Origin of the sequence: Pseudodesulfovibrio sp. lm2024, from assembly GCF_051175575.1 — a bacterium.
Taxonomy (GTDB): domain Bacteria; phylum Desulfobacterota; class Desulfovibrionia; order Desulfovibrionales; family Desulfovibrionaceae; genus Pseudodesulfovibrio; species Pseudodesulfovibrio caledoniensis.
In genome coordinates, this window is sequence record NZ_CP195092.1 from 3,848,701 (window position 1) to 3,906,371 (window position 57,671).

Consider the following 57,671-nt stretch of genomic DNA (forward strand, 5'->3'; position numbering starts at 1 on the left):
CGGGAATGCCGCCGGCCTCGTTGACGACCTCCACGGCGATCTCGGCGCCCTGGCGGATGTCGTTGCCGTCGGCGGCGTAGGGGCCGGTCAGCGGGGACATGGTGCCGATCTTGAGGACCTTTTCGGCTTTTTTCTCTTCCCCGCCGCAGCCTGCCAGCAGCAGGCCCAGAGCGAGCAGGGCAACTGCGAGTACCAGTAAACGTTTCATAAACACTCTCTCCATTCGTTGCGGTTCAGCCAGCCTCTCTCTACTGGCCCAAATATGCCTCGATCACGTCGGGGTTCTTCTGAATTTCCTCAGGCAGCCCCTCGGCGATCATTACGCCGTGGTCAAGAACGACGATGCGGTTGCAGATGCCCATGACGACCTTCATGTCGTGTTCGACCATGAGCACGTTGATGCCCAGGTCGGTGATCCGGCCGATGGACTCCATCAGCTCCTTGGACTCGGCCGGGTTCAGCCCGGCGGCGGGCTCGTCCAGCAGGATGGTGTGCGGCTCGCTGGCCAGGGCGCGGGCGATCTCGAGCCTGCGCTGGTGGCCGTAGGGCATGTTCGAGGCCACCTCGTCGGCCCGGCTGCCCAATCCCATGAAGTCGAGCGCCTTCTGGGACTTCTCGATGATCCGCTCCTCCTCGCGCCGCTGCCCCGGACTGCGCAGGACCGCGCCGATCACGCCGGTCCTGGAGCGGCTGTGCTGGGCGACCATACAGTTCTCCAGGGCGGTCATGTTCTGGAAGAGACGGATGTTCTGGAAGGTCCGGGCGATGCCCATGGACAGGACCTGGTAGGGACGCAGTCCGGTGATCTTCGTGCCGTCGTAGGAGACCGAGCCGCTGGACGCCTTGTAGACCCCGGTGATAACGTTGAACACCGTGGTCTTGCCCGCCCCGTTGGGACCGATCAACCCCACGACCTCGCCCTCGGACACGGAAAAGGCCACATCGGTCAGGGCCTGCAAACCGCCGAAGCGGACACAGATATCGTCAAGAGTGAGATTTGCCATATTTACCTAATAAAATAGTAGAAATCACCCGCCACGACAAGAGGGGAAGCCCCCTTTTCGGCATTTCAATCGCCTGAAATGACGGCAGTTTTGGAATTAGACGTTCCTACTTACCTTATTTGGCAAAAAAAGTCTAATACTCGCGTTATTTATGGATCATCAGGTGAAAATTTGGCGTTTTTGAAAAAACAATGAATTTTATTCTTTGAGCACCCGGTAATGCGCGGGCAAAAATGCGTTTTATTGTGAATTCGTGACTTCCGGTCGCGATCATGCCAGAATCGGTGCCGATTCCACGGTACGCAGTTCCGCGCACATGTGTTCAGACAGACAAAGGAGCTCTGCAATGGCAAAAACCATACTCATCACCGGCGCCACGGCCGGTTTCGGCCAGGCCATGGCCCGCCGTTTCGCGACCGAGGGCTGGAACCTCGTCATCACCGGCCGCCGCGCCCAGCGCCTCGATGAACTCAAGGCCGCCCTGGCCCCGGCCGAGGTGCACACCCTGGCCTTCGACGTGCGCGACCGCGCAGCGTGCGAGCAGGCCATCAAGACCCTGCCCGGCGCGTTCGCGAAGATCGACGTGCTGGTCAACAACGCGGGCCTGGCGCTCGGTCTGGAGCCCGCCCAGGCGTGCAACCTGGACGACTGGGAGACCATGATCGACACCAACATCAAGGGGCTGACCTACATGACCCGCGCCGTGCTCCCCGGCATGGTCGAGCGCAACACGGGCCACGTTGTCAACCTCGGTTCCGTGGCCGGGACCTACCCTTATCCGGGCGGCAACTGCTACGGCGGCACCAAGGCGTTCGTGAACCACTTCTCCAAAAATCTGCGCGCCGACCTGCTCGGCACCAAGGTCCGGGTGACCAACATCGAGCCCGGCCTGTGCGAGACCGAGTTCTCGGTGGTCCGGTTCAAGGGCGACAAGGCGGCGGCGGACAAGGTCTACGAGGGCACCCAACCGATCACCCCCGAGGACATCGCCGAGTGCGTCTTCTGGACCACCAACCTGCCCGCGCACGTGAACATCAACTCCCTGGAGGTCATGCCCGTACAGCAGGCCTTCTCCCCGTTCGCCATCTCGCGCGACAAATAAAATAGAATCCGCACACACCACCGATGGCCCGGGACTGCAAGCAGCAGGCCCGGGCCATTTTCCTTTTCTGCATCAACGGCACTCGACGCATCTACGCCCGGAACGGGCACTGCATCGGTTACACCAACGTGACATCGCCCCGATACAGATATTATAAAGAGACGATCCGCATTTTAACACTTGAGCGGCAGGTCATATATTGTTATCAATATCGGGCACGTTAAAAAAGAGGTTGTTCCCATTCCCACCCAGGCCACGCCTTCGTCCTCGAATTCCTCCCCGTCCGGGCCGGACCGGCCGCCGACCGTCAAGGGATTCGCCGAACTCTGCGGCGACCTTTTCAGTTGGCCCTGCTTCATGAAAAAGCTGGGAAAACGCCTTCGTCGCTGGCGTATAGTGGCCGCCATGGCACACGGTCTTGAGCACCGTCCTCGCTTCAACATAGCCCTCGGCACCCTGGTCTTGTGGATCTTCACCGCGTTCACCTGGTCGTATCTCGATCCGCTCGGCCTGGACGCGGCGCTGGTGGCCTACTCCCAACAGATCATCGACCGGGTCACCGCGCCCTTTTACGATTCCCCGGGGCAGGACCGCATCGCCGTGGTGCTCATCGACGACTCCACCCTGGAGGAGTGGCAAGTGGGCTGGCCCCCGCCCTACGACCGGTACACCACCCTGCTCTACCGGGTCCTGCGGCAAAAGCCCAAGGCCGTGTTCATGGACATCCTGCTCGAACGGCTCAGGCCTCGCGACGAGGAATCCTTCAAGCTGGCCCACGCCACATTGATGAGGATGAAACTCGACATCCCGGTCATCCTGGCCCGTTCCGGACCGGACGCCCCGAACCTGTTCGCCGACGTCCCGGGCGTGGACACGGCGGTGGTATCCTGGCGCACCCCCGAATACCCCATGCGGGACACGGGCGCGGGCGCCCCCACCCCGGCCCCACGGCTTTACCGCTATCTCTGCGGCGACACCCGGGACAGGGCCCTGGGCTGTTACCAGGGAGTCGATCCGGCCAGCGGGCGTCCCATGGCCGTGCAGTGGGGCTGCGCGGTCTCGGCGACCATGCGCGACCGGGGCCTTTTGCCCGAAGGCACGTTTTTCGTGGCCCCGAACTGGGGGGAGCGGCTCCTCCGGGCCTGGAGGCTGCTCAGGCAGAATTTCCTGGTCGGCCTGGATCAGGATTCGGTGGACAGGGCGCGGGAGCGGATACCCTACACGGTCACGGTCAGGGCCCAGGACCTGGACAAGGTCCGGGGCCTGTCCACGGACCGGGTGGTCCTCATCGGCACGGCCCTGACCGGGTCCAACGACCTGGTCCAGACACCGGCCAACGGGCAGTTGCCCGGCGTCTATTACCACGCCATGGCCCTGGACAACTTGACCCGGTACGGCCCGCGCTACTTCACCAACCCGCCCCAGAACATCTGGGTGTTCCTGTCCATAGCCCTCGTCATGTCCGTCCTGTCCACCGTCATGTACGCCCGCCACGGGAGGTTGGGATTTCGCTATATCTGCGTGTCCTGGCTGCTCCTCCTGGCCCTGATGAGCGGTTCCTACTGGCTGTTCAAGCTGGCTCCGAAAAACTGGCTGGGCTATCTGGCGCTGACCTCCCTCGCCTGCAGGTTGCAAACGCCCCGGCGGCAAGCCTCCGGGAAGGATGAATGCGATGGAGGGGCCGATGCCTAGGCCCGCCTTCCGTCTCGTCGACGGCCCATGGCCCATGCGCTTGGATCGGACGACGGGCGTTTTTTTCTCCTGCCTCTCGCCGCATACCGGCAGAGAGACTCCCGGGTATCCCGGCTTCGCGACCACTCGCTTTTTCTGCTTTGAGCAGGGTCCGGGCCGTCCGTGCATATTCACAAACCGGCGGCCTCCGGCCCCGGTAACGAGGAGGGAACAATGATTCGAACGGTTATCGCGCTTGTCGCCGCCCTATTGCTGCCCGTGCCGCTCCTGGCGGCCGGTGCGGGGCAATCCATCACCAAATTCGAGACCGACCCGGTGGCCTATTTCGCCAAGTCCGGAAACGGATTCACCCTGGCGGGCGACATGCCCGTGAGCGAACTGCCGCCCGTGCCGGTACCCGTGGTCAAGGCGGAGCCCAGCGGGTACCTGATGATCGAGCACAACGGGCAGTCGCTGTGGTTCGACCCCATGGACGTGGAGACCGACGCGCAGAAGACGGCGGACAAGAGCCGGAAGACCGTGGGCAACCCTACGGGGCGAAAGACGTTCGGGTCCCCGGGACTCGGCGAAAACTGACAACCCCGAGGTGAATCATGCTGCGCACACTAACGCTCATTACCCTCGTCCTGGTCCTTTCCTTCGGCTGCAAGACGCCGGATGTCTCCAACCCGCAATCCTGGGTGGGCATGGACGAAACCGACGGCCCCTTTATCGACCAGTTCCGAAAACCCGCCCCCGAACCGTGTGAAACGGACCAGGCGGCAGACGCCGCCGAAACCCCGACCAAGGGAGAGGAAACCGCTCCCGCGCCGACCATCGCCATCCCGGAAAAGGCCCTTGTCGGCCAACGACTGACCATCGGCGTGGCCAGGAACGAGGCGATCGAAGCCTATCTCAATTCCGTGTTGGAGAAACTCCAGCGGGCCTGGCCCGGCGAACCGGTGCCGAGCTACGTCTTCCTCCGCCCGAATCCCGAATTCAACTCCTTTGCGGCGGACCATGCCGTCTTCGTGGACTACGGCCTGCTCCGCTCCCTGGAGAGCGAGGACGAAGTCGCCGCCCTGCTGGCGCACGAGTATTCCCACGTCCTGCTCGGGCACCAGTCCCTGCAGAGTTGGAGTTCCCTGCTCGGGGTCGCGGTGGACCTCTACCAGACCACCGCCTCGGTCAAATACCGGACCAGCGGGAACCAGGACAATCTCATCAAGGACGCCGTCCTGAGCATCGCCGCCGACAAGCTGGGCCAGGACGCTTTTATTCCGGTCTTCAGCCGGGAGAACGAGGAGGATGCCGACTCCCTGGGAACCGACCTCCTGATCGCGTCCGGGTACTCGCCCATGGGCATGGTCAACCTGCTGCAAAGGGTGGCCGACTGGGAGGCCAAGGAGGAGCAACGCAAGGAAGAGGCCAGAAAGGCCGAGGAAGAGGCCAGGAAGGCGGCCCAGGACGGCAAGGCCCAATTCTCCATGGACAAGCTGTTCACGGACCTGGGCAAGGCTGCTGACAAGATAGGCAGGAAGCACTACGCGGCCAAGGACCGGGAATCGGCCGTCAAGCTGTACGTGCGCACCTACTACGCGGGCAGGCCGCGCAACGCCCTCCGAACGGAGCCGTACCAGGCCGTGTTCGGCTCCAAAAAGGTCGCCCTGTACTTCAACGGGCTCGACGACATGGACAACGCCAAGCTGGCGTCCCTCTCGGGCAAGCCCAAGGACGCCCTGGCCCTGATCCGCACCAGGCGCTGCCGCTGCCTGATCGAGGACGTCCCCTATGTCCGCGCCCTTGACCGAAAAATCGCGAGCGAGAACAACAAGCTCAAACTGGCAACCCTTGAGGCCGACTGCCGACGCGACGACACCCTGCTCGATGAATACAATAGGCTTATGGCCCACTACGAGAAAAAGAAGCCGAAAGAGGCCCTGACCGTGGCCGATACGGCGTACGCGAGCCTGGACAAGGCGGAACTACTGCTGCCGGCCCTCATCCGTCTGAACAAGAAAATCGGCAACGATCCCCAGGCGCTCGGCTACCTGCTGACATGCAAAGCCACCGGCGACTCGGGCCTGATCGCCATGTGTCAGGAAAGCCTCAACACCAAGTAGGTGCGCCCTCCCATGACCAACGGAAAAGGCCCTCCCGGTTCGGGAGGGCCTTTATTTCGCCGTACCGCGCGAGCGGCATCCCACCATTATCGTCAGGCCGTGCGGCCCGTCTGCGGCGGGCAATACGCGCTTGCCCTGCGGGATCACGCCCTGCTCTTGAAGCTGGACGCGCCCAAACCGGCCCCGGCGGTCTTGACCGAGGTGACAAAGGCGTTCTGCCGGAGCATCCGGTTGCCGGGCTGGTCGGCCATGTCGAGCCGGTCCGGATCGTCGGACATCACGCCGCCCCGGCCGCCTTCAACCTGGTCGTCCTGGTCGACGCTGAACTGCTTCGCGGTCTTCTTCGCCTCGGACTGATCCTTGGCCTTTCCGACCAGGTTCTCGCCCATGGGCATCTTGGCAATCTTGGTGATCTCCTGCTGGATATCACGGATCTCGGCCTCCTGCCCGGCGGTCAGACCGTCCTCGCCCTGGGCCGCGATGGCCTCGGCCCGGCTCTTGAGCATCTCAACCTTGGCCCGGTCCTGCTCGGACATCCCGCCCGGCATGGCTACGAAACCGGGCTGGCCCTCCTGGCGCGACTTCTCCTCTTCCGCGACGATGGAGGCGAAGTGATCCTTGGGCAATCCCTCGTCCCGCCCCTCGCGGGCCTTGGTGACGACATCCAAGAATCCGAGCGGGGATGATGTAAAATCACCTGAAATATTCATATCTACTCCCTGGGTAATTTTTTCTCCGTGCCGGGGATTTGCAAAAACCGCTCCGGACATTTTTACCCATCACCCCGCCGCGACACACAAATTCCACCACATACCCAATTATTATGCCACAACAAGCACGACTCTCCCCATTAAACCGCCAAACGCCACCACCCCACAGATTTATTCCACTCCAGCCCTTTCTTAATATTTTTTAAGAAACCCTCCCCACCCTCGCCTTCATCGTATCTCTGGGGCAACGCCCAAAACGGCACCAACTCCCCAAACGCCAGTGCGACAATCCCCCCCCTCCCCCTGGAGCGCTTTTGGGGGCAAGGCCCCCAAACAGCGGCTCTCCCCCACCGAGGCTGGGGAGAGTGGGTCAGATGTGGATTTTCCGGGGGCCGCTTTGACCGCAGCGTACCCCAGTACGTGAGGATCAAAGCGGTCCCCGGAAAATTCGCAGATGGCCCGCTATCGCCAGCCGGCACCCCCGGACCGACGGCGTAAAAAAAGGCCCCGCGCAAAGCGCGGAACCTTGTTTTTGCGTCGGATGGTCCGGGGCTACCAATCGCCGCCGAACGCATCGGAACCGAGACCGAAATCGGCCTCGGGCTCGCCGCCGACGGCCGGGCCGTCAGCGGGGGCGTCGCCTGCGGGAGCGGCGTCACCGGCAGCGCCGGCCACACCGGCCACGACCACGCCCTGGCTCTTGACCTTTTCCACTTCGGCCATGAGGTCGTTGAGCTTCTTGGTCATTTCGTCGAGCTTGGTGGAGGCCACGGTGACCTTCTGCTCACCGGCGGCGTTGGCCGCGTCCACGGTCTTGATCTTGGCTTCCATGGGACCGATCTTGGCGGCCAGTTCCTTTTTCTCGGCCTCGAGTTTCTCGACCTGGGCCTTGAGGGCGGCGTTGTCGGCCTTGAGCGCGGCCAGGATGTCCAGGACGCCCTTGGCGCGGGCGGCCTCGGAATCGGGCAGGGCCTCGATCTTGACCTGGTTGCCGAGCTTGGAGATGTCGCCCTCGGCGTAGGCGGTCAGGCCGGGTTCCTGTTCGTAGATCCAGGCCTTGGACAGGGCCTGCGCCACAGGGGCGACGTCCGCGTCCAGAGTTTCAGCCTGGGTGATGTAAGCCAGCATATCGAGCTGAGCCTGGTCGGCGGCCTCGCCGCGCAACACAGACACAAAAGCGTTCATGGGGAATACCTTAGCTTCAGCCATTTGATGCCTCCTTAACTAAGTAAGCTTCGTTTGTATGTTCACCCAGGCCGACTATTTGTCGGCGCCCATGGGGATGCGGCCAATCTTCTTGGCGTAGGACAGGGCCACGGTGCGGTAGACCAGGTGGCCCAGCTTGGACCACGGCAGGTACGCGAGCAGCATGAACACGCCGATAAGATGCACGTAGTAGATCGGGTAGGCCAACAGGGCCACGCCCAGCAGACGGAACACGAGGGCCCCGATACCGGTCAGGAAGATGGTCCAGATCAGGGTCAGCAGGTACCAGTCGTACCAGCTGGAGGACTGCTTGGACTGGTCCAAGTTCACCCGGCGCTTGGTCAGGGCCATGAGGCCGTAGACGCCCAGGCCCGCGCCCACGTAAGCGAGCAGCTTGACCGGAGACCACCAGGGCATGGGGGTGTGGCCGATGGCGGACACGATGCCGCCCAGGCCTTCCACGCCGATCTTGCGCAGGAACCAGCCGCCCCAGTGGCCGGTGGCGACCACGCCGGTGACGACCATGAGGGCGATGAAGGCGAACATGAGCCAGCGGTGGCCCGAAGCGCGCTTGATGTCGAGCTCGTCGGAATCCTCGTCGTTGCAGTCCATGAACTGGGTGTGCTGGAGGATCTCGTACTTGATCGTGTCGATCAGGCAGGAGCAGAAGCAGGGTTCGCCCTTGCGGCCCGCGATGAAGGTCTTGGGCTGGTCGTCAAAGGCCCTGAGCATGTTCCGGACGCCCGCATAGAAGCCCCAGAGCATGAACAGGAAGACCAGGCCGAAGATCGGGTCGATGAAGTAGTCGCCGGGGAACAGGCCGCCGAAGACCACCGCGCCGTCCTGGACCGCTTTCCAGGCGTGGGAGGCGTGCTCCCACTCGAAGGTGGGCAGGAAGGAGCCCAGACGCGAGGCCTGGAAGATCCAGATCAGCGCGTAGATGATCGCCGGAATGGCGGCCAGGGGCAGCAGCCCGCTGGAGCTGGACATCCACTTGCCGATGATCGGCAGCGGGGCCAGATTGCGGTAGGCCATGTTGCGCAGGGCGGACAGCAGGTCGCCCGGCTTGGCGCCGCGCGGGCACAGGTCGGAGCAGGTGCCGCAGTTGTGGCAGAGCCAGATATCCATATCATTGACCAGGCGGTCCTTGAGACCCCACTGGGCCCAGACCATCTCCTTGCGGGGATACGGGCTGTCGGCGGGGGACAGGGGACAGACCACCGAACAGGTGGCGCACTGGTAGCACTTCTTCAGGGAGTCGCCGCCCACGGCCTGCAACTCTTTAACGAACTTAAGGTCCGGTTGTACCTTGACGGTATTGGACATGCCGTACCTCCTAGTAACCCTTGAACGGGTTGGGGCCGAAGTTGGTGGTGATGTTCTCGACGAACTCATCGATCATTGCAGGCACCTTGTCGTACATGTCGATGGAGACCTCGTACTGCTCGACGCGTTCAGGCTCGACACCGAGGCGTCCCAGGGACTCGGCGATGTTCTCCTTGCGGCGGTTGCACAGCTCGGAACCCTTGACGAAGTGGCACTGGTAGTCGTCGCCGTACTTGCAGCCGAGCATCATCACGCCGTCCACGCCTTTGCTCATGGCGTCGGCAACCCAGATGGCGTTGACCGAACCGAGGCAGCGCACCGGCAGGAAGCGGACATACGGGGACCAGGACTTGCCGCGCATGGCAGCCATGTCCAGGGCCGGGTAGGCGTCGTTCTCGCAGCACAGGACGATGATGCGGGGTCCGCCTTCGTCCAGGGTGTCGGGAACCTTCACTTCCTTGATGGCCTGGCCGATCTGGCTGATGCCGTAGTTGGCGAAGCTGATGACGCGCTCCGGGCAGGCGCCCATGCAGGTACCGCAGCGGCGGCAGCGGGTCGGGTTGGGCATCGGAGTGCCCTTCTCGTCGTCGTCCAGGGCGCCGAACGGGCATTCCTCGGTGCAGCGCTTGCACTGGGTGCAGCGGGTGAAGTTGAACTCCGGGAAGCTCAGGTCACCGGACCGGGGATGCACGGACACGCCGCGGTTGGCGGACTCGATGCACTGGATGGCCTTGAGGGCGGCACCGGCCGCGTCCTCGGCGGCGAGGCCCAAGCCCATGGGCTGGCGCACGCAACCGGCGGCGTAGACACCCGTGCGGCGGGTCTCGTAGGGGAAGCAGATGTAGTTGGAATCCGCGAATCCGTCGAACAGCTCGAGGTCCGGGAAGGCCGGGCCCTGGCGGTAGACGAAGTTCATGGTCGGATCGGCCGCGGTGGTCGGGACGATGGCGGTGGGAACCACGACCATGTCCGCGATCAGCTCGACGTCGGCGCCGAGCAGCGTGTCCTTGGCCTTGATGACCACGGAGGAACCGGCCTCGGAGACTTCCGTGACCGTGCCCTTGGTCAGCATGACGCCCGGATCGTCCTGGGCGGCCTGATAGTATTTCTCGTTGATGCCCGGGACCATCATGTGGTCGTAGACCACGTAGGCCACGGCGTCGGGAGCGAGCTCACGCACGTAGTTGGCCTGCTTCAGGGCGACCAGGGAGGTCAGCTCCGAGGAGTAGGCCAGGTGCTTGGCGGATTCCTTGTCCGTGTACTGGAAGGTCTCGCACTCGTCCGCGCATTCGGACTCGTCCTCTTCCTTGCAGGGCATGTCCTCGGGGGCCTCGCAGGCTTCGCCGCAGGGACCGTAGGAGATGTTCTTGGTCAGCAGCGAGGTGTCGACGATGAAGGCCACGGAGGAAGGGGTCTTGCCCTCGGCGGTCTTGATGCCGCCGTTGGCCGCCATTTTCTCCAGCTCGGCGGCGGTGACCACGTTCTTGATGGTGCCGTAGCCAAGCGGAGCCAGGAACTTGCCCTTGCCCGGAACCCAGCCGGTGGCCATGACGACCGCGCCGATCTCGTATTCCTTGCCCGCGATGGTGGCCTTGTACTTGGCCGGAGCGCCGGCCAGGGAATCCAGGGTGGCGCCGGTGATGACGGTGATCTTGTCGCTGGCCTCGACCTTGGCGATGATGTCCTTGATGTTGATCTGCTGCTCGCGCTCGGAATAGGGCGCGCCCAGCGGGAAGGACTTGTACATGGTCGCGGCCTTGCCGCCCAGGGTCTCGGCCTTTTCGACCAGGACCACCTGGTAGCCCAGGCTGGCGGCGTTGAGCGCCGCGTTCAGGCCGGTGAAACCGCCGCCCACGACCAGCACGGTCTTGAAGGCTTCGGGCAGTTCCGGCGTGGGAATCCGGCTGTTGACCAGCTTGGTGATTCCCATGTTGCAGTAGTCCTTGGCGATGACTTCCATCTGGCCGGGGAATTTGGGGTCTTCCTGGTAGGACCAGACACACTGTTCGCGCAGCGAGACGCGCTCCACCTGGACCTTTTCGCCGAACTTGAACACGTCCCACTTGGCGCGGGGCGAACAGGCGCAGCAGACCACGCCGTCCAGTCCGTTCTCGGCGATGTCGGCCTCGATCATGGCCTTGCCTTCCGGGCTGCACAGCACAGGGTTGGACTTGGCCACGGCCACGACGGAGGAGTGTTTGCCGTCGGCGCAGAACTGGGCCAGGGCGTCGACATCAAGGTTGGCCCCGATGTCACAGCCTCCACAGATATATACTCCAAGCTTTTCAGCCATTGGTTACCTCCCTACCACGGTTTGAATCGCCTTCATCGCGGCTGCGGTGCCGGACTGGGCGGTCTTCATGACATCAAGAGGCTGCTTGGCGCAACCGGCGGCGATGATGCCCTCGCCGTCTATGACGAAACCGTCGGCATCGATGGCGCCCGCCGGAACCTGGAGGCCGGCACAGCTGGGCTGCATGCCGGTGGCCAGCACGACCAAGTCGAACTTCTCGTCGGTCTTGATGCCGGTCAGGGCGTTTTCCACGGTGACGATCGGATTGCCGTCGCCGTCCTCGACGATGGCGGCCACCTTGCCCTTGACCAGGCTGAGCTTGTCATCAGCCTCGGTGATGGACTTGAACTTGTCGTAGCGGCCCGGGGTGCGCAGGTCGATGTAGTAGATCGTCGCGGCCGCGTCGGAACGCTCACGGACATAGCGGACATGCTTGAGCGAAGCCATGCAGCAGATGTACGAGCAGTAGTTCAGATGGTTCTGGTCGCGGGAACCGGCGCACTGGACAAAAGCGATCTTCTGCGGCTCGGCGCCGTCGGAAGGCCTCTGAATCTTGCCGTTGGTCGGGCCGTTGGGCGCGCACAGGCGCTCGAACTGCATGTTGGTGACCACGTTCTTCAGCTTGCCCCCGCCGAGATTGGTCAGGTTGGCGACGTCGTAAGGCTTCCAGCCGGTGGCAACGACGATGGCCCCGACGGCCAGATCGATGGTCTTGGCCGCGTCATCGGTGTCCACGGCGTCGTACGGGCAGGCGTTCTTGATGGCGGCCAGCTCGGTCTCGGACGCGTTCTCGGCGTCCACGACGTAGCGCATGGGGAACATGAAAGGATGGGTCTTGTACGCCAGGCCGCGGGAGCCGGTGCCGAAGTCGAACTCGGAAGTCACCTTGGTGGAGGTGGCCTTCTCGCACTCGCCGCAGGCGGTACATTTCTCATTCACGAAGCGCGGGCGCTGCGTGATCTTCACGTCGTAGTTGCCGGCCGAGCCGGAAACCGACGTGACGTCGGCCATGGTGATGACCTTGACGTTGGGGTTGTTTTTGATGCGCTGGAACTGGATCTCCAGACCGCAGGAAGGAGGGCACAGCTTGGGGAAATACTGATTCAGCTGCGCAACCCGCCCACCGAGGTAGGGATTGGTTTCAACGATGTACACCTCGTAGCCGACTTCGGCGGCTTCGAGGGCGGCGGTGATTCCTGCGAATCCTCCGCCTACGACGAGAATACTGTTATTCGACATTCTCTTAACTCCTCCCGAATAAAGTTGAGGCTCAAGCCAATAAATGGCCTAAACCCGGACCGGGAGCGGTTATCCCGGCCCGGATTCAGACCATTTTAGCCCCGGTATTTTAAAGAGAGCGCGGGTCCGGGGACCCGCGCTCTCGGGGTGATCATTACCTAAGCTTAGGCGTCGGGGATGATCTTGACGTAGGGCTTCTTGAAGACGGTGGTCACGCCGGTGGCGGGATCGAAGGTGGAGTTGCAGAAGCACTTCCACTTGGAGTCATCCAGGCCCATGAAGTCGCCGCGGTAGTAGAAGCCCGGGTAACGGGATTCCTCGCGGAACTCGATGTGCTGCATGTGCAGGCGGACGGTCCACAGGCGGTGGAACTGCTCCCAGCAGCGCATCAGCTCGTGCAGGTCACGGGCGGCGAGCTTCTTGGAGTCTTCTTCCATCATGCCGAGCAGCCAGAAACCGGTGTTCAGCAGAGCCTTGGAGGTCATGTACAGGGTAGCGACGCCGCCGCCGTATTCATCGGTGGCCTTGACCAGGCGCATCATGAAGTTGTGCGGGGTGATGTAGGCCGGGTTCACAACGGGATCGGTGGAACCGTCCTTGTTCTCCAGGTAGGTGTACATCGGCTGGTAGATTTCCTTGGCCAGGTCAGCAGGATTTTCCTTCAGGGTCGGGGTGAAGTCCTTGTGGTCGACACACCAACGGACCATCTGCTTGCCGACGATGCGGCCTTCAGCATGGGAACCGGAGGAGAACTTGTGGCCGGAGGCGCCGACGCCGTCAGCGCAGGTGAACAGGCCGTTGACGGTGGTCATACGGTTGTAGACCTTGCCGTTGTCGGCTTTGACCTTGTAGGACTCGGGGACCCAAGGTTCGTCCGGACCGGAAACCCAGATGCCGCAGCAACCGGAGTGGGAACCCAGGAGGTAAGGCTCGGTGGGCATGATCTCGGAACCGCGATCCTCGGGAGCGCAGTTGGTGGCGGCCCACAGGTTGGCCTGGCCGACGCACATGTCGAGGAAGTCTTCCCAAGCCTCGGACTCGAGGTGCTTCCACTCGGGACCGGTCAGGTCGCCGCCGACGGTGTTCAGCAGGGCGGTCTTGGTGTCCATGAAGATCGGGCCGCGGCCTTCACGCATTTCACGGAGCATCATGTGGTTACGCAGGCAGGTGGGGATGATGTGACCCTTGGCGTAGCCGCGATCCTCGTAAGGCTTCAGCATGGCGCGGTTGGTCTCGCAGTAGTCCTCACCCTTGTAGTTGGTGGCTTTGGCCTTGAAGAGCAGGAACCAGGCGCCGACCGGGCCGTAACCGTCCTTGAAGCGGGCGGGGACGAAGCGGTTTTCCATCATGGTCATTTCGGCGCCGACCTGAGCACACATGGTGTAGGTGGAACCGGCGTTCCAGACGGGGTACCAGGCGCGGCCCATGCCCTCACCGGTGGAGCGGGGACGGTACACGTTAACGGCACCACCACAAGCGACAACGGCGGCGTTGCACTTGTAGACGTAGACCTTGTTCTCACGGGTGGAGAAGCCGACGGCACCGGCGATGCGGTTGGGCTCGTTGGCGTCCAGGAGCATCTTAACGATGAACACGCGCTCGACGTAGCGGTCTTCGCCCAGGGCGTTCTTGGCGGCCTCGGCGACGATGCACTTGTAGGACTCACCGTTGATCATGATCTGCCAGCGGCCGGAGCGGACCGGAGCGTCACCCTTGCGGATGGCGAGGCCTTCGGCCTTGGCCTTGGCGCCGTCGAGGTTCTTGCCGTCTTTCTTGACCCAAACGGGGAGGCCCCATTCTTCGAAGAGGTGGACGGAATCATCAACGTGGCGGCCCAGATCGTAGATCAGGTCTTCACGGACGATGCCCATGAGGTCGGTGCGGACCATGCGGACGTAATCGTCCGGGTCGTTCTCACCGCAGTAGGTGTTGATGGCGGACAGGCCCTGGGCAACGGCGCCGGAGCGCTCCAGAGCGGCTTTGTCGCAGAGCATGATCTTCAGGGAAGGATCGACTTTATCGGCCCAGCGGACGGCTTCGAAGGCAGCACCGCAGTTACCCATGCCGCCGCCGACCATGAGGATATCAACGGTCTGTTCGATGATTTCCGGCTCGGCGAGAGCAACACCCTTGGAAGCTTCTTTGATGGGAAGCAGAGGCATAATATTTCTCCTAGTATTTAACGTGATTCAAGTAGTCTAATCAGACAAGGATTCGCAAGCCGGTACTAGACCAGGCTGGCGTAATCGTCCATCTTCCACTCTTTCTTCAGGTCGGCTTCGGTGACGGAAGCCTCTTCCATCGCGGTGGCGATAGGAGTCTTCAGCTCGGTCTCGGTGAACAGGAGCTCGGAGTCCAGGTCGCCGGGTTCGGGCTTGCCGTCGAAGGGCTTGATGGAACCTTCAGCAGTGGTGCGGATGGGGAACTTGAAGCGTTTCACGCTGCCATTACGGAATTTGATGGTCCACATGATGTCTTCAGCGGAGCGCATCGGGATGGAGGTACCACCCATAGGGGCGAAGTCGGCGTACGGACGGGCTTCAATAGCGCCCTGGGGGCAAATTTTCACGCAGGAATAACATTCCCAGCAAGCGGACGGTTCCTGGTTGTAAGCCTTCATTTCGGCGGGATCCAGGATCATCAGATCGTTGGGGCAAATGTACATGCAAGCGGTCTTTTCGCCACCCTTGCAGCCGTCACATTTTTCCGGGTTAACAAAGGTCGGCATAACTTCTCCTCCTAAATAGGGTTTTATTATTCACAATAACCGACATCCTCTACCTAAACAAAAATCGGTGCCCGATTTAAAGCGGGCGGAATTTGGGATTAGCAAGACGAAACACCCTTGTCAACGTGAAAGTGAATTTTTGAACAAGCGTATATCGTCAACCTTGTCTCGGGTTTTGGGACGGGAACCGGGAAATGCCCGGATTACAGGCGTTCGAGCCGGACCGGGAGCGGCCCCGGCCATCAAAAAAACACCTGATGAAACCCTTACAGTTTTTAGTGTAAACGAACAAACAAATGCAAGCCTTTTTTCATTTTATACGGTGTTATTCAGGTGACAATGCAATTGCCTGAAAATACTATAAAAAAACACGCCCGCCGGGCCCCTTTTTTCTAGACTTTCTCCCGAGAAGGTCTACTCGGCCACCCGACACCCGACCGGGCGCAAATTGTTGCAGGACGGGCAGAAAAAACCGCTTGACACGACTTTCACAAACAGCCAATAAAGGCGGACCCTACAATTGGGAAATACTCATGGTCATCCAAGCGGCCGAGGCGGCTCACCATGAATTAAGGCAATGGAATCACTGACAAACTATTTAGGAGGCTTACATGTCTAACCTCGTAGCACCTCACGGTGGTAAAGGTCTCGTCTGCTGTCTGCTCGAAGGCGCTGAACTCGACGCTGAAATCAAAAAGGCCGCTGGCCTGAAGACCCTCGACATTTCCGATCGCGCCAAGGGCGACCTGATCATGATGGGTATCGGCGGCTTCTCTCCGCTGAACGGCTTCATGAAGAAGGCCGACTGGGCCGGCGTCTGTGAAAAGTTCCTGATGGCCGACGGCACCTTCTGGCCCATCCCCATCACCCTCGACACCAACGACGAAGACGTCAAGGTCGGTGACGAAATCGCTCTGAAGGCCAAGGACGGCGTTGTCTACGCCACCATGAAGGTCGAAGAGAAGTACGAGATGACCGAAGCCGACAAGAAGTGGGAATGCGAACTCGTCTACAAGGGCGAGGGCGAAGATTCCGCCGACGACAAGTTCTGGGAAGTCGCCATGGAAGACCATCCCGGCGTCCAGATGGTCATGGCCCAGGGCAAGTACAACCTGGCCGGCCCGGTCAAAGTCCTGTCCGAAGGCGACTACGCCAAGCGTTTCCCGGGCGTCTACCTGACCCCCAAGCAGATCCGCGCCGAAATGGAAAAGCGCGGCTGGTCCAACGTCGCCGCTCTGCAGCTGCGCAACCCCATGCACCGCTCCCACGAATTCCTGGCCAAGATCGCCGTGGAAGTCTGCGACGGCGTCGTGATCCACTCCCTGATCGGCAACCTGAAGCCGGGCGACATCCCGGGCGACGTCCGCATCGAGTGCATCCAGATCCTGATCGACAACTACTTCGTGCCCGAGAACGTCATCAACGCGGGTTACCCCCTCGACATGCGTTACGCCGGTCCCCGCGAAGGTCTGATCCACGCCACCTTCCGCCAGAACTACGGCATCAACAACATGCTCATCGGTCGTGACCACGCCGGTGTCGGCGACTTCTACGGCCTGTTCGAGGCCCAGGAGATCTTCAAGAAGATCCCCTACGCCACCGAAGCCTGCCCCGAGCCCGGCAAGGCCCTGCTCTGCAAGAACATGAACATCGACTGGACCTTCTACTGCTACAAGTGCGACGGCATGGCCTCCATGCGCACCTGCCCGCACACCAAGGAAGACCGCGTCATCCTGTCCGGCACCAAGCTGCGCAAGGCCCTGTCCGAGGGCGCTGAGGTCGTCGACCACTTCGGTCGCGAGGAAGTCCTCACCCGCCTGCGCGCCTACTACGCCAGCCTGACCGAAAAGGTCGAGGTCAAGATGCAGAAGGCCGCTTCCGGTCAGGACATGAAATAAGTCCTGCCGGTCGGTTTTACTGACCACTCAAGGGGAGGCTGCTGCGCAGCCTCCCCTTTTCGTTTGTCAGTAAAACGCGACCGGGTGGCGGCGCGGGATAGCGGGCCGTCTGCGAATTTTTCGAGGGAGGCTCCGATCCTCACGTACAGGAAGTACGCTGCGGTCGGATCCCCCCTCGAAAAATCCACATCCGCCCCACTCTTCCGCGCCTTGATGCGTCGAGAGCCGCTGTTTGGGCGCTGTGCGCCCAAAGGTGCTCCAGGGGGGGGCGGGCGCCTTGGGGAGGGGGGGGCCGTGTTTGCTCTTGGAATGACGGCTCAGTAGATGAACGGGATGAACTTCTTGGTGGACCGGGCGTAGGCCGGGAACTCGTCGGGGTAGCGGGTGGCGAGGTAGGCGTCCAGGGCCGGGATGTGGAAGCCAACGAACATGGCGGCCATCAGGGCCGGGAGGACGAGGGCCCAGGGGGTGGCGGTCAGCAGGGCCCAGCCGGTGAACATGACGGTGTCGCCGAAGTAGTTGATGTGCATGGAATATCTGAACAGTCCGCCGGTGTAGCAATGGCCCTTGTGGGCCGGGTCGCGCTTCCAGAGTTTGCGCTGGGTCTCGGAGGCGGTGTTCAGGTACGAACCGATCAGGACCAGAGCCAGGGCCAGGCCGTCCAGAGGGCGAAACAGGGGCGGTGCGTCGGCGAACAGTCCGCCGGTCAGCAGCAGGCCGATCTCGATCAGGGCGAAGAAGCCGAGCAGGCCGAAGACCTCGGGCCAGTCCACCCGCCGCGCCAGCAGGTAGAAGAGCGTCACCGCGTGGCGCAACCAGTACAGGGCCGCGCAGCCGACCAGCAGGACCGCCCTGCCCGTTTGGGTGAAGCCCCACGACTGGCCGAACAGGGTGCCGATGCCCGCCAATCCGCCGCAAAGCAGCCAGGCGCAGCACAGGACGATGGCCAGATGCCCGAGGCAAAAGACCGCCCGCTGCGCCAGTGTGCGTCCGTGGGAGCGGTCTACACCGCCGCCATTCTTTGAACCGCCTTCCATCACTCCCCCTTTCCGGTCTGTGGACATCGGCTCGTTTGGCCGCCCAGGTCCGGTCGGGCCCAAAACGCACGAGATTGGGAAATTCATCACAAGCCCCGCGTTCCCGCTTGCCAATGTCCTGTTTTTACCGCAGAGATAACCGGTTATGACCGAGAAGTCCAAGGCCATACTGCTCATGGCGGCCACGGCGCTCATCTGGAGTTCCGGGGGGCTGGCCATCAAGCTGGTCCAGTGGAATCCCATGGCCATCACCGGGGTGCGCAGCGCGTTGGCCGCGGCCACCCTGGCCTTGCTCTTTCGGGGGCGGCTGACGTTTCGCTTCAACAGGGTGCAATGGGGCGCGGCGCTGGGCTACGCGGGGCTTCTGGTGACCAACGTGGTGGCCACCAAGCTGACCACCTCGGCCAACGCCATCCTGCTGGCCTACACCGCGCCGGTCTATGTGGCCCTGCTCGCGCCGTGGCTGCTCGGGGAGCGCACGCGCCGCTCGGACTGGGCGTTCATCGTGGTGACCGTGGGCGGCATGGCCCTGTTCTTCATGGACCGTTTGTCGGCCACCGGGCTGTGGGGCAACATCATTGCCGTGGGCACCGGCGTGTCCTACGCGGCCTTCACCTTGTGCATGCGATCACAAAAGGACGCCTCCCCCGTGGAGTCGGTCATCCTCGGCCACGGCCTGACCGCTCTGGCCGGGCTGCCCTTCATGTTCGATGCCGCGCCCACGGCCGAGGGCTGGCTCGGGCTGCTCTATCTCGGCGTGTTGCAACAGGGCGTGTCCCTGGCTCTTTACGTCTGGGCCATAAAGAGGCTCGGCGCGCTGGAGGCGATCCTGATCATGATGCTCGAGCCGATCTTCAACCCCGTGCTCGTGGCCGTGGGCTACGGCGAACTGCCCGGCCCGTGGGCCGTGGCCGGCGGCGTGGCCGTCATAGGAGCCGTCACCCTGCGCGGCGTGCTCGGCGCGCTGAGGCGTCCTGCTCTTTCGCCCTCCGGCCGTTGACGCCGCTTTTGGCGTTGCCGTCGCCTTGCTTGCCGATCCCGCCCATCTGCCCGGCCGGGCGGCAGGCGCGAAAAAGGGAGCCCCACCGCAAACGGCGGAGCTCCCTGGCTTCCGTCAATGGCCGTCAGGCCTTTCCGGCTCTATTGCTTGAGGTGCCAGACGCCCTGGTCGTCGCGCCAGGCCTTGGCCATAATGGTGTCGCCGTCCTTCTGGTCCTTGATGTAGACGTCGCGGTAGACCTTCTGCTCGGCCATGTACGGCGGGCTCGGGGTGGCCGTGTAGCTGGCCCCGGTGTCGGGGTTGGTCCAGGCGTGCGGCTCGTCGGATCGACCTGTCTCCAGGGTCTTCTGGACCTGGGCCTCGTCGTGCTTGTCCCATTCGTTGCCCACTATGTAGCCGAACAGGGTGCCCACGCCCGCGCCCACGGCCGCGCCGAGGAGCTTGTTCTTGAACGTCAGGGCGCCGATGGTCGCGCCCGCAAGGCCGCCCACAGTGGCGCCCTGCTGGGCCTTGGTGGCGCAGCCGTAACCCGCGGCCATGAAACAGACCAGCAGCACGGCTATCAGTACTTTCCTCATGGCTTTTACCTCCATGGAATTAAGGTGCTTTGCGAAACGGCTCCGGACCGGGCAGCGGATGCCGGGACCGGCTCACTACAATATGCCTCTTGCGGCCCGACTTGTCCAGTACGGAAACCTTAAGCCGGCCCGCGCCCGGCCCGCCAACCGGGTCTTGCATATCGTGCGCTTTCGGGCTAGAGAAGCCTTTCCCGGTGCGCCGGGAACCATATCATTAATAAGGAAGACGGAAAGACTATGATCAAGATCCGCAAAGACGACGGCCCCTTCGAGGACCGCCCCCGCAGGGACGCCGACCAGGCCGCTCCCGGCAAAACCCCACGATACGACAATAACCGTCCGCAGCGCGACGAGAAGCGCGGTCCGCGCAAGTTCGACAAGCGCGGCCCCAAGCGCGGCGGGCGCGACTTTTTCGGCCGCAAGCCCGAGGCCCCGCCCGTGGACGACGACGCGCCGACCAAGGCCGAGGTGGTCACCGGCCACCGCTACAACGACATCGCCGACATCGACGACCAGATCCTGGGCCTGCTCGAGAAGCGCGCCTTCCTGATCCGCAAGGAAGGGGCCTGGCGCAAGTCCCGGCAGAAATCCCTGGTGGACCCCCAGCTGGAAAAGCTGCTGCGCGGCGCGTTCGACCGCTCGGCGGGCCGGTTGGGCCTGGACGCCAAGCTGACCAAGCAGCTCTTCACCCTGCTCAACCAGTTCTCCCTGGCCGACGCGCGCAAGAAGTTCGAAGGCGAGGGATACAAGCTCGCCCCGCGCGTGGAGCCTGTATCGGCGGGCTTGGCCGGTCCCCGTTCCTTCCGCTTCACCCGGATGATGCTGGCCATGGCCGCGTCCGCCGGTGCGCAGGTGACCCTCTCCCCGGTGACCATGAACGCCCCGAACAAGGACCTGGCCAAGGCGCTCAAGCAGGTCGGCGCGCCCATCCACTGGGACGACGACTTCATCCGCAACGACGGCGGCCGGACCCTGGAGTTCGAGGGCAACATGGCCTTTGTCGGCGAGGACAAGTTCAATTTCTACATGCTGCTCTGCCTGGCGCTTGGCCATGCCGGACGGTGCAAGTTCACGGGCAAGCCCTCCCTGCAACTGCTCGACGCGGCTTCCCTGAACAAGGTGCTGCCGTCGCTCGGCGCGCGGGTGGTGCCCATGAACCCGAACAACCCCGGCCTGCCCGTGCGGCTGGAGTGCGGCGGAGCCATGGACGAGTCCGTGACCCTGCCCGGCTCCATCGACCCCGATTTCGCGGCCGCCCTGACCCTGGCCGCCTGGTCCTTCCCCGGCGGGCTGACCGTCAAGGGGCTGACCAGCGAGGCGCGCGCCCGGGTGGCCGAGGCCGTGGCCGTGCTCGACGCCTGCGGCATCAAGGCCGAGCTCGGCAAGGACTCGGTCAGCGTGTCCGACGGCGTCCCGGCCATCGAATCGCGTCCGCAACTGCCCCTGTCCGTGCGGTTGAACGCCATGCTCCTGGCCCTGCCCGTGCTCAGCGGCGGGCGCATCGACCTGGAAGGGACCTGGCCCAAAAACGATCAGGCCGACCGCGTGCTCGAACAGCTCCGGGCGCTGGGCCTGCGCATCGAGGTGGCCACTGAAAACGTGGTGGCCGTCATGGAGGGCGACCTGCCCGAATCGGCGGACATCCAGCTGGGCGCGTCCCCGGACCTCATGCCCCTGGCCCTAGCCCTGGCGCTCAAGGTGGGCGACGCCAGGCTGACCGGCGCGGACAACGACGTGGCCGTGGAGCTGCTCGACCGCATGGGCGCGAGCTACGAGATCGACGGCGACGTCATCCATCTCAAGCCCGGCAAGCCGCAGTGGGACGGCACCTGGTTCAGCCCGGACCCGGTGTGGTCCATGGGCTGCGCTCTGGCCGCCTACGCCGTGCCCGGCATCGTGCTCGAGAACCACGGCGAGGTGACCGCCACCTGGCCCGAGTTCTGGAACTTCTACAATTCCCTGCCCACCGGCAAGATGAAACCCAAACCGGAACGCGAGAAGAAGGATGACACGAGAAGAAGAATCAAAATCCGGTGACAAACGTCTGAGCGACGACATCCACGTCCTTGAGACGGAGGTTGCGCAGCTGAACCTGGAACTCGAGAAGACCAAGCAGGCCGTCCGGCGGCTGCGGGAGGAAGAGGACCCGGCAAAGGGCGTGTACCGCCACGAGGAAATCTTCCAGGCACAGCAGGACAAGCTGCGCCTGGACGTGGAGATCCAGTTTCGGACCAACAAGATCAACCGGATCAAGCTCGGCATAGAGGAACTGGAGCCCTCGGAAGGCGTCAAGAGCGGCTTCCTGTTCTGATCCCCGCGCCGACGCGCCTATAGGACATGGACCACCCCCGTGCGGGGCGCGGCCGGGAGGTGAGAGACCCGGCAAAGCCGCCCCCGGACGGTTTCGAGAGAGACCCAACGCATTGTAGGAGAGACCATGGGCAAGAACATCACCCACAAGATCATCGAGAAGCACCTCGTCTCCGGGAACATGGTTCCCGGACAGGAGGTCGGCCTGCGCATCGACCAGACTCTGACCCAGGACGCCACCGGCACCATGGCCTGGCTGCAGTATGAAGCCATCGGCATCGGCAAGGTCCGCACGGACCTGTCCGTGAGCTACGTGGACCACAACACCCTGCAGATGGGCTTCCGCAACCCGGACGACCACCGTTTCCTGCGCACCGTGGCCGCCAAGTCCGGCGCGGTCTTCTCGCCCGCCGGCACCGGCATCTGCCACCAGCTGCACCTGGAGAATTTCGCCAAGCCCGGCGCGACCCTCATCGGCTCCGACTCCCACACCCCCACCGCGGGCGGCATCGGGGCCATGGCCATGGGCGCGGGCGGCCTGTCCGTGGCGCTGGCCATGGCGGGCGAGGCCTACTTCATCCCCATGCCCAAGGTGGTCAAGGTCGAACTGACCGGCGAGTTGACCGGCTGGGCCCAGGGCAAGGACGTCATCCTCGAGCTGCTCCGGCTGCTGACCGTCAAGGGCGGCGTGGGCAAGGTATTCGAGTACGCCGGTCCCGGCGTGGCCTCCCTGTCCGTGCCCGACCGCGCGACCATCACCAACATGGGCGCCGAGCTGGGCGCGACCACGTCCATCTTCCCGTCCGACGAGACCACCCGCGACTTCCTGGCCAAGATGGGCCGGGCCGACGACTGGACGGAACTGGTCGCGGACGCGGACGCCGAGTACGACGAGGTGGTGACCATCAACCTGTCCGAACTGGAGCCCCTGGTGGCCCAGCCGCACATGCCGGACCAGGTCTGCAAGGTCAAGGACCTGGCCGGAAAGAAGATCGACCAGGTGGCCATCGGCTCCTGCACCAACTCCTCCTACTCCGACCTCAAGAACACCGCCCAGATCCTGGCCGGGCACATCACCCCGCCCGAGACCGACCTGATGATCTCCCCCGGTTCCAAGCAGGTTCTCAAAATGCTCTCCCGCGAAGGGCTGATCGAGCCCCTGCTGGACGCGGGCGCGCGTCTGCTCGAATGTTCCTGCGGCCCGTGCATCGGCATGGGCGGCTCGCCCATCTCCGCAGGCGTGTCCGTGCGCACCTTCAACCGCAACTTCGAGGGCCGCTCCGGCACCCAGGACGGCCAGATATTCCTGGTCTCGGCCCAGACGGCCGCCAAGCTCGCCCTGGAAGGCGAGTTCACCGACCCGGCCACCTGGGGCCCGGCGCCCGAGCGCGTCAGCCTACCCGACGACGTGCCGTCCATCCGCGACCTGTTCGTCTTCCCGCCCGAGGACGGTTCCTCGGTGGAGGTCCTGCGCGGACCCAACATCGTGGCCCTGGAGGACTTCGACAAGCTGCCGGAGACCGTTGAGGCCAAGGTTTTGCTCAAGGTCGGCGACAACATCACCACCGACCACATCCTGCCCGCGGGCGCGCAGATCACCGCGCTGCGCTCCAACATCCCGGCCATCAGCCAGTACATCTTCTCCCGCGTGGACGAAGGGTTCGTCTCCCGCATGCAGGAGCACGGCAAGGGCGTCATCCTGGGCGGCGAGAACTACGGCCAGGGCTCCAGCCGCGAACACGCGGCCCTCGGCCCGCGCCACCTGGGCGTCAAGGCCGTGGTGGTCAAGTCCCTGGCCCGCATCCACCGCGCCAACCTGGTCAACTTCGGCATCCTGCCCCTGCTTCTGGTCGATCCCTCGGACTACGACAAGCTGGAAGAGGGCGTGGACCTGACCATCCCGGCCTCGGAAATCACCCCCGGCGGGACCGTGAACATGGTCGCGGGCAACGGGGCAACCGTTGCGGTCACAAATGATTTGACCGAAAAGGAACTACAGATTATCCAGGCAGGTGGCCTCCTGAACGCCGTTCGGGAAGGCAAGTCCTAAGATCGGCACCATGTTGCCTCCCTCCAGGGGGAGGCAACCTTTCATCATAGCTATCGGAGCAAAAATGTTAGAAATAATGCGCAACAACGCATCCGGCTGGATCGTCAAGATACTCTTTGCCGTCATCATCTTCATCTTCGTCTTCGCCTTTGGCATGTCCGGGCTGGACAACTCGGGCGATCCGACCGTGGCCACGGTGAACGGCCAGGTCATCTCCCGGGCCGAGTACGAACAGATGTATGAGCGCGCGTCGGAAAACCTCCGCCGGTCCAACCCGGATCTGCCCCCTGCGCAGCTCAGGTCCCCCGAATTCAAGCAGATGGTCCTGGGCCAGCTGATCAGCGAGAAGCTCCTTCTCGGCGAGGCCGAAAAGCTCGGCATCCGCGCCTCCGATCAGGAAGTAGCCCAGGGCATCGCCTCCGTGGCCGCCTTCAAGGACGCCAACGGCAACTTCGACAAGCAGCGCTACCTGGCCGCCCTGCGCGACATCCGCATGACCCCGGCCGAGTTCGAGGCGAGCTACCGCCGCGACCTGACCATGCAGCGGGTCAAGGACGCCGTGGCCGCTTCGGCGGACGTTTCCGAAGCCCAGGCCCGCCAGATCTTCAACTGGATCGGCGAGCGGGTCCGCCTCGACTACATCGAGGTCCTGCCCACCGACTTCCGCAAAGACGTGAAGGTCGACGAGGCCGAGATCGAGGCCTACTACAAGGCCAACCAGGACCGCTTCCAGATTCCGGCCCAGGTCACCCTGCGGACCCTGTCCTTCACCCCGGCCTACCTGGCCAAGTTCCAGACCGTGACCGACGACGAGATCGCCGAGTACTACGCGGCCAACAAGGACGCCATGCAGGAGCCCGAGCAGATTCACGCCCGGCACATCCTGGTCACGGTCAAGGATTCCGACTCCGAGGCCGACCGGAAGAAGGCCAAGGAACGCATCGACAAACTCTACAAGGAAGCCAGGGCCGGGGCCAATTTCGCCAAGCTGGCCGAAGCCAATTCCGACGGCCCCAGCGCGCCCAACGGCGGCGACCTGGGCTGGTTCGGCAAGGGCGCCATGGTCCCGGACTTCGAGAAGGCCGCCTTCGCCCTGGACAAGGGTGAAGTGTCCGAGCCGGTCAAGACCCGGTTCGGCTGGCACATCATCAAGGTCGAGGACAAGAAGGAAGGGACCGTCAAGACCCTTGAGCAGGCCAAGGGCGAGATCAAGAACCGCCTGGCCGAGGAAAAGGCGTCCGACAAGGCCAACGACCTCCTGGACCAGGCCACCGATCGCCTGGTGTCCGGCATGGCCCTGACCGAGATCGCCTCCGAGCTCGGCATCGAGACCGAGACCACCGATCCCATGCCCGGCCAGTACCTGGCCCAGACCTTCGGCATGTCCCCGGACACCGCCAAGGCCGTGGCCGACCTGGCTCCCGGCGACGCCTACAAGAGCCCGGTGGCCATCAACGGCGGGTACATGCTCGTGGAAAAGGTCGACAACATCGCCCCCTCGATCATGGCGCTGAAGCTGGTCCGCCAGACCATCGTCAACACCCTGAAGGAGCAGAAGGGCGCGGAACTGGCCCAGAACGAGGCCGACAAGATCCATGCGGCCCTGACCGGCCCCGACGCCGAGGCCGCCGCCAAGAAATATGGTGCGCGGATCAAGACCACCCAGCCCTTCAACCGCCAGGGCAACATCCCCGGCCTGGGCCAGAGCCAGCCCCTGGCAAAAGCCGCTTTCAGCGCCCAGGGCAAGAACTGGTTCGAACTGGTCTACACCATGCCCGGCGGCGGCGCCGTCGTGGCCCGGCTCAACGAGCGTATTGCTGCGTCCGACGCCGAATGGAAGGACCAGAAACAGTTCTGGATGGATCAGGCCGGTCAGAACTACCGCCGCGAGGCCGTGGCCGCCTTCATGGACGACCTGAGCAAGAACGCTCAGGTCGAGATCGCCCGGCCGGACATCCTGAAATAGACGGGCGCATTACCGATAAGTAAAAAGGGCTGCTCCTGATGGAGCAGTCTTTTTTTTTGCGCCTCCGGGCTCCGGGGCGTTGGCTCCCCCGGACCCCGATTAAGAACCTTTTGAAAAGGGGCAAGACTAGAACAGCGGTCTTTTCCGGGCAGGCATTCAGCGGCAATTCACCGAGATACAGGGCAAAAATAGTGAACCTTGACTGGAAGCGGCGAGGCGATCATTTTCCTGGCGCATGGCCAGGTAAGCGCCGTTTTTTCAAGATGACAGACTCGATACAGGGGCATAAGGGTTGAAGTGCCGGTTCCCCTTCGGCAAGAAAATTGAGAGGTACTATGTCGCATATACTGGATATCATCAGCAACGATTGGATTTTCGTCGTCCGCCTCCTGGTGGCCATGCTCCTGGGCGGCCTGGTCGGGGTGGAGCGGCAGATCAGGGGCCGGGCCGCGGGGTTGCGCACGAACATTCTGGTGTGCATGGGGTCGGCGGCCATCATCGTCACGTTCCAGAAACTCTCCATCGAGATGAACATGGGAGCGGACTCCGCCATCCGTATGGACCCTGCCCGCACGGCCGCAGGCGTGATAACGGGCATCGGCTTTCTCGGGGCCGGAACCATCGTGAAGAGCCAGGATTTCGTGCGCGGGCTGACGACGGCCGCCTCCATCTGGGTGGTCTCGGCCATCGGCGTGACGGTCGGCCTGGGCGAGTACGTCATCGCCGTCCCGTTGACCCTGCTGGTCCTGATCGCCCTGTACGCGCTCCATCGTCTGCCCATCAGCGGCGACCAGTTTTATTCGCTGCGCCTCGAATGGACAGGCGGTCTTGACCTGCTCGACGAGGTGACGGAACGGATTCATGAGGAACAGATCGAGATCATCGAACGCAACGTCTCCCGCCAGCCCAATACAAAGCAATGCCGGGTGAACTTGGGCCTGCGAATGCGGGACAGGCACCGCCGCGTCTCGTTCTTCGACCTGCTGCAGGCGGACGAACGGTTCACCGAAGTCGGCCTGAGCTGATCCCCTGAGAATGAACGAACAACGCCGGGCATCGCAGCCTGGTGTGCTGTTTTTCGATCGGCGGAAGCGAACAGGAGACTTTCGCCGCGGTGAACGGTCGGTTTGTCTGCCGCCTCTTCTTCGTTGGCTATTTGTTCTGTTCCCTGTTCGTGTGGTCTTGTCCCTTTGAAAAGGGTTCTTAAGCATCTCCCGAACTTTTTGTGTGCCGTCGGCAGAAGCGTGTGGGGACAGGACAATGAATTTTTCCGTGTGGGCGAAACCCCTCGAGACGGTTATCCACGCCGCCGACAGGGTTGGGCATAAGCCGCCCAATCAATCTTGCGACGTTTTATTACCCTGGGTGAGACTGTATTTTAATACACCACGCCTCCCCTCAAAAAGCTCTTTTTTTACCCACAATCTCCAACCGGCACGGCGGAAGGCACCCCGTCACGGCCTTGGGCCGCCGCACGCCCCTGAGCGAAGCGAACACGGGATTCTTAAGGCCCTCGGCCTTAAGCCGTCGGAGACGCCCGCCCGGCGAGAGCCCGCCGGAGGCTTTCCCTATTCAGCCCGCCCGCTACCCGGGCATCTTCACGACCGCGTAGAAGCCGTTCGAATGGTGCCCGTGCATGGTCTCGTAGACGACCTCTTCGAAGACCAGGGTGGTGAACCCGGAGAACAGGGCCTCCATGTGGTTGCGGTCGTGGTGGCGCAGGGTGCCGCCGTCGTCCACGTCGAACACGCCGTAGAGGCCGTATTTCTCCTGGCCGAGCTGGTAGCGGTCGAGGTTGCGGCGGTCGCGGTTGAGCAGGAAGTCGTTGACGTAGAGCAAGCCGCCGGGCTTGAGCACGCGCTTCAGTTCGAGCAGGGCCTCGGCCTGGGCGCGGGTTTCGAGCATACAGGTGAAGACCGCGAGCATGACGGCGGCGTCGAAGGTGTCGTCCGCGTACGGCATGGGGCCGCCGGGATAGGCCGCCAGGTTGAGCTCGGGGTGTTCGGCCAGGCCGCGTTCGACCAGGGGCTCGGAGAAGTCGATGCCGGTCAGGTCGGTGTACCCGGCCTGCGCCAGTTCGGCCATGATCCGGCCGTAGCCGCAGCCGAAGTCCAATATACGCGCCTTCGTGTCCGGGACGTGTTCATTGAACACATCGAGCCGGAACGGTGTGGTGAAGGTCTTGGCCGCACACTTCTCGGCCCAGTAGCGTTGTTGGTCGGGGGGAATGGGAAAACTCCTTGCTAGAGGGTCAGCCGGACGGTGTAGAGGTTGCGCCCCCGCTGGACGCGCATCATGACCGTCTTCTGCATGCGGTTTCGCAAAAAGGCGTTGAGCAGATCGATGCCCGTGCGCAGGCTGCGGTTGCCTATCTGGTGGATGATGTCGCCCTGCTTGAGGCCGAGCTTGGCCGCTGCCGAGCCCGGAACCACGCGGGTCACTTCCGCGCCGGTCCCCTTGTCGCGGTCGGCCAGTTCGAAGCCCCAGCGGTTGCGCACCAGCTTCAGGGCCATGGCCTTGTCCAGAACCTGGGGCCGAAGGTGCAGCCGGATCTCGTGACCGTCGCGCAGGGCGACCAGGTTGACGGATTCGGCCTTGGTCACGCTGAACAGCCGGGTCAGGTAATCGGTCTTGTTGGCCAGGGTCCGGCCGTTGAAGGAGGCGATCACGTCGCCGGGCTTGAGCTGGGCGTCGGCGGCCGGGGTGCCGGGATATACCTCGGTGACGAGCATGCCGCTGAGGTCCTTGAGGTCGAAGTACCGGGCCGCGGCCTGGTCCACGTCCTGGCCGAACAGGCCGAGCCAGATGGGTGAGACGTGGCCGGCGTCGAGGAGCTCGGCGATGACGTGCTTGGCCTTGTTGATGGGGATGGCGAAGCCGATGCCCTCGGCCCGTGCCTGGATGGCGGTGTTGATGCCGATGAGCTCGCCGTTGATGTTCAGAAGCGGGCCGCCGGAGTTGCCGGGGTTGATGGCCGCGTCGGTCTGGATGAAGCTGCCGTAGGCTCCGCCGTTGGTCTTCATGGGTCGGTTCAGGGCCGAGACCACGCCGGTGGTCACGGTGTTGGAGTAGCCGAAGGGGTTGCCGATGGCGATGACGGTCTCGCCGATGAAGATGCCGTCCGAGTCGCCCATGGAGACCTGGGGCAGGTCGTGGGCGTTCTCGAGCTTGAGCACGGCCAGGTCGAAGTCGGCGTCCGAGCCCACCAGTTCGGCCTTGAACTCGCGGCCGTCCTTGAGGCGCACGGCGATGTCGCCGCCCGAGGCGATGACGTGGGCATTGGTCAGGACCAGCGCCTTTTTGCCGTCGATGATCACGCCCGAGCCGAGGCTCTGGGAACGCCGGGGCTGCTGGCTGTAGTACTCCTTGAAGAACTGGTCGAAAAAGGGATCGCCGAAGGGCGAGCCGGAGCCCTGGACCGTGGAGGTCACGGTGATGTTGACCACCGAGGGGCTGACCGCTTCCACGGCGCGGACCACCGGGGTGCGGCGGTCGGCGGCATGGGCCGGGACGGAGGCGAAGCAGACAAGGAAAAGGAGAAGGAGAAAAGGGGAAACGGAACGGTGCATGTTACCTGCCTTGGGCCATGGCCCGGAGACGCGCGATGCGGTCTTCGATGGGCGGATGGGTGGCGAACAGGGACGCGGCCCGGCGTCCGCTGAACGGATTGACGATGAACAGATTCTCGGTGACCGGGTTGCCTTGAAGCGGCACCCGCTGGGACGCGGCGTCGAGCTTGGCCAGGGCGTCGGCCAGGTCGTCCGGGTTGGACAGGCGCGCGCCCGTGGCGTCGGCCAGGTATTCGCGCGACCGGGAGATGGCCATCTGGATCAGGGTGGCGGCTATGGGCGCGAGAAAGGCCATGGCCAGCGCGGCCAGGGGGTTGCCGCCCTCGTCGTCGCGGGAGAAGCCGCCGAAGATGGCGGTGAACTGGAGCATGTTGGCGATGAACACGATGGCCCCGCCCAGCACGGCCGCGATGGTCTGGATGAGGATATCCCGGTTGACAATGTGGCCGAGTTCGTGGGCCAGTACGCCCCGGAGTTCGTCGGGGTCGAGAATGTTGACGATGCCGCGCGTGACCGCGACCACGGCGTTTTGCGGGTTGCGGCCGGTGGCGAACGCGTTGGGCGCGTCCTGGGGGATGAGCACGATGCGCGGCTTGGGGATGCCCGCGGCCTGCGCCATCTCGCCGACCACCCGGTGGATGTGCGGCGCGTCGCCCGGGGACAGGGGGCGCGCCTTGTACATGCGCAGGACGATCTTGTCCGAATACCAATAGCTGCCCACGTTCATGAGCATGGCGAACCCGAAGGCCAGGAACAATCCGGCGCGGCCGCCCATGGCCCCGCCAAGGGCCATCAGCAGGCCGGTGAGCAGGCCCAGAAGCAGCAGGGTTTTGATCTGACTGGTCATGAAATCCATATCCTCCGGTCATCACGCGATACAGCGAAATCAGTAGATAGGTATTTGCCCGGAAAGGTCAAGACCCGATGCGCCGCCCCGCCCGGCGCAATGCGGCGATCCGGTGTTTTCCAGTTATAGTATTGAGAAAAAACACAGATACAGTTTGCCCATGGGAAGAAATCGTTATAATACGATAGGCCAAAGGACCATTGCTGAATTCGGGAGGTCGAGACAATGAAAGCATGCAACTCCGAGAGCCCCACGCCCAAATCCACCGAAATTTCCACCGTCGGCACGGCCAAGATCGCCAATCCCATCAAGTTCGGCAAGTTCGTGGAGGAAGAGGACGCCGTGCTGGTGAACATCTCCCGCAGGACCGTGGAGGGCTCGCCCAAGAGCCGCAAGAAGGTCGAGCACACCTATTTCGAGCCCGCCGGTCCCCGTGACAAGATTTACTACGACCCGAGCAAGACCAAGTGCGCGGTGGTCACCTGCGGCGGGTTGTGCCCGGGCCTGAACGACGTGATCCGGGCCATCGTCATGGCCGCCTTCCACGAGTACAAGGTTCCGTCCGTGCTCGGCATCCAGTACGGCCTGGCCGGGTTCATCCCCGAGCAGGGGTACGACGTCGTCGAGCTGACCCCGGATTTCGTCTCGCGCATCCACGAGTTCGGCGGCACGGTGCTGGGCAGTTCGCGCGGGCCCCAGGACCCGGAGGCCATCGTGGACGCCCTGGAGCGCATGAACGTCTCCATCCTGTTCATGATCGGCGGCGACGGGACCATGCGCGCCGCCTCCACCGTGGTGGGCGAGATCGCCAAACGCGGGCTGTCCATCTCCGTGGTCGGCCTGCCCAAGACCATCGACAACGACATCAACTACGTCTCGCCCTCGTTCGGCTTCGACACCTCGGTGGAGACCGCGGCCATGGCCATCAAGGGAGCGCACGTGGAGGCCACGGGCGCGCCCTGGGGCATCGGCATGGTCAAGGTCATGGGACGGGACGCGGGCTTCATCGCGGCCCAGAGCGCCCTGTCCTGCCAGGAGGTCAACTTCTGCCTCATCCCGGAGGAGCCCTTCGACATTCACGGCGAAAACGGCTTTCTGGCCGCCCTGGACAAGCGTATGAAAAAGAGCGGCAACGCGGTCATCGTGGTCGCCGAAGGCGCGGGCCAGGACCTACTGGAGGAATCGGGCAAGCAGGACGCCTCGGGCAACGTCAAGCTGAGCGACATCGCCGCCCTGCTCAAGAGGGAGATCCTCGACCACTTTCGCAAGCAGGACATCGAGGCCACCCTCAAGTACATCGACCCGAGCTACATCATCCGCTCGGTCCCGGCCAACGCCAACGACCGCATCTACTGCTCGTTTCTGGGCATCCACGCGGTCCACGCGGGCATGTCCGGCCGCACCGGCCTGGTCATCTCCCGCTGGAACGGCCGCTACGTGCATATCCCCATGGGGGTGGTCACGCGGGGCAAGAAGCGCATCAACACCTGCTCGAACTACTGGAGGGCCGTGCTCGAATCAACGGGCCAGCCGTTGACCATGAAAAATGATTAATGGGAACAATAATTATTCTTGATTTGTTGACGAGCCGGAGGTATGCATCTCTGAACGTTAAGCATTTTGTTAACGTCTAGAGGTATGTCAAAGCAATATCCACAAGGGGGTTTGTATGGATGTGCTGATGCTTTCCCGGCTGCAATTCGCCGCAGCCACCATGTTCCACTTCATTTTCGTGCCGCTGACGCTGGGGTTGTCCGTCCTCATCGCGTGCATGGAAACGGCCTACGTACGCACCGGCAACGAGGTGTACAAAAAGATGGCCAAGTTCTGGGGGAAACTGTTTCTGGTGAACTTCGCGCTCGGCGTGGTCACCGGCATCACCCTGGAGTTCCAGTTCGGCACCAACTGGTCCCGCTACTCCATGTACGTGGGCGACATCTTCGGTTCGCTGCTGGCCATCGAGGCCACGGCGGCCTTCTTCCTTGAATCCACCTTTATCGGCGTCTGGCACTTCGGATGGGACAAGCTCTCGCCCAAGGCCCACGCCATCACCGCCTGGCTGGTGGCCGGAGCCTCCAACCTGTCGGCCATCTGGATTCTCATCGCCAACGGGTTCATGCAGAATCCCGTGGGCTACGTTCTGCGCAACGGCCGGGCCGAGCTGACCGACTTCTTCGCGGTCATCACCAACAAGTACGCCTGGCTCGAGTTCTTCCACGTGGTCCCGGCGTCCCTGCTCCTGGCGGGATTCTTCATCGTCGGCATCTCCGCCTGGCACCTGCTGCGCAAGAGCAACACCGAGTTCTTCCAGAAATCCTTCAACCTGGGCATCTCCGTGGCCCTGGTCTTCGCCCTGTTCACCGCGGCCGAAGGCCACATCCACGGCAACAACCTGTCCGACACCCAGCCCGCCAAGCTGGCGGCCATGGAGTCCCACTGGGAGACCCAGAAAAACGCTCCCATGTATCTCCTGCTCATTCCCGGCGAGGACGGCAACGTGCTCGAGGCCCTGCCCCTGCCCGGCGTGCTGAGCTTCTTGGCCTACAACGACTTCAACGCCGAGGTGAAGGGACTGAACGACTTCCCCAAGGAAGACCGGCCTCCCGTGGTCCTGTCCTTCCTCTCCTTCCGGCTGATGGTCGGCCTGGGCACCCTGTTCATCCTGTTGGCCGGCTTCGGCTTCCTGGTGCGCAACAAGCTGGACAACTATCCCCGTCTGCTCAAGGTGCTGCCCTTCTGTATCCCGCTGCCCTACTTCGCGTTGTGGGCAGGCTGGACGCTGACCGAGGTCGGCCGCCAGCCGTGGATCGTCTACGGGCTCATGCGCACCTCGGACGCGGTCTCCCCGGTGGGAGCCGGTGAGGTGGGCTTCACCCTGGTGCTCATGACCATTCTCTACGCCCTGCTCGGCGCCATCGGCATCTGGCTGATGGTCAAGCTGGCCAAGAAGGGTCCCGAGGACAACACGCCCATCCAGGCCTAATCCCAGCGAATAAAGGAGAAAATCTATGACTACTTTGATGGAAACCGGTTCGCTGCACTACTACCTGGCGATGATTTGGTTCGTCCTCTGGGGTGTGCTCTGGGCCGTCTACTTCATCCTCGACGGCTTCGACCTGGGCGTGGGCACCCTGCTGCCCTTCCTGGCCCGGTCCGAGGGCGATAAAAGGGCCATCCTCAACTCCACCGGTCCCTTCTGGGACGGCAACGAAGTCTGGCTCATCTCGGCCGGCGGCGTGACCTTCGCCGCCTTCCCCTACGCCTACGCGCAGATGTTCAGCGGGTTGTACCTGGCGCTCATGCTGCTCCTGTTCACCCTGATCGTGCGCGGCGTGTCCTTCGAGTTCCGCTCCAAGGTGGAGAGCCCGGCCTGGAAAAAGGCCTGGGACACCGCCCACGCGGTCTGCTCCTTCCTGCCCGCCCTGCTGCTCGGCGTGGCCTTCGGCAACATCTTCCAGGGCATCCCCCTGGACGAGACCGGGTTCTCCCAGGCCGGACTGTTCGGCCTGCTCAACCCGTACGGCATCGCGGGCGGCATCCTGTTCGTGACCATCTTCATGATGCACGGGGCCCTGTGGCTGTGCATCCGCACCACCGGCGAGCTCAAGGCGCGGGCGGAAAACGTGGCCACCAAGCTGTGGCCCGGCGTGGTCGTCCTGACCGTGCTGTTCCTGGCCTACACCGCCATGTCCACGCAGCTGTTCGCCAACTACCTGGTCTACCCGGTGCTGTTCGTCATCCTGCTGCTGCCCGTGGCCGGTCTGGTGCTCATGCGCACCTACCTCGGCGCGGGCAAGTACTGGATGGCCTGGGCCGCCAGCGGCCTGTACATCGGCGGCACGGCCCTGTTCGGCGTGGTCGGGATCTTCCCGGCGATCATCCCGTCCAACCCCAACCCGGCCAACAGCCTGACCATCATGAACTCGGCGTCGAGCCCCCTGACGCTGCAAATCATGCTCGGCGTGGCCTTGGTCTTCGTGCCCATCGTCATCGGCTACCAGGCCTGGGTCTACAAGCGGTTCGCCACGGCCATGACCGAGGATGATCTGCACTACTAGGGAGGGGCTTCCCTGAAGCGAATGACGCCCGGCCCGACAGATGTCGGGCCGGGCTTTTTTCGTCCTTATGCGGCGGAAAACCGTTCCCGGCCCGGTTTTTCCCTGTCGCGGGCCCGTCACCCGGATACATTCATCGGCAGCCGGAGCAAAAAGCCGCGCATACGAACCGCCCGGCAGCCCCCGCCATGCCTGGCTTTCAGCCGCCCTCCGCCCTTTCTATCTTTTTACAACCCACCGCAGTTCTGCTAGGTTGCACCAATCTTTGCACAACCCGTAAGGGCATTGAGGCCGGCCCCGCGTGAGCGCCGCCTGGCAATGCTTTCATATAATTCGTTATCTGGCGACACGTCGCCGCTTTTCAAGGAAGGATTTCGATGGCAATTCTGCTCGGTTTAGTGCGAAGCATCGACCGGCTCAACGAATGGGTCGGCAAACTGGCGGGGTACATCTCCCTGCTCATGGTCGTGGTGGTGACCGGGGACGTGATCATGCGATACGCGTTCGATACCACCTTCGTGGCGGTCCAGGAACTGGAATGGCACCTGTTCGGGGCCATGTTCCTGCTCGGCGCGGGCTACACCCTGCTCAAGGACGAACACGTGCGCGTGGACGTCATCTACCAGCGCCTCAGCCGCAAGGCCCGGGCCTGGATCAATTTTCTCGGCGTGATCTTTTTCCTGCTGCCCGGTTCCTTCCTGGTCCTTGGCACCTCCTGGAAGTTCTTCAGCATGTCCCTGGCCATCCACGAGGGGTCGCCCGACCCCGGCGGGCTCCCGGCCCGCTACATGCTCAAGGCGTTTATCCTCATCGGCTTCGTCCTGGTCGCCCTGCAGGGCGTGTCCATGGGCGTCAAGGCCTTCCTGGAGATCATCGGCAGGCCGTATGAACCAGCCCCCGGAACCACGGAAAAGGCCCACCCGGCCGAAGTGGAGGGCGCGTAGATGATGGAAGCGCTCCCCCTGATCATGTTCGGGGTCCTGACCCTGCTTTTGATGGTCGGCTTTCCCGTGGCCTTCACCCTGCTCGGCACCTCCCTGGTCTTCGGCTTCATCGGTTTCGGCTGGGACCTCTTCAACCTGCTGCCCATGCGCATCTGGGGCACCATGACCAACCAGACCCTGCTGGCCGTGCCCCTGTTCATCTTCATGGGGGTGATGCTCGAACGGTCGGGGCTGGCCGAGGATCTGCTCGAGACCATGGCCCTGCTCTTCGGGCGCATGTGCGGCGGCCTGGCCGTGTCCGTGGTCATCGTGGGCATGCTGCTCGGCGCGTCCACCGGCATCGTCGGGGCCACCGTGGTGACCATGGGGCTGATCTCCCTGCCGACCATGCTCCGGCGCGGCTACCAGACCGAACTGGCAACGGGCGTGATCGCGGCCTCGGGCACGCTCGGGCAGATCATCCCGCCGTCCATCGTGCTTGTGCTCTTGGGCGACATCATCGGCGTGTCCGTGGGCGACCTGTTCATGGGCGCGGTCATTCCGGGCATGCTCCTGGTCGGCCTGTACTGCGTCTACATCATCGTCTACTCGCACTTCAACAAGGCCTGCGCCCCGACCATCCCGGACGACGAGTGGCAGGCGATCCTGGCCGCCGGGCTGTGGAAACGGGTCTTCAAGGCGCTGGTGCCGCCGCTCTTGCTGATGACCTGCGTGCTCGGCTCCATCTTCGCGGGCGTGGCCTCGCCCACCGAGGCGGCGGCCGTGGGCGCGTCCGGCGCGGTGATCCTGTCCATGGTCAACCGGCGGTTCACCTTCGCCCGTCTGCGCGAGACCATGATGACCACCACGGTGCTGACCTCCATGGTATTCATCATCCTGGTGGGCGCGGGCGCCTTCGGCCTGGTCTTCCGGGGACTGGGCGGCGACCACGTCATCCGCGACTACATCACCCACCTGGCCTTCGGGAAATGGACCGTGATGCTCATCGTCATGACGATCATCTTCGTCATCGGCTTCTTCCTGGACTTCATCGAGATCACCTTCATCCACATCCCGGTGCTGGCCCCGATCATGCACGACTTCGGCTTCAACCCCCTGTGGTTCGCCATCCTGTTCGCCATCAACCTGCAGACCTCGTTCATGACCCCGCCGTTCGGCTTCTCGCTCTTCTTCCTCAAGGGCGTGGCCCCGCCGTACGTGCGCACCGGGCAGATATACAAGGGCATCATCCCCTTTGTCCTGCTCCAGCTCCTGGGCCTGGGGCTGGTGATCATCTTCCCGGAGCTGGCCACCTGGCTCCCCACCGTGGTCTTCGGCGATTAACGGCCTGAAAAAACAAGCCCCTGCCCCCTGTGGGCAGGGGCTTTTTCACGCCGACTCGACGCCTGACCATCGCATCACATATCAATATAAACAGCTGTTTATATCATATTATCCCGACCCGGCTTGCCCTAATCCGCCAGGGGATGTAGGGTTGCGCCCCTGCGCCGGGAACCGCCTCCCGGCACGAAACCGCCATTTGCCATGAACGGATACTTCATCACCGGCACCGACACCGACGTCGGCAAGACACTGGCCACCGCCGCCCTGCTCCGGGCCCTGCTGGACGCCGGACGCAACGCCGTGGCCCTGAAGCCGGTCCAGACCGGCTGCCCGGAACGGGACGGCCGCCTCATGGTCGAAGACCCGGCGGTCTACGCCCGGTTCGCCGACGGATACTTCCCGGACGGCTACCCCGAGGCGTGCTGCCGCGAGTTCGTCCCGGCCTGCTCCCCGCACCTGGCCGCCGAAATGGCCGGAGAGACGCTCGACCCCGACGAGCTCGCCGCCGGGCTCGAAGCGCTGGCCAACGGTTACGACACCGTGCTCGTGGAGGGCGCGGGCGGTTGCGCCGTGCCCCTGGGCAACGGACTGACCATGCTCGACCTGATGGCGCGGCTCGACCTGCCGGTCATCGTGGTGGCCGACAACCGGCTGGGCGCGGTCAACCACGCGCTCATGACCGTGGAAATCCTGCGCGGACGCGGCCTGGACGTGGCCGGTCTGGTCATGACCAACGCGACGCCGCCGACGGATGGGGACGAATGGCTGCGCCGGGACAACGTCAAAATACTCGCCGAGCTGTGCGACGCGCCCATCCTGGCGGACATCCCGCACCTGCCCGGCGCGCCGGTGGCCGAGATCACGGCCCACGCGGCCCGGGCTCTGGACCGGCTGCCGCAGCCCCGGACTGTGGACGAGGGACTCGATTTCGACCGGGACCACATCTGGCACCCGTACACCTCGGCCCTGGCCCCCCTGCCCGTGAACAAGGTCCGCTCGGCCCGAGGCGCGCGTCTCGTCCTGGACGACGGCCGCGAGCTGATCGACGGCATGGCCTCCTGGTGGTGCGCCATCCACGGCTACGGACGCCCGGAACTCCTTCAGGCCGCCCGCGCCCAGCTGGGCCGCCTGCCCCACGTCATGTTCGGCGGCCTGACCCACGACCCGGCCATCGGTTTGTGCCGCGATCTCCTGGACATGGCGCCCGACGGCCTGGAGCACGTCTTCCTGGCCGATTCCGGCTCGGTCAGCGTGGAGGCGGCCATCAAGATGGCCCTGCAATACATGCAGGCCAAGGGAGAGACCGGACGCACCAAGCTGTTCACCGTGCGCGGCGGGTACCACGGCGACACCTGCGGGGCCATGTCGGTGTGCGACCCGGACAACGGCATGCACCATCTCTTTTCCGGCCTGCTGCCCGAACAGATTTTCGCGCCCGTGCCGGACTGCCCGTTCCACGAGCCGTTCGACCCCGAGTGCTTCCGGGAGACGGAACGCATATTCCGGGAACGGCAGGCCGAGATCGCGGCCGTCATCGTGGAGCCCATCGTCCAGGGCGCGGGCGGCATGCGCTTCCACCACCCGGAGTACCTGCGCCGACTGCGCCGACTTGCCGACGAGCACGGCGTGCTGCTCATCCTGGATGAGATCGCCACTGGGTTCGGCCGAACCGGCAGACTGTTCGCCTGTCAGTGGAGCTCCGTGACGCCCGACATACTGTGCGTGGGCAAGGCCCTGACCGGCGGGACCATGACCCTGGCCGCCACCCTGGCCACCGGGAACGTGGCCCGGACCATCTCCCAAGACGGCGGCGTGTTCATGCACGGCCCGACCTTCATGGGCAACCCGCTAGCCTGCGCCGTGGCCCGGGCCAGCCTGGGCATACTCCGGCGCACGGACTGGCAGGGCCGGGTCCGCGCGGTGGAAGGGTGGCTCAATGAAAGTTTCGGCCCCTGCCGCGAGCTGCCGGGCGTGGCCGACGTCCGGGTCCTCGGAGCCATCGGCGTGATCGAGATGAAGACCCCGGTCAACGTGCCGCGCCTGCAAGCCTTTTTCGTGGGCCACGGCGTGTGGCTGCGGCCCTTCGGCAGACTCATCTACGCCATGCCCCCGTACATCATCAACCGGGACGAGACCGCCCGCCTCGGCTCGTCCATTCGCGACGCCATCACGGCCCGCGCCCACCAATAAGGAGACCGCCATGACCCTGCTCGCCCTCTATTTCGCCCTGTTCATCGGAATGGGTGTTTACGAATACGCCAAGCGCAAGGACTTCGAGGACTTCGCCGTGGCCGGACGGCATCGCGGCGCGGGCGTGGTCGGAGTGTCCATCGTGGCCTCCTGCGTGGGCGCGTCGGCGACCATCGGCATGACCGGCCTGGCCTTCTCGGCCGGAACGCCCGCTTTCTGGTGGCTCGGCTCGGGCGCGGCCGGACTGCTCGTGCTCGGCACCCTGCTGGCGGCCAAGGTGCGCAAGAGCGGGGTCTGCACCCTGCCCGACATGGCCGAGAAATTCATCTCGCCCGCCACGCGCAGGCTGACCGCATTGATCATCGTCCCGGCCTGGGCCTCGATCCTGGCCGCCCAGTACATCGCCGCGGCCAAGGCGGCCACCGCCCTGTCCGGCATGGACTACTCCACGGCCCTGATCAGCTGCGCGGCGGCCATCACCGCCTACACCCTGCTCGGCGGGCAGAATTCGATCATGAAGAGCGACGTGGTCCAGTACGGCCTGGTCGCGGGCGGCCTCGGCCTGGCCCTGTACTACACGGCCACGGCCTCCCCGGTCTCCCTGGCCGACATGGACCTGCAGTGGACCAACGAAGCGTTCCCGATGTCCAAGTGGACCTATTTCATGCTCATCGTGGGCGGCAGCTACGTGGTCTGCCCCATGCTCTTCGGGCGGCTCTTCTCGGCCCGCACCGAGCAACAGGCCAGGCGGAGCGCGCTGTTCGGCAGCGCGGGCATCGCCCTGTCCGCCGTGCTCATCGTCTGCATCGGCCTGTTCGCCCGGGGACTGGCCCCGGCCGGGACGGACGCGGACTCCATCCTGACCCAGATCGTGCCCTCGGTCATGCCCGCCTGGTCCGGAACCGCGCTCATCTTCGCCCTGCTCTCGGCCATCGTCTCGTCGGCCGACTCCTGCCTGATCACGGCGGCCACCATCCTGGAGCACGACCTCATCGGCGGCAAGAGCACGGCCCGCTGCCGCCTGCTCATGCTCGGCATCGGCCTGGGCGCGCTGGTGGTGGCCAAGTCCGGCGGCTCCATCCTGTCCCTGCTCCTGGCGGCCAACGACATCTACGTCTGCGGCGTGGTCGCCCCCATGTTCGTGGCCATCCTGGCCTGGGAAAAGCGCTCCATCAACCCGCGCACCATGCTCCTGGCCATGCTCGCCGGCGGCACCCTGGGCATCGCCGCCGCCTGGACCGGCCTCAAACTCTTCAGCTTCGCCGGGGTCGGCCTCTCCCTCGCCCTGTCCGCCGCCGCCCTCCTCCCCCAGCGAACCCCAGCCAAGGCCCCCGGCGCGTAAGGAACACAGCCGCCCCCAACCCAACGTTGCGCCAGCAACGTCCACGTACACACTCCCTAGCGGCACCAGCGCAGCGCCATGCCGCCAGCGCCTCACCCGCGCCCGCACGCCCCCATCGCCGCACCGAGGCTTTGGAGAGTGGTGGAGATGTGCATTTTTCGAGGGGACGGCCGACCGCAGCGTAGTCCCTCTATGTGAGGATCGGACGTTGCCTCGAAAAATGCGCAGATCCGCCGCTATCCGAAGCCGACACTCCGGCGCAAGGCGCAAAAAAAGACGCGGCCACCCGAAGGGGCAGCCGCGCCTTGTTTTTGCGCCGATGCGCCGGACTTACGCCCCGATGGACATGGTGTCGAAGTACGTGCGCGACGAAACGTCGGCCCAGGAGCCCCACTGCTTCTGGAACTCGTTGAAGCCCTTGGCGACCTTGGTGGCCAGGGGCGACTTGGCGGCCTCTTCGGCAACCACTTCGCGGGCCAGGACGCGCAGGTCGGCCAGGGTCTCGGGGGTGAGCTTGCGCACCTCGACGTGGTGCTTCTCGACCAGTTCCTTCAGGGCCGCGCCGTTCTGGGCCTCGAAGTCGCACAGGGCCTGCATGTTGGTCTGGGCCGCGGCGGCCTCGCAGATGGCCTTGAGGTCCGAGGGCAGGGCGTTGAACTTGTCCTTGTTGAACATGACGTCCAGGCAGCTGCCGCCCTCGTGCCAGCCCGGGGTGTAGTAGTACTTGGCGGCCTGGTAGAAGCCCATGCGCAGGTCGTGCAGGGGGCCGACCCATTCGGTGGCGTCGATCACGCCGCGCTCCAGCGAGGTGAAAATCTCGCCGCCGGGCAGGAGCACGACCGTGCCGCCCGCGCGGGCGATGACCTTGCCGCCCAGGCCGGGGATGCGCATCTTGAGGCCCTTGAAATCATCGATGGAGTTGATCTCGCGGTTGAACCAACCGGCCATCTGCACGCCGGTGTTGCCCATGGGGCGGCCGATGAGGTTGAACTGTCCGTAGACCTCGTCCCACAGGTCCAGGCCGCCGCCGGAGTAGAACCAGGCGTTCAGGCCCTGGGCGTTCAGGCCGAAGGGCACGGCGGAAAACCACTGGCACGCCGGGTCCTTGCCCGCCCAGTAGTAGGGGGAGCCGGAACCGCACTCGGCGGTGCCCTGGGACACGGCGTCGAACACGCCCAGGCCGGGCACCAGCTCGTTGGCCGCGTAGACGTCGATCTTCATGCGGCCGTTGCTCATGACCTCGACCCGCTTGGCCAGGTCCTCGGCCCCGGTCTGCAGGATGGGGAACTTGGGCGGCCAGGTGGTGACCATCTTCCAGTGCACGGTCTTGCCGACCTGGGCCGGGGCAGCGGCCTGATTGGCCTCGCCCGTTTTCTTGGTGTCGTCGTTGCAGGCCGCCAGCAAGGCCGTGCCACCCGCAAGACCGGCGATGGCCGCCTTGCTCAAAAAGTCGCGTCGCTTCATCTTTCCTCCGATATGGAAACATTGTATCGGCCGTCCATGGGCCGCATGTAGTGGTATAGCGCAAAAAACGTGCATGATTTCAGCCGCGATTGCAAGCCGCCCGGCCCGGCGCGCCGCCATTTTCCGGGCCCTGCCCCCACCCCGCCCGCCAACTTCTTGTTTTATTAATATTGACAATTTGATCTACATCGCAGAAAATGTTTTATCAAAATTGACATTAAAGGATAATTTATGGATTCCTGTCTGCATACGGCGTTGCCGGGGGGCCGGTGGGTGCGGGCCGTGGCCCGGCCGGATTTCGGATCGCGGCTGGCCGTGCCCCTGGCCGGGGAGTCGGTCCCGGCCGGGTTCCCGTCGCCCGCCGAGGAGTATCTGGAAAAGCGGCTGGACCTGAACGAGCACCTGGTGGCGCGTCCGGAGGCGACCTATTTCGTGCGCGTGTCCGGCGACTCCATGATCGGGGCGGGCATCCACCACGGCGACCTGTTGGTGGTGGACCGCTCCCTGAACCCCAAGCCGGGGAATGTTGTTATTGCGTTGGTGGATGGGGAGTTCACGGTGAAGCGGTTGAAGCGGACGGCGATAGGCCTGGAGCTCGCCCCGGAAAACCCGGAGTACGACTCCATCCCGCTCTCGGAGGAGACGGATTTTCAGGTCTGGGGCGTCGTCCTCCACGTAGTTCATAAGGTTTAGGCGCGGGGGCGGGAGGCGGCTTCCGAGCGCGGGGGACTGAGCCGCTGTCGGGTGCTGAAGCACCCGAATCGCTCCAGGGGGGAAGGTGTCCAGGCCTTGGCTTATGGTTGGGCGAAGGTTGGTTCGGCACACCCCGCCCCGCCGAAGGCGGATATATAAAGTTTAGGAAGGAAAGGGGGATGGGGGTCCGGGGGAAGGGGGAAAGGGAAGCCCTTTTCAAAGGGTTCCCTTTCCCCCTTCCCCCGGCCGCCGGAGGCACCGCACATGGCCAGTTATGCGTTGATTGACTGCAACAATTTTTATGCTTCGTGCGAGCGGGCGTTTCGGCCGGAGTTGAACGGGCGGCCGGTGGTGGTCTTGTCGAACAACGACGGGTGCGTGATCGCGCGTTCGGCGGAGGCCAAGGCGTTGGGAATCGACATGGGCACGCCGTATTACAAGTGCCGGGCGCTGATGAAACGCCACGGGGTGACCGTGTTCTCGTCCAATTATGCCTTGTACGGCGACCTGTCCGCGCGGGTGATGCAGATATTGTCGAAGTTCTGTCCGGCGGTGGAGGTCTATTCCATCGACGAGGCGTTCTGCGACCTGAGCGGCGTGCCGGGCGGGGCCGAGGTGTATGCCCGGCGGGTCCGGGCCACGGTCCTGGCCTGGACCGGCATCCCGGTGTCCGTGGGCATCGGCCAAACCAAGACCCTGGCCAAGCTGGCCAACCGGTTCGCCAAGAAACAGGAACGTAGCCGGGGCGTGTTCGACCTCACCGCCAGCCCGGACCCGGACCGGGTGCTGCACTGGACCGACATCGGCGACGTCTGGGGCATCGGCCCGCGCCACGCCAAGCGGCTGCGCGCCCTGGGCGTGACCGACGCGCTCAAGTTCCGCGAACTGAAACGGGACTGGGTGCGGAGGAAGATGACCGTCACCGGCCTGCACACTCTGCTGGAGTTGCGCGGCTTCCCCTGCCACGGCTTCCAGGCCGGGCCGGTTGACAAAAAGACCATCGTGTCCTCGCGCTCCTTCGGCCACCCGGTCACGCGGCTCGACCACATGCTCGAGGCCACCGCCCAATACACCACCCGCGCCGCCGAAAAGCTGCGCAGGCAAGGGTCCGTGGCCGCGAACATCATGGTCTACCTCCAGACCAACACGTTCAAGCTCGGCCAGCCGCAATACTCCAACGCCCTGTCCGTGCCCCTGCCCGTGGCCACCGCCCACACCCCGACCCTGATCCGGGCCGCCAAGACCGGCATGGAACGCATCTTCAAGCACGGCTATCAGTACAAGAAATGCGGCGTCATGCTCTCGGGCCTGGAGCCCGAACACGGCCGCTGGCTCAGCCTGCTCGCCCTGCCCCCCAACCACCGGCCCGGCGACGGGCCGCTCATGCGCGCCGTGGACCACGTCAACCAGCGCTGGGGCCGCGACACCGTGTCCTTCGCCGCCTCGGGCGTCACCCGCGACTGGCGCATGAAACGCGAAATGCGCTCGCCACGGTATACTACTGTCTGGGAAGAGATACTGACGGTGGCGGCGAAGTGAGGGGCAGGAGGGGATGCCTCCGGCGGCCCCTTCGGGGAGACCAGGGCGCTGCCCTGGACCCGGCAGGGAGCAAAGCCCCCTGCACCCCCATGTTCGCTTCGCTCAGGGGCGTACAAGCGCGAAAGGCTGGCCGGGGATGCCTTCCGCCGTGCCGGTTGGCGATTTTGGGCAGAAAAAACGGACGAAACGGCGTGCTTCTTCGCCGGAAGGAGCATGCCGTTTTTTCTGCCCGAAATCGCGGGATGTTATTTTAAGAAAAGACAAGAAGGTGAATGGTTACTTATAGTGAGGAAACGCCGCAAAACCGACCTTCCAGGTTACGCCGTCCCCCCTGCGGCGTTGGGCAACCGTCCCGAAGCGTTCGCGCCGGGCACACGCCACCCCTAGGCGAAACAACCCACTCCACGCGCACGCACGCCACTGCCGAAGGCACACAAAAAGTTTGGGAGATTCTTAGGGTCTGTCGACATTCGACTGCGACCGTGCTACAACATTTTTCATGAAAGCAGCAGCACAGAAACGTCATGCTTTACGCGATGATCAGTGGGACAAGATCAAGGATTCTCTTCCAGGAAAGAAGAGCGATAGTGGCAGAACCGCTCAAGATAACAGGCTGTTCGTTGATGCGGTTTTATGGATAGGGAAGACCGGCGCCCCTTGGCGAGCCCTTCCGGCTTCCTACGGAAAATGGTCTTCCGTGCACAAAAGGTTCATCCGGTGGTCAAAGAAAGGCATTTGGCAAATGGTGTTCAACACCCTCGCAGTTGATGCCGACACAGAGTGGCTCATGATCGACAGCTCTATCGTCCGAGCCCACCAACATTCGGCGGGCGGAAAGGGGGCACCTCTGCCAGCAGATCGGGAGGTCTAGCGGTGGGTTCTCCAGCAAGGTTCATGCTAGCACAGACCCTCTCGGCTGTCCAACCAAATTCATTCTAACACCAGGTAATATTTCAAATTGTACACAAGCCATACCGTTGCTTTCCGGGCAAATTGCGGACTATGTTCTTGCTGACAAAGGATACGATTCCCAGCAGATTGTAGACACCATTTTAGCGATGCCAGCCCAGCCCGTAATCCCTTCACGATCTCTTAGAAAAGAACCTCGCGACTACGATCGCCATCTGTATAAACAGCGCAGCATGGTTGAATGTATGTTTGCGAAATTAAAACAATTTAGACGAATAGCAACGAGATACGACAAGCTCGCCTCTACCTACATGTCATTCTTACATGTTGCAGCGATTTGGATTTGGTTGAAATGAATGTCGACAGACCCTAAGAACCTTTTTCCCAAAAGGTTCTTAAGCCGCCGGAGGCATGCCTTTCAAGCCCGCCCGGCGAGGGCCCGCCTAAACCCTCCCCCGCATCAATCCAGCGAGACCTGCGAGCCCGTGGCTTGGACGAGGTCGGGGGTTCCGGTTTGGGCGGTCTGGTTGAAGCTGAGGCTTTGTCGGGGCTGGGCGGCCTGGAGGAAGGCCATGCGGCGCATTTCGAGGCGCTCGAACTGGGTGCGGCGTTGGCCGAGGATACTTTCGATCCGTTTGCGGCGCGCTTCTTCGGACAGGGCCGGGCCCTGGTCCATGGAGGACTCCGGGGTTTCGGCCTGAGCGGTCATGACCGGGGCTTCGGGCCCGGCGGGCTCGGACTGGAGATATTCGGGCAACTCGAAGGCCTCGCCGCTGACCATGGCGTCGTACTTATCCTGGACGACCTGAGCGGGCGTCTTGTCGTTGGCCGCGTATTCGTAGGAGAATTCGCCGATGGTATAGGCGGTGGACACGTATTGCAGGGGCGCGAACGCAAGCCCGCCCGCGCCGAGCAGCGGGGCGACCACGGCGCAGCCGGACAGCGGCCCGATGGCGGACAACAGGACAAACAGAACGAAGACCGTATTCACGGACAGGGTCTGTGCAACCTTTTTCATGGACTCTCCAGTCACTGAGAACTGTCCACGCATGCCCCCCCCCAGGCTTGGCAACACTGCGCAACCATATACCATTTTCAAACTCAGGACAATATTTTCAAAACATTTGAACCGGTTGTCGGGAAACAACACCGCCCCATCCGAATGTCATAATTATTTCAAGAAATTATCTAGAAAACCGGACGGAGAAATAGTCCGCATTTTCGCATGCGGCCGAAAAAAGATGGCCCGGAATCATTGGGGAAAAACCTATTCCGAGTCGCAGAGCCGCCTTTACCTGCCGTGCCCAAAGAGGTAATTGACGGTGCGTATGGAACAGGAACAGCCCAAGAAACGGACCTGGTCCAGGCTGGCGGGTGTACCCCTGGCCGTGGCCTGTGCGGCGGTGCCCCTGGGGAGCCTGCTTTCGCGGTTCGCCGGTCCCGGCCCGGAAAGTTCGCCCTTTTTGCCCTGGCTGGTCCTGGCGGCCCTGGGCACGGTGCACGCCATCCTGTTCCGGCGCTCCGGCCAACGTCTGCGGGCCCGCTTCTTCATGGAGCTGGTCATGTTCGCCGGGCTCGCGGCCATCGTGGTTCTGTATCACGAGGACATCTTCTTCCAGCTGGAAAACGTCACGCCCTTCGTTCCGGAACTGGTGCCGGCGATCATGCTCTGCTTCTGCTGGCTGTGGACTCTGACCTTCGGGACCCCGGACCGGGCGGCCTTCCAACGGTGGGGCGCGGTGCTCGGCCTGGTCTGCGTGCTGGACCTGGCCGCCGAGGCGTTCATCTACCGGGCCGCGCCCTCCCTGCGCTGGATCGGCGACGCCGACCTGCTGGCCGGGCTGCTGCTGGTCTGCCTATGCGCCTCGCTCAGGCCCGGACCGGCCGACAACGGGCTGTACGAGCCGGACCAGGGCGCGCCGCTGTACCGGGCCCTGATCATGGCCGGGCTGCTGGCCACCCTGTCCCGCACCGGGCTGTTCGCCGCGGCCTGGGTCCACCTCTGTTTCGGCCGGGGCGGACGGATCATGCGCGCGTCCGTGTCCCTGGCCTGTTTCGCGGCCCTGGCCCTGACCTTCCTGCTGCCGGTCACGCCTTCGGACATGGGCCGGTACGTGGACTACTGGCTGTGGGCCAAGTCCATGGTCCTGTTCTCCCAGGACCCGTCCATCCTGATCGCCGGGCTGCCCCTGGACCGCGCCCTGCCCTTCACCTTCCCGCCCGAGATGGTCCCTGTCTGGGAGCTGGTCACGGAGACGCCCGCCCTGTTCGGCGCGCACCTGAACCAGGTGCCGTCCTTCTGGCTGCGCTTCCTCCTCGGCTGGGGGGCCATCCTGCCCACGGTCTGCCTGACCGGGCTGTTCATCCTGATCTTCCGGCGACCCACGCGCATGGGCGCGGGGCTGGCCGCCGCCCTGTTTGTCCAGGGCATGTCCACCCCGCTTTTCTATGAACCGTCCACGGCCGCGGTAGCCGGTCTGGCCCTGTTCCTGGCCCTGTCCGCGTCCCGGAACGCGCCCCTGTCGGACCTCGGCGGCATGCCCGCCGAACCGGCACCCGAACCCCAACCCGAAGACGACCCGGCCCGCGAATGGGACATGCGTCCCCTGTAGGCCGGATCCGCGAGCGATCATGACGAAATTTACCGACACAGCCCCCATCCTGGTGACCTGCCCCAGGGACATGCCCGAGTACCTCCGGGAAGAGCTCACCGCCCTGGGCTTTGACCGGACCATCCCGCTGGACGCGGGCGTGGAGGTCCACGGCTCGCTGAACGACTGCATGCGCCTGAACCTGTGGGTGCGCACCGGGCACCGGGTGCTCTTCGAACTGAAGCGGTTCCGGGCGTTTGACGCGGACGAGCTGTACCGCGAGGTGAAGCGGATCGCCTGGGAGGAGTATATCCCTGCGGACGGCTATTTCCGGGTGGACGCGTCGGTGCGCGACACCACGGTCAACGACGCGCGCTTCGCCGGACTGCGGGTCAAGGACGCGGTGGCCGACCGGTTCACGGAACGGACCGGCTCCCGCCCGGACTCGGGACCGGACACGCGCGGGGTCTGCCTGTTCCTGCACTGGCGCGAGAACCGGGCCACGCTCTATCTGGACACCACGGGCGAGCCGCTGCCCCGGCGCGGCTACCGCAAGCGGCCGCACAAGGCACCCATGCAGGAGACCCTGGCGGCGGCCTGCATCCTGGCCTCGGGCTGGCCCAAGCTGGCCGCCGGGGGCGCCCATTTCATCGCGCCCATGTGCGGGTCCGGCACCCTGCCCATCGAGGCCGCGCTCATGGCCATGAACGGCGCGCCCGGGCTCTTGCGCGACGAGTTCGCCTTCATGCGCGTGGTCGGGTACGCCCCCGAGACGTGGGATGACCTGCTGGGCGCGGCCGAGGATGCGGAGGTCCCGGAAATCAAGGGACGGATCATCGCCACGGACCACGACCCCGAGGCCATAGCGGCGGCCAGGGACAACGCCCGGCTGGCCGGGGTGGGCGACTTCATCGAGTTTCAGGTCTGCGACTTCACTCAGACCGAGGTGCCGGAGGGGGCGGGCGTGGTCATGCTCAACCCGGAATACGGCATGCGCCTGGGCGAGATCGAATCGCTCAAGGCGGTCTACAGGGGGATCGGCGATTTCTTCAAGCAGAGCTGCGGCGGCAAGACCGGCTTCATCTTCACCGGCAACATGGACCTGGCCAAGTGCGTGGGACTGCGCACCAAGCGGCGGCGGGTCTTCTGGAACGCCAAGATCGAGTGCCGCCTGCTGGAATACGAGCTCTACGCGGGGACGAAAAAGGGCGGCGATCCCCAATAGCGAAGCATCACCGGGAGAGATGGAGGCCATCGGGAAAAGCCCTGTCGCGGGGGTGGATTATTCACGTGTTCGCGAGTATATCCCTCCGACCATGAAGCAATCCCTGACCTACACCTACGTCCTGCTCGTGTTGAGCATGATGCTGTGGGGCGGCACCTGGGTGGCCGGGCGCGTCCTGGCCCAGTCGGTGCACCCCATGACCGCCGCCTTCCTGCGTTTCGGGCTGGCCTCGGTCATCCTCCTGTACATGTGCTGGCGGGCCGACGGACGGCTGCCCCGGCTGAAGCGCGACCAGATCCTGCCGGTGATCTTCCTGGGCGGGACCGGAGTCTTCACCTACAGCTATTTCTTCTTCACCGGCCTGCAGACCATCTCGGCCGGACGGGCCGCGCTCATCGTGGCCTGCACGCCCGTGTGCATCGCCGTTATTTCGTCCCTGTTCTGCGGGGAGCGGTTCGGTCCCCTGCGCTCGGCCGGGGCGCTCATCTCCCTGGTCGGCGTATCCGTGGTCATCGCGGACGGCGACCCGCTGGCCCTGCTGGCCGGGGGCGTGAGCCGGGGCGACTTCATGATCCTCGGCTGCGTGGCCAGCTGGACCGCCTACACCATGGGCGGCCGCGCGGTCATGAAGCATCTGCCCCCGCTGACCTCGGTGGCCTGGTCGAGCTTCACGGGCACCCTCATGCTCCTGCCCGCAGCCCTGGCCGAAGGGCTTGTGGCAGATCTCGCCCACGTCCGCCCCGTGGACTGGGGCTGCGTGATCTTTCTCGGCTTCCTGGCCACGGCCCTGGCCTACTACTGGTACTACCGGGCCATCAGCATCATCGGCGCATCCCGGGCGGGCATCTTCATCAACATGGTCCCGGCCTTTGCCGTGCTCGCCGGCTTCCTGCTCCTGGACGAACCCATCCACCTGTCCCTGGCCGTGGGCGGCGTCATGGTCATCAGCGGCGTGTACCTGACCAACCGGGCCTAGACCGGCCCCGCACGGGCCGTTGCCAACCCCGCGCGCATGGCGCATACTCGGCCCGGCAAGGAGGACAGCATGGACGACAGAATAGAACGGCTGGAGAGCCTGGTGGCGCTCCAGGACAGGACGATGGAAAAGTTGAGCGACCAGATCTTCGACCAGCAGAAGCAGATCGAGGACCTCAGGCGTCTGGTGGAACGGCTGGCCAAGAAGGTCCGCGCCCTGGACGAGGAGATCGAGAGCTCGGGACCGGCGGACGTGCCCCCGCCCCACTACAACGGCTAGGGGGGAACGTGAACGCACCGACCGCCAGGGAAATCATCGAGTATCTCGGCCTGACGCCCCACCCCGAAGAGGGCGGCTGGTTCCTGGAGACCCACCGGGCCGACGAGACCCTGCCCCGCGAGGTCCTGCCGAGCCGGTACGCCGGGCCGCGCGCCCTGGGCACGGCCATCTACTACCTGCTCACGCCCGACACCTACTCGCACATGCACCGGCTCCTTTCGGACGAGATCTTCCACTTCTACGCGGGCGGCCCGTGCGAGATGCTCAGGCTCCACCCGGACGGGTCGGGCGAGACCGTCCTGTTCGGCAACGACGTCCTGGCCGGACAGCGCCCGCAGATCGTGGTCCCGAAAGGGTGCTGGCAGGGGCTGCGCCTGCTGCCCGGCGCGGAGCTCGCGCTCATGGGCTGTTCCGTGTCCCCGGGCTTCGAATACGCGGACTACGCCCATGGCGACCGCGCCGAACTGATTGCCCGCTACCCCGAATTCCGCGAACAGATCACTCGCCTGACCGCCGAATAACCCCCTTGCGCTGCAGGCGCATAAACGGGATGCAAGGGTGCGAATCCTTGCCCGCCGGAGGCGAAATCACCCAATAGTAGCCGCGCAGCGGCTTCCCCCTCTGACCCGCTTCCCCAATTGGAAGGGGGGCGCGCCCCCGAAAGGAACGCGCCCCGTGTTGAGGTGGGAAGGTAGGGATGGCGTGATGATTCGTTGTCAATCTCAGGCGGCGGGCGCTTCGGGCCACGCCACGGCGTGGGGGAACCCGTCCTGTTGCGGCACGTCTCGCAAGGCCTCGCGGTACAGGCTCCATAGGGCCAGTTTCTCGGAGTCAAGCGGGCTGTCCGGTAACACTGTCCAATCACATGCGCGCAGCATCCGGGTACGCTCTGCCCGCACCTTCTCGCCCTCGGCCTCGTCCTTGGCCAGCTGGTCCACCACCTGGTTAAGGACTTCTTCCCGGTATATCAGGTCCTCGCCCTTGGTCCACTCTGTTTCATAGGTGGTAAAGGGTTCCCGCCTGAGAGGCACGGCCTCGTTATATCCCAGCTCGTCCCGCTCTGCCCTGGTCAGTTCCGCAAAGTTGCGGATATACCCGGCGTGCTCGACGCGGGCCGGGGGTACTTGCCTGTATGATCCATCGGGGTATTTCCACATAGCTTACTCCTTAGAAGGCATTGTTGTATTTTGAATTTCCCTTGACTATGAGGCCTGTGTGGGCTGCGCCGTCCTGATTCACGTATACGGAGGTCGTTGTCAGCTTGATACCCCGGCTAGTGAACACGAAGTTAGGTGTAGTATACCAAGCGCTTGTTTCCGTGGTCGTCCACCATAGGTCCACCGGATTTTCCGCATTGGCGGTGGGGGTAGCGACCTCCCAGTATGCCGTGGTGGCCGTGCTGCGGACGCCGAACATGGTCAGTATGGGACAGCCCACGTCGCAATACGGCCCGTCTGCGCTCCCGTTGCCGACGTATTCGGCCAGGGTGTACAGCCACGACTCAGCAAACAGGTAGGCTACGAAGGTTGCACCTGCATGATTTACGGAGGTATATGTACCCAGCGTGATCTCCGTATCTGTCGGCTCGGTGTTATTCCACGCCGTGGCGTTTGTTGCTGCCGCCGTCGCGCCGTCGATGTACATGAACTTGGTAGCTGTCGTGGTTTCCGTATACGTTATCCAGCTGTGGCTGACGCTTCGGCTTCTACAGACGAACCAAATAGGCTTGGCCGCAAGGTCATGGGCAACCGTTCTTCCGGCCACGCCGTCGCCGGTGTACAGTTGGATATCGAAACCGGACTCCGGCGAGGCCCGGAACACGAAGATCTGGTACGTCGTCCCATCCAGTAACATGCTGTCCGGTATGGTTATTGTGGAGCCGGATACGGTAATGGGGTCCGTTGCCGTGTATTCAGACAGTGTTCCAGGGCACAATGAGTATTTGTTAAGTCCACGTTTGGTGTCTAACCACTTGGACGCCTCCCTTCCGTTTGCCCGCAGGATAATGAGCCAATCCGTATTTTCCGCGTCCCAATCGACGGTGACGGTATTGTCTTCGCCTGTCCCGGCAACGATCAGAGACTCATGAAAATACTCAGACGGTTTGTAGTCCACCGGCTCGGGCCTGGACACGTCGCACACGGGTTGGAACCCTCCGGGCGCGCCATGCAGCCACGTTGTTTCGGGGAAGCAGAAGTGAATAGGGCAGGTTGTGCCCCCACGCCCCCCGGCGATGAAGTACACCCTTCCATCCGGCGTCCACGTGCCCGCCGCGTGCGTGGTGTCTCCGGCAATGATTTCAGCGTCCGTTGCCCCGTTCTCCCAGGTGTCGTTCTTGCCGAACCATACCGCGCCAATATCCATATCAAGAGCAATGCGGACCCTATCGGCACTGGTGTACCCGGTGCCCCACGCCGTTGACGTGTTATTCGTTTGCAGAAACGAACCAAGGCTTGACGAGTGCCAGCCGTATTCGTCGGCAAAGTATCCCGGATAGTATTGCCTGTCCGCATGCTTGGACACGCCGAGTACAATTTGCGAGGCGTCCACGTCCTTGGAGAACTCTGCATACCACTTGCCGGAAGACACCCCAATAGTGGCCTTTGCCCCGCCGTTTGAGTAAGTGCCGTTCCAGGTCGTGTTGCCGTCCGAATACGCGCCGGGATAGACCCCGAGACTGTTCAGAGTCGCGTGATTGTTCGTCGGCGTGTCCACGGATTGCACAGCCGTACCTGCGGCCAGAATGTGGTCGTTGCCATTACCGGAGGAGTCCTCACCAATCACAGCGGCGTTAGAGAATGACAACCGGCAACCATAGGTTCCGTAGCCAGCCGGGGCAACTGCGGTCGGAACCCACAGGCCGGGGACCTTCGAGGAGAACTCCCCGGACTCCAGAGACGTATAGCCGTCGAGCAGTATGAACTCGGCAATGTACCCCGAAAAGGGATAGGTACCGGCGTGGAAGCCACCAACGTGGTGGTAGGCGTTCTCGTAGTTTACAACGCAGGTGCGATCAAGCTCGTAGTACGTCTCCACGGCAAAGGCCGATACGTCCTCGCCGTTTACCCGCAGCTTTATCCTATCGGAGGCCGTGGGCAATGTGGTGTCCACCACTACTTGCACATGATACCAGTTCGTACAGTCCACGTAGGCGGCGTGTGTAATCACGTTGCAGCGTAGACTACCTGCATACTCCTGAAAGTTAAGGTACCCAGCGGAATCAAGAAACAGCGATGTATAAATGTTCGTAGCAGTCGAGGCCGTGAACAGCATTTCCTGTGCTCCGAGACGCCCGCGCTTGAACCACATGTCTATGAGGTACTGCTTGTTGTTCGACGTTGCCGCGTTCTGTCTGTATAGGTTGGCACCCTCGAATACAGCGGAGTAGTCGATGCCTACACCGTAGACACCGACAACACTCCTCACTTCTTTGGGGGTTAGTCCCATAGTTATACCTCCACGTTCTGCAAGGACACGATGGTTTTGCGCGCGTTGTACTGTTCCACGGCAATGCGGATCTCCCCGGCGTCCGGGCGCGGGGACGGCAGGGAACCGTCGCTCTTGTAGCTCGCGGCCAGGGACATGGCGTTGCCGCCGGGGTAGATGTGGAAGACATAGGTGCCGTCATAGGGCAGGGATACGTCGCTGAACAGGCTCGCGCCGGTCAGGGTCCAGGCCACGTGGTTGCGGGCCACGTCCAGGCCGGACAGGTCCGTCCCCGAGTGGATTTGGACATCGTCGCCGTAGGCGGCACGCAGCAGGCCGGGCCGATCCGCCTTGAGCAGGGCCGCGTCCGCGGGCTCGGCTCCGATGGCGGCCAGGACCTCGGCTTCGTCCTCGCACCCGGCCACGGTCACGCCCACGGCGCCGAAGCCGAGATTGAACAGGGCCTCGGCCGGGTTATCCGCGTCGGTGCCGCCCTGGCTGATGGGCACGGGAACGGTCAGGCCGCCCGCGCCGGCCACGTCCTTGTTGACCAGGTTGTCTCCGCTGGCGTTCCAGGCGAGCACCAGATCCGGTCCGGGCTCGGGCAGATTCACGCCGGTCACGGCCGAGGAAATCCTGAAGGTCAGGGCGCGGTCCAGTTTTTCGGCCAGGGCCTGACAGATCATGGTCAGCTTGTCCAGCGCGGCTTCGTGGGTGGCTGCCGGAAAGGCGTCGTTCTCCACGTAGTCCACTTCCTGGACCAGGGCCGGTTCGCGGCTGACGACCACGGTCTGGCCCGATTCGGGCGGACTGGCCAGAATACAGGTCCCGCCCATCTGCTCGCCGACCCCGGATAGGCTGTAATCGGTCCCCTCGTACCGGGGCTGTTCCTGGCCTTCCCGGTCGATGACCAGGACCCGGATGTCCTCGTTGCGCAGGAACATGAACGGCACCGGAAAGGTGGCCGTGGACCCGTCGCCCGCATAGATCGCCTTGGATTCGGTGGAGGAAATGGTCATGCCCGGCTCCTCCCGTAGATCTTCGACCCCAGGGACAGGGTAGAGCGCGCGGGCGAGACGTTCTCACTGATGCGCAGCATGTTCGCACTGTTGCGCGCGGACCGCAGCCCGGACTCGGCGTTCATCTCGCCCTCGAAGAGGACGTCCTCCTCGGCCTGGCGGTCTTTGAGCCGCTCGGCGTCGCGGATGAGCGCCTTGGATCCGGTCATGGCCAGGTTGGATCCGCCCCAGCCCGCGTTGCCTTGGGAGCGCGCTTGTTCGCGCTGGTCCCGGAGCCCGGCCGCATCCCGCACGGCCCGCCGCCGGGTGTCGTGGGCCGCGCCCGCCGCGTCTGCTTCGATGAGCGCGGCCCGGTCCTCGGCGTTCGAGGCGGCCGCCTTACGGCTGTTTCGATTGCCCAGAAAGTCCGTTACGTCGCTGAACAGGTCCACCCCCTGTTGCAGCACCTGGGTGGAAGCTTCGTTTCCCATGGTTATCCTCTCTTTATGGTTTGGGTTGATCCCGGTTATTCGTTGATGATGAGCTGGGGCACGATCATGAGCACGGTCATGGGTAGGGGCTGCCGCTGCACGATGGTCAGCAGCCCGTCGCGGTCCCACCCCTTGGGAAAATTGACGATCTTGTCGCCGCAGAAGGGCCCGGGCGACTGCCCCATGGGCGTGGACGGAGAGCGGAAGTAGACCGGTTCGAGCCTGGACAGGTCCGGCCCGATAAGGCCGCCGAGGGTATTGTGGAACCGGGCGGCCACCTTGGTGATGCGTTTCTTCTTGGTCTGGGCCGTGCCCCGCTGGCTGCCCGCGTCCAGCCGCATGGGCTGGAGCACCGAACTGTAGGGGAGTCCGGCATGGATGACCGAGGCGGGCCGGTCCAGAGCCAGGGTGCCGTCTTCGGCCACGGTCCGGTCGGCCTGCACGGTCCCGTCGGCCAGCACGGATACGGTCCGCCCGGCCAGGTGGGAGAGCCCGGCCACGGTGTCCGTGGGCGCGCCGCGATAGGTCAGGCCGCTGTCCACGAAAAATCCGTTTTCGATGGCCCCGTCAAAGGGAGCCTCGAGGTACTCGATGTACCGGCGGGGCTGGCCGTTCACGGTGCGCCGTACGGCGATCCACAGCTCGTCGCGCTTTTCGGCGTCGTTGTAGACCGTGGCCGCGCGCTCCACCACGCCGTCGGTGACGATGCGCGACCAGGCCGCCACCTCCTGGTCCGGCACGTAGGTCAGGGCGACCAGCACCCCGTCTCCGCGCACACCGTAGAGGATGGAGTCCGGCTCCTGGACGTAGGCCAGCTGGGTCAGCCCGCCCTCGGTGATATGCTCCGAAAGCAGGGTCAGATCCTTGGACACGTAGGCGTCGGACTCGAAACGGTAAGACATTTCGCGGATCTTGCGCCCGGCCCGCTGGATGTACAGGGTGGCGAAGCCCACGGACTCGGGCCGGGTGGCCGACGCCCCGCTGGTGCCCTCCTGGGCGGCTTTGACGTTCTCCGGGGTGAGCGGGCCGCTGGACGAGGCGCTCAGGGTCCACTCGCCGCCGGCCGTGCCGATCCACAGGGAGCGGCGCGGGACGATGAACTCGATGCCGTTGGCCTGGCGGCCGGACAGGGTGACCTCGATGGCGTCGTCGTCCAGCGGTTTCTCCCCGGCCGGGGCGTCGGTCCGGTCGCCGACCTCGAAACAGTCCCAGGCATCTCCGTCAAGTTCGCCCTCCGCGTTCCAGATCGCCTCGATCTGACCGTCTGCGGGCTCGGCCGCGAAGGTGACCGTGATCTGCGCATTGACGGCCGAATAGTTCTTGGCGCCCTTGTAGCGGTAGTAACGGGTGGCCCCGTCCGGGTGCTGACCCTTGACCGCGTCCCGGGCCTCGAACCCGGCCCCGGCCAAGAGAACGATCGAATCCCCGGCCTTGCCGTCGCGCAGGCCGTCGCCGTTCTTGTCGGTGATCTCCAGGTCCCGCCAGCCGTCCAGGGGCACCTCGCGGGTCTTCAGCCGGAAATCCGGGAACTCGCCGGTGCGCGACAGCCACAAGGTGGCCGGACGGGTCCGGGTGGCCGCCAGGACCAGCCGCTGCTCGTAGAAGCAGACGGCCGAGGGATAGTCGTCCTCGGCCCAGGCATCGGGCCGCCCGATGAAGGCCATCTCCTCCAGGGTCCAATCGTCGTGGTCCACGCGGGTCATCTCGCGCACCGGGTGGCCCGGATGAACCAGGATGAGCGAGTTGTCCGACTGTGCGTAGCGCAGTTCATCAAACTCTTCTGCCGTGTATGGAATGTCCCGAACGTATTCCGCTCCGTCGGACAGGACCACGCCGTGCCCGGTGAAGACGCGCATGCGCCCCTGCCCGTCCGGGCCTTCGGCGAACTCGAGCACGTAGGTCTGCTCCGCATTGAACTCGAAGGGGATGAGCAGGACCGGTCCGTCCTGGCCCAGGGACTCGGCCACGAACCGGAATCCGGGCCGCCGCGAGGTCCCGCCGTGGGGATGGACGTGGAAATTCTCCAGGGTACGGCACCCGTTGAAGTATTTGGAGAGATCGGTCCTCCCCTCCAGCCTGGGAGAGATCTCGCCCGCCGTGAAGTTGGTGATCGCTGGGGTGGCTGTGCTCATGTCTGTTCGGCTCCTTGATTTTCGGGGACGCGCCCCGGGCTTGCCACGGAGCATAGCCCCGGTTTTTTGGCCGGGAGCCGACAGGGTACCGAGCGGAGCCGAGAGGTATGAAAAAACAACTTGACGGATTTTCAGCGGCGCGGACGGGTGACAGATCAAGAAGCCTTCACAATTTTCCCCCAAAAAATCAGTATGTTACATTTTCCGACAAACCGCCGAAAATGGCTTGAAAAATGGGCTGCGGGAAAGAATGGCTAGCGATGGGATAGTAAATGACAAGCAAAAGCGGACAAGGGGCCGCCAGAGCCGGGGGCAACGGGCAGGGGAACGGACAAAAAAGCGAAAGCGCCTGTATTCCGAGTTGTTACACGGAATACAGGCGCCTTTCACGCCGTATGTCGGCCTGTCCTAGTTGGCCACTGCCGGCATGGAGGATC

The 57,671-nt window shown here is 63.8% G+C and carries 48 protein-coding genes (2 of these 48 only partly in view); 26 read left to right on the forward strand and 22 right to left on the reverse strand.

Annotated features, from left to right (window positions below; translation table 11 throughout):
* Both ACR42D_RS17960 and ACR42D_RS17965 read right to left on the reverse strand, forming a co-directional pair.
* On the reverse strand, window positions 1-208 hold the 5' end (the start) of the coding sequence (locus ACR42D_RS17960) for a branched-chain amino acid ABC transporter substrate-binding protein (protein WP_484568155.1). 944 nt of this gene lie to the left of the window's left edge; the window shows 208 of its 1,152 coding nt (coding positions 1-208); the start codon lies at window positions 206-208; its stop codon lies beyond the left edge, outside the window.
* A gap of 40 nt (window positions 209-248) precedes the next feature.
* Complete coding sequence (locus ACR42D_RS17965; RefSeq protein WP_484568156.1) at window positions 249-1,004, reverse strand: ABC transporter ATP-binding protein; 756 nt, start codon at window positions 1,002-1,004, stop codon at window positions 249-251.
* Between the two features lie 346 nt (window positions 1,005-1,350).
* Here ACR42D_RS17965 and ACR42D_RS17970 point away from each other — a divergent pair, with 346 nt between their 5' ends.
* The 4 genes from ACR42D_RS17970 to ACR42D_RS17985 all read left to right on the forward strand — a co-directional run bounded on the left by ACR42D_RS17970 (window position 1,351) and on the right by ACR42D_RS17985 (window position 5,900).
* The gene (locus ACR42D_RS17970) at window positions 1,351-2,106 is read left to right on the forward strand and encodes an SDR family oxidoreductase (protein ID WP_484568157.1); all 756 of its coding nucleotides are present in this window, start codon (window positions 1,351-1,353) and stop codon (window positions 2,104-2,106) included.
* 405 nt (window positions 2,107-2,511) lie between these two features.
* Window positions 2,512-3,798, forward strand: coding sequence for a CHASE2 domain-containing protein (locus ACR42D_RS17975; RefSeq protein WP_484568158.1), 1,287 nt, complete (start codon window positions 2,512-2,514; stop codon window positions 3,796-3,798).
* Window positions 3,799-4,011: 213 nt separating this feature from the next.
* Window positions 4,012-4,374 carry a hypothetical protein gene (locus ACR42D_RS17980; RefSeq protein WP_484568159.1) on the forward strand — a complete coding sequence of 121 codons (363 nt, stop codon included), beginning with the start codon at window positions 4,012-4,014 and terminating at the stop codon, window positions 4,372-4,374.
* Between the two features lie 17 nt (window positions 4,375-4,391).
* Window positions 4,392-5,900: a M48 family metallopeptidase gene (locus ACR42D_RS17985; RefSeq protein WP_484568160.1), complete on the forward strand. Its 1,509-nt coding sequence runs from the start codon at window positions 4,392-4,394 to the stop codon at window positions 5,898-5,900.
* A 143-nt stretch (window positions 5,901-6,043) separates the two neighbouring features.
* On the opposite strand, the gene ACR42D_RS17990 is transcribed toward ACR42D_RS17985, so the two are convergent.
* The 7 genes from ACR42D_RS17990 to aprB form a co-directional block, all read right to left on the reverse strand.
* The gene (locus ACR42D_RS17990) at window positions 6,044-6,568 is read right to left on the reverse strand and encodes a hypothetical protein (protein ID WP_484568161.1); all 525 of its coding nucleotides are present in this window, start codon (window positions 6,566-6,568) and stop codon (window positions 6,044-6,046) included.
* A 594-nt stretch (window positions 6,569-7,162) separates the two neighbouring features.
* Window positions 7,163-7,819, reverse strand: a complete 657-nt coding sequence (locus ACR42D_RS17995) for a hypothetical protein (RefSeq protein ID WP_484568162.1) — start codon at window positions 7,817-7,819, stop codon at window positions 7,163-7,165.
* Window positions 7,820-7,870: 51 nt separating this feature from the next.
* Window positions 7,871-9,142 carry a quinone-interacting membrane-bound oxidoreductase complex subunit QmoC gene (qmoC, locus tag ACR42D_RS18000; protein WP_484568163.1) on the reverse strand — a complete coding sequence of 424 codons (1,272 nt, stop codon included), beginning with the start codon at window positions 9,140-9,142 and terminating at the stop codon, window positions 7,871-7,873.
* A gap of 10 nt (window positions 9,143-9,152) precedes the next feature.
* Window positions 9,153-11,435 carry an FAD-dependent oxidoreductase gene (locus ACR42D_RS18005; protein ID WP_484568164.1) on the reverse strand — a complete coding sequence of 761 codons (2,283 nt, stop codon included), beginning with the start codon at window positions 11,433-11,435 and terminating at the stop codon, window positions 9,153-9,155.
* 3 nt (window positions 11,436-11,438) lie between these two features.
* The gene (locus ACR42D_RS18010) at window positions 11,439-12,719 is read right to left on the reverse strand and encodes a CoB--CoM heterodisulfide reductase iron-sulfur subunit A family protein (RefSeq protein ID WP_484568486.1); all 1,281 of its coding nucleotides are present in this window, start codon (window positions 12,717-12,719) and stop codon (window positions 11,439-11,441) included.
* 119 nt (window positions 12,720-12,838) lie between these two features.
* The gene (gene aprA, locus ACR42D_RS18015) at window positions 12,839-14,836 is read right to left on the reverse strand and encodes an adenylyl-sulfate reductase subunit alpha (protein ID WP_484568165.1); all 1,998 of its coding nucleotides are present in this window, start codon (window positions 14,834-14,836) and stop codon (window positions 12,839-12,841) included.
* Window positions 14,837-14,901: 65 nt separating this feature from the next.
* Window positions 14,902-15,402 carry an adenylyl-sulfate reductase subunit beta gene (aprB, locus tag ACR42D_RS18020; RefSeq protein WP_484568166.1) on the reverse strand — a complete coding sequence of 167 codons (501 nt, stop codon included), beginning with the start codon at window positions 15,400-15,402 and terminating at the stop codon, window positions 14,902-14,904.
* Between the two features lie 611 nt (window positions 15,403-16,013).
* On the opposite strand from aprB, the gene sat reads away from it, so the two are divergent.
* Window positions 16,014-17,300 (forward strand): sulfate adenylyltransferase, encoded by a 1,287-nt coding sequence (sat, locus tag ACR42D_RS18025; protein ID WP_484568167.1) that lies wholly within the window; start codon window positions 16,014-16,016, stop codon window positions 17,298-17,300.
* Window positions 17,301-17,617: 317 nt separating this feature from the next.
* Here sat and ACR42D_RS18030 read toward each other — a convergent pair whose 3' ends face one another.
* The gene (locus ACR42D_RS18030; protein WP_484568168.1) at window positions 17,618-18,337 is read right to left on the reverse strand and encodes a DUF1295 domain-containing protein; all 720 of its coding nucleotides are present in this window, start codon (window positions 18,335-18,337) and stop codon (window positions 17,618-17,620) included.
* A gap of 145 nt (window positions 18,338-18,482) precedes the next feature.
* Here ACR42D_RS18030 and ACR42D_RS18035 point away from each other — a divergent pair, with 145 nt between their 5' ends.
* Window positions 18,483-19,337, forward strand: a complete 855-nt coding sequence (locus tag ACR42D_RS18035) for a DMT family transporter (protein WP_484568169.1) — start codon at window positions 18,483-18,485, stop codon at window positions 19,335-19,337.
* 140 nt (window positions 19,338-19,477) lie between these two features.
* Here the strand turns inward: ACR42D_RS18035 and ACR42D_RS18040 are convergent, their stop codons facing one another.
* Entirely contained in the window at window positions 19,478-19,915 is a 438-nt protein-coding gene (locus ACR42D_RS18040; protein WP_484568170.1) for a glycine zipper domain-containing protein, read from the reverse strand.
* Window positions 19,916-20,152: 237 nt separating this feature from the next.
* Here ACR42D_RS18040 and ACR42D_RS18045 point away from each other — a divergent pair, with 237 nt between their 5' ends.
* From ACR42D_RS18045 to ACR42D_RS18065, 5 genes are all read left to right on the forward strand, one after another.
* Window positions 20,153-21,952 (forward strand): chorismate mutase, encoded by a 1,800-nt coding sequence (locus ACR42D_RS18045; RefSeq protein WP_484568171.1) that lies wholly within the window; start codon window positions 20,153-20,155, stop codon window positions 21,950-21,952.
* Window positions 21,921-22,226, forward strand: coding sequence for a hypothetical protein (locus ACR42D_RS18050; RefSeq protein ID WP_484568172.1), 306 nt, complete (start codon window positions 21,921-21,923; stop codon window positions 22,224-22,226). The genes ACR42D_RS18045 and ACR42D_RS18050 overlap by 32 nt, the downstream gene beginning before the upstream one ends.
* 126 nt (window positions 22,227-22,352) lie before the next feature.
* Window positions 22,353-24,275: an aconitate hydratase gene (locus tag ACR42D_RS18055; protein WP_484568173.1), complete on the forward strand. Its 1,923-nt coding sequence runs from the start codon at window positions 22,353-22,355 to the stop codon at window positions 24,273-24,275.
* 64 nt (window positions 24,276-24,339) lie between these two features.
* Entirely contained in the window at window positions 24,340-26,241 is a 1,902-nt protein-coding gene (locus ACR42D_RS18060) for a SurA N-terminal domain-containing protein (protein WP_484568174.1), read from the forward strand.
* Between the two features lie 335 nt (window positions 26,242-26,576).
* Window positions 26,577-27,266, forward strand: coding sequence for an MgtC/SapB family protein (locus ACR42D_RS18065; protein ID WP_484568175.1), 690 nt, complete (start codon window positions 26,577-26,579; stop codon window positions 27,264-27,266).
* Between the two features lie 559 nt (window positions 27,267-27,825).
* On the opposite strand, the gene ACR42D_RS18070 is transcribed toward ACR42D_RS18065, so the two are convergent.
* From ACR42D_RS18070 to ACR42D_RS18080, 3 genes are all read right to left on the reverse strand, one after another.
* Window positions 27,826-28,395: a class I SAM-dependent methyltransferase gene (locus ACR42D_RS18070; protein ID WP_484568176.1), complete on the reverse strand. Its 570-nt coding sequence runs from the start codon at window positions 28,393-28,395 to the stop codon at window positions 27,826-27,828.
* 89 nt (window positions 28,396-28,484) lie between these two features.
* Window positions 28,485-29,810 carry a trypsin-like peptidase domain-containing protein gene (locus ACR42D_RS18075; RefSeq protein ID WP_484568177.1) on the reverse strand — a complete coding sequence of 442 codons (1,326 nt, stop codon included), beginning with the start codon at window positions 29,808-29,810 and terminating at the stop codon, window positions 28,485-28,487.
* A gap of 1 nt (window position 29,811) precedes the next feature.
* Window positions 29,812-30,657, reverse strand: coding sequence for a zinc metalloprotease HtpX (locus ACR42D_RS18080; protein WP_484568178.1), 846 nt, complete (start codon window positions 30,655-30,657; stop codon window positions 29,812-29,814).
* 225 nt (window positions 30,658-30,882) lie between these two features.
* Here ACR42D_RS18080 and ACR42D_RS18085 point away from each other — a divergent pair, with 225 nt between their 5' ends.
* The 7 genes from ACR42D_RS18085 (at window position 30,883) to ACR42D_RS18115 (ending at window position 40,511) form a co-directional block, all read left to right on the forward strand.
* On the forward strand, window positions 30,883-32,211 hold the full coding sequence (locus ACR42D_RS18085) for an ATP-dependent 6-phosphofructokinase (RefSeq protein WP_484568179.1): 1,329 nt from the start codon (window positions 30,883-30,885) through the stop codon (window positions 32,209-32,211).
* 115 nt (window positions 32,212-32,326) lie between these two features.
* Window positions 32,327-33,640, forward strand: a complete 1,314-nt coding sequence (locus ACR42D_RS18090) for a cytochrome ubiquinol oxidase subunit I (RefSeq protein ID WP_484568180.1) — start codon at window positions 32,327-32,329, stop codon at window positions 33,638-33,640.
* Between the two features lie 25 nt (window positions 33,641-33,665).
* Window positions 33,666-34,715, forward strand: coding sequence for a cytochrome d ubiquinol oxidase subunit II (cydB, locus tag ACR42D_RS18095; RefSeq protein ID WP_484568181.1), 1,050 nt, complete (start codon window positions 33,666-33,668; stop codon window positions 34,713-34,715).
* A gap of 374 nt (window positions 34,716-35,089) precedes the next feature.
* Window positions 35,090-35,656, forward strand: a complete 567-nt coding sequence (locus ACR42D_RS18100) for a TRAP transporter small permease subunit (protein WP_484568182.1) — start codon at window positions 35,090-35,092, stop codon at window positions 35,654-35,656.
* The gene (locus ACR42D_RS18105) at window positions 35,657-36,979 is read left to right on the forward strand and encodes a TRAP transporter large permease (RefSeq protein WP_484568183.1); all 1,323 of its coding nucleotides are present in this window, start codon (window positions 35,657-35,659) and stop codon (window positions 36,977-36,979) included. It begins immediately after the preceding gene.
* A 201-nt stretch (window positions 36,980-37,180) separates the two neighbouring features.
* A complete protein-coding gene (gene bioA / locus ACR42D_RS18110; RefSeq protein ID WP_484568184.1) occupies window positions 37,181-39,169 on the forward strand; it encodes an adenosylmethionine--8-amino-7-oxononanoate transaminase in 1,989 nt (662 codons plus the stop codon).
* 10 nt (window positions 39,170-39,179) lie between these two features.
* Window positions 39,180-40,511, forward strand: a complete 1,332-nt coding sequence (locus ACR42D_RS18115) for a sodium:solute symporter family protein (protein ID WP_484568185.1) — start codon at window positions 39,180-39,182, stop codon at window positions 40,509-40,511.
* A 330-nt stretch (window positions 40,512-40,841) separates the two neighbouring features.
* On the opposite strand, the gene ACR42D_RS18120 is transcribed toward ACR42D_RS18115, so the two are convergent.
* Window positions 40,842-41,975 (reverse strand): TRAP transporter substrate-binding protein, encoded by a 1,134-nt coding sequence (locus ACR42D_RS18120; RefSeq protein ID WP_484568186.1) that lies wholly within the window; start codon window positions 41,973-41,975, stop codon window positions 40,842-40,844.
* Window positions 41,976-42,206: 231 nt separating this feature from the next.
* Here ACR42D_RS18120 and ACR42D_RS18125 point away from each other — a divergent pair, with 231 nt between their 5' ends.
* The 3 genes from ACR42D_RS18125 to ACR42D_RS18135 all read left to right on the forward strand — a co-directional run bounded on the left by ACR42D_RS18125 (window position 42,207) and on the right by ACR42D_RS18135 (window position 45,472).
* Complete coding sequence (locus tag ACR42D_RS18125; protein ID WP_484568187.1) at window positions 42,207-42,668, forward strand: LexA family protein; 462 nt, start codon at window positions 42,207-42,209, stop codon at window positions 42,666-42,668.
* A 264-nt stretch (window positions 42,669-42,932) separates the two neighbouring features.
* On the forward strand, window positions 42,933-44,207 hold the full coding sequence (locus ACR42D_RS18130) for a Y-family DNA polymerase (protein WP_484568188.1): 1,275 nt from the start codon (window positions 42,933-42,935) through the stop codon (window positions 44,205-44,207).
* Window positions 44,208-44,706: 499 nt separating this feature from the next.
* Window positions 44,707-45,472 (forward strand): IS5 family transposase gene (locus tag ACR42D_RS18135; RefSeq protein ID WP_484568189.1). Its coding sequence is split into 2 segments (ribosomal slippage): window positions 44,707-45,059 and window positions 45,058-45,472, totalling 768 coding nucleotides; the frame shifts between segments, so codons are not numbered across the junction.
* 104 nt (window positions 45,473-45,576) lie between these two features.
* On the opposite strand, the gene ACR42D_RS18140 is transcribed toward ACR42D_RS18135, so the two are convergent.
* Window positions 45,577-46,134 (reverse strand): hypothetical protein, encoded by a 558-nt coding sequence (locus tag ACR42D_RS18140; protein ID WP_484568190.1) that lies wholly within the window; start codon window positions 46,132-46,134, stop codon window positions 45,577-45,579.
* 310 nt (window positions 46,135-46,444) lie between these two features.
* On the opposite strand from ACR42D_RS18140, the gene ACR42D_RS18145 reads away from it, so the two are divergent.
* The 5 genes from ACR42D_RS18145 (at window position 46,445) to ACR42D_RS18165 (ending at window position 50,708) form a co-directional block, all read left to right on the forward strand.
* Window positions 46,445-47,728, forward strand: a complete 1,284-nt coding sequence (locus ACR42D_RS18145) for a hypothetical protein (protein WP_484568191.1) — start codon at window positions 46,445-46,447, stop codon at window positions 47,726-47,728.
* 19 nt (window positions 47,729-47,747) lie between these two features.
* The gene (locus ACR42D_RS18150; protein WP_484568192.1) at window positions 47,748-48,932 is read left to right on the forward strand and encodes a THUMP domain-containing class I SAM-dependent RNA methyltransferase; all 1,185 of its coding nucleotides are present in this window, start codon (window positions 47,748-47,750) and stop codon (window positions 48,930-48,932) included.
* A gap of 91 nt (window positions 48,933-49,023) precedes the next feature.
* Entirely contained in the window at window positions 49,024-49,908 is an 885-nt protein-coding gene (locus tag ACR42D_RS18155; RefSeq protein ID WP_484568193.1) for a DMT family transporter, read from the forward strand.
* A 69-nt stretch (window positions 49,909-49,977) separates the two neighbouring features.
* Entirely contained in the window at window positions 49,978-50,187 is a 210-nt protein-coding gene (locus tag ACR42D_RS18160; protein ID WP_084641246.1) for a SlyX family protein, read from the forward strand.
* 8 nt (window positions 50,188-50,195) lie between these two features.
* Window positions 50,196-50,708, forward strand: coding sequence for a cupin domain-containing protein (locus ACR42D_RS18165; protein WP_484568194.1), 513 nt, complete (start codon window positions 50,196-50,198; stop codon window positions 50,706-50,708).
* A 201-nt stretch (window positions 50,709-50,909) separates the two neighbouring features.
* Here the strand turns inward: ACR42D_RS18165 and ACR42D_RS18170 are convergent, their stop codons facing one another.
* From ACR42D_RS18170 to ACR42D_RS18195, 6 genes are all read right to left on the reverse strand, one after another.
* Window positions 50,910-51,344 (reverse strand): tail fiber assembly protein, encoded by a 435-nt coding sequence (locus tag ACR42D_RS18170; RefSeq protein ID WP_484568195.1) that lies wholly within the window; start codon window positions 51,342-51,344, stop codon window positions 50,910-50,912.
* Between the two features lie 10 nt (window positions 51,345-51,354).
* Window positions 51,355-53,634: a DUF7483 domain-containing protein gene (locus ACR42D_RS18175; protein WP_484568196.1), complete on the reverse strand. Its 2,280-nt coding sequence runs from the start codon at window positions 53,632-53,634 to the stop codon at window positions 51,355-51,357.
* 2 nt (window positions 53,635-53,636) lie between these two features.
* On the reverse strand, window positions 53,637-54,632 hold the full coding sequence (locus ACR42D_RS18180; protein ID WP_484568197.1) for a phage tail fiber protein: 996 nt from the start codon (window positions 54,630-54,632) through the stop codon (window positions 53,637-53,639).
* Window positions 54,629-55,102, reverse strand: coding sequence for a hypothetical protein (locus ACR42D_RS18185; protein ID WP_484568198.1), 474 nt, complete (start codon window positions 55,100-55,102; stop codon window positions 54,629-54,631). Before ACR42D_RS18185 ends, ACR42D_RS18180 begins: the two co-directional genes overlap by 4 nt.
* Window positions 55,103-55,137: 35 nt before the next feature.
* The gene (locus ACR42D_RS18190) at window positions 55,138-57,234 is read right to left on the reverse strand and encodes a phage tail protein (RefSeq protein ID WP_484568199.1); all 2,097 of its coding nucleotides are present in this window, start codon (window positions 57,232-57,234) and stop codon (window positions 55,138-55,140) included.
* A 408-nt stretch (window positions 57,235-57,642) separates the two neighbouring features.
* On the reverse strand, window positions 57,643-57,671 hold the final stretch of the coding sequence (locus ACR42D_RS18195) for a hypothetical protein (RefSeq protein WP_484568200.1). It continues 229 nt past the right edge of the window; the window shows 29 of its 258 coding nt (coding positions 230-258); its start codon lies beyond the right edge, outside the window; the stop codon is at window positions 57,643-57,645.

Bases quoted from the DNA above. Each gene is read 5' to 3' on its own strand.
- ACR42D_RS17965 (WP_484568156.1), bottom strand. From the start codon at position 1,004: ATGGCAAATCTCACTCTTGACGATATCTGTGTCCGCTTCGGCGGTTTG.
- ACR42D_RS17970 (WP_484568157.1), top strand. From the start codon at position 1,351: ATGGCAAAAACCATACTCATCACCGGCGCCACGGCCGGTTTCGGCCAG.
- ACR42D_RS17975 (WP_484568158.1), top strand. From the start codon at position 2,512: ATGGCACACGGTCTTGAGCACCGTCCTCGCTTCAACATAGCCCTCGGC.
- ACR42D_RS17980 (WP_484568159.1), top strand. From the start codon at position 4,012: ATGATTCGAACGGTTATCGCGCTTGTCGCCGCCCTATTGCTGCCCGTG.
- ACR42D_RS17985 (WP_484568160.1), top strand. From the start codon at position 4,392: ATGCTGCGCACACTAACGCTCATTACCCTCGTCCTGGTCCTTTCCTTC.
- ACR42D_RS17995 (WP_484568162.1), bottom strand. From the start codon at position 7,819: ATGGCTGAAGCTAAGGTATTCCCCATGAACGCTTTTGTGTCTGTGTTG.
- qmoC (WP_484568163.1), bottom strand. From the start codon at position 9,142: ATGTCCAATACCGTCAAGGTACAACCGGACCTTAAGTTCGTTAAAGAG.
- ACR42D_RS18005 (WP_484568164.1), bottom strand. From the start codon at position 11,435: ATGGCTGAAAAGCTTGGAGTATATATCTGTGGAGGCTGTGACATCGGG.
- aprA (WP_484568165.1), bottom strand. From the start codon at position 14,836: ATGCCTCTGCTTCCCATCAAAGAAGCTTCCAAGGGTGTTGCTCTCGCC.
- aprB (WP_484568166.1), bottom strand. From the start codon at position 15,402: ATGCCGACCTTTGTTAACCCGGAAAAATGTGACGGCTGCAAGGGTGGC.
- sat (WP_484568167.1), top strand. From the start codon at position 16,014: ATGTCTAACCTCGTAGCACCTCACGGTGGTAAAGGTCTCGTCTGCTGT.
- ACR42D_RS18030 (WP_484568168.1), bottom strand. From the start codon at position 18,337: ATGGAAGGCGGTTCAAAGAATGGCGGCGGTGTAGACCGCTCCCACGGA.
- ACR42D_RS18035 (WP_484568169.1), top strand. From the start codon at position 18,483: ATGACCGAGAAGTCCAAGGCCATACTGCTCATGGCGGCCACGGCGCTC.
- ACR42D_RS18040 (WP_484568170.1), bottom strand. From the start codon at position 19,915: ATGAGGAAAGTACTGATAGCCGTGCTGCTGGTCTGTTTCATGGCCGCG.
- ACR42D_RS18045 (WP_484568171.1), top strand. From the start codon at position 20,153: ATGATCAAGATCCGCAAAGACGACGGCCCCTTCGAGGACCGCCCCCGC.
- ACR42D_RS18050 (WP_484568172.1), top strand. From the start codon at position 21,921: ATGACACGAGAAGAAGAATCAAAATCCGGTGACAAACGTCTGAGCGAC.
- ACR42D_RS18055 (WP_484568173.1), top strand. From the start codon at position 22,353: ATGGGCAAGAACATCACCCACAAGATCATCGAGAAGCACCTCGTCTCC.
- ACR42D_RS18060 (WP_484568174.1), top strand. From the start codon at position 24,340: ATGTTAGAAATAATGCGCAACAACGCATCCGGCTGGATCGTCAAGATA.
- ACR42D_RS18065 (WP_484568175.1), top strand. From the start codon at position 26,577: ATGTCGCATATACTGGATATCATCAGCAACGATTGGATTTTCGTCGTC.
- ACR42D_RS18075 (WP_484568177.1), bottom strand. From the start codon at position 29,810: ATGCACCGTTCCGTTTCCCCTTTTCTCCTTCTCCTTTTCCTTGTCTGC.
- ACR42D_RS18080 (WP_484568178.1), bottom strand. From the start codon at position 30,657: ATGACCAGTCAGATCAAAACCCTGCTGCTTCTGGGCCTGCTCACCGGC.
- ACR42D_RS18085 (WP_484568179.1), top strand. From the start codon at position 30,883: ATGAAAGCATGCAACTCCGAGAGCCCCACGCCCAAATCCACCGAAATT.
- ACR42D_RS18090 (WP_484568180.1), top strand. From the start codon at position 32,327: ATGGATGTGCTGATGCTTTCCCGGCTGCAATTCGCCGCAGCCACCATG.
- cydB (WP_484568181.1), top strand. From the start codon at position 33,666: ATGACTACTTTGATGGAAACCGGTTCGCTGCACTACTACCTGGCGATG.
- ACR42D_RS18100 (WP_484568182.1), top strand. From the start codon at position 35,090: ATGGCAATTCTGCTCGGTTTAGTGCGAAGCATCGACCGGCTCAACGAA.
- ACR42D_RS18105 (WP_484568183.1), top strand. From the start codon at position 35,657: ATGATGGAAGCGCTCCCCCTGATCATGTTCGGGGTCCTGACCCTGCTT.
- bioA (WP_484568184.1), top strand. From the start codon at position 37,181: ATGAACGGATACTTCATCACCGGCACCGACACCGACGTCGGCAAGACA.
- ACR42D_RS18115 (WP_484568185.1), top strand. From the start codon at position 39,180: ATGACCCTGCTCGCCCTCTATTTCGCCCTGTTCATCGGAATGGGTGTT.
- ACR42D_RS18120 (WP_484568186.1), bottom strand. From the start codon at position 41,975: ATGAAGCGACGCGACTTTTTGAGCAAGGCGGCCATCGCCGGTCTTGCG.
- ACR42D_RS18125 (WP_484568187.1), top strand. From the start codon at position 42,207: ATGGATTCCTGTCTGCATACGGCGTTGCCGGGGGGCCGGTGGGTGCGG.
- ACR42D_RS18130 (WP_484568188.1), top strand. From the start codon at position 42,933: ATGGCCAGTTATGCGTTGATTGACTGCAACAATTTTTATGCTTCGTGC.
- ACR42D_RS18140 (WP_484568190.1), bottom strand. From the start codon at position 46,134: ATGAAAAAGGTTGCACAGACCCTGTCCGTGAATACGGTCTTCGTTCTG.
- ACR42D_RS18145 (WP_484568191.1), top strand. From the start codon at position 46,445: ATGGAACAGGAACAGCCCAAGAAACGGACCTGGTCCAGGCTGGCGGGT.
- ACR42D_RS18150 (WP_484568192.1), top strand. From the start codon at position 47,748: ATGACGAAATTTACCGACACAGCCCCCATCCTGGTGACCTGCCCCAGG.
- ACR42D_RS18155 (WP_484568193.1), top strand. From the start codon at position 49,024: ATGAAGCAATCCCTGACCTACACCTACGTCCTGCTCGTGTTGAGCATG.
- ACR42D_RS18160 (WP_084641246.1), top strand. From the start codon at position 49,978: ATGGACGACAGAATAGAACGGCTGGAGAGCCTGGTGGCGCTCCAGGAC.
- ACR42D_RS18170 (WP_484568195.1), bottom strand. From the start codon at position 51,344: ATGTGGAAATACCCCGATGGATCATACAGGCAAGTACCCCCGGCCCGC.
- ACR42D_RS18175 (WP_484568196.1), bottom strand. From the start codon at position 53,634: ATGGGACTAACCCCCAAAGAAGTGAGGAGTGTTGTCGGTGTCTACGGT.
- ACR42D_RS18180 (WP_484568197.1), bottom strand. From the start codon at position 54,632: ATGACCATTTCCTCCACCGAATCCAAGGCGATCTATGCGGGCGACGGG.
- ACR42D_RS18185 (WP_484568198.1), bottom strand. From the start codon at position 55,102: ATGGGAAACGAAGCTTCCACCCAGGTGCTGCAACAGGGGGTGGACCTG.
- ACR42D_RS18190 (WP_484568199.1), bottom strand. From the start codon at position 57,234: ATGAGCACAGCCACCCCAGCGATCACCAACTTCACGGCGGGCGAGATC.